This window comes from Microvirga roseola (assembly GCF_020866965.1).
GTDB lineage: Bacteria > Pseudomonadota > Alphaproteobacteria > Rhizobiales > Beijerinckiaceae > Microvirga > Microvirga roseola.
In genome coordinates this window covers 1-48,022 of sequence record NZ_JAJATX010000029.1, presented here as the reverse complement: position 1 = coordinate 48,022, position 48,022 = coordinate 1, and the positions used below count along the sequence as shown (strand labels likewise).

At 60.5% G+C, this 48,022-nt stretch carries 38 protein-coding genes and 4 pseudogenes; 11 read left to right on the top strand and 31 right to left on the bottom strand.

What is annotated here, in order from left to right; genetic code table 11:
* From LG661_RS15960 to LG661_RS15950, 4 genes and pseudogenes are all read left to right on the top strand, one after another.
* Nucleotides 1-216: pseudogene (locus LG661_RS15960) on the top strand (hypothetical protein); the annotation flags it as partial.
* Nucleotides 176-454 carry an SDR family oxidoreductase gene (locus LG661_RS15955; RefSeq protein ID WP_230532880.1) on the top strand — a complete coding sequence of 93 codons (279 nt, stop codon included), beginning with the start codon at nt 176-178 and terminating at the stop codon, nt 452-454. The pseudogene LG661_RS15960 and the gene LG661_RS15955, both read left to right, overlap by 41 nt.
* Nucleotides 455-511: 57 nt before the next feature.
* Nucleotides 512-679 (top strand): hypothetical protein, encoded by a 168-nt coding sequence (locus tag LG661_RS25250; RefSeq protein ID WP_322098879.1) that lies wholly within the window; start codon nt 512-514, stop codon nt 677-679.
* A 24-nt stretch (nt 680-703) separates the two neighbouring features.
* Entirely contained in the window at nt 704-1,063 is a 360-nt protein-coding gene (locus tag LG661_RS15950) for a flavin reductase family protein (protein WP_322098880.1), read from the top strand.
* Here LG661_RS15950 and LG661_RS15945 read toward each other — a convergent pair.
* From LG661_RS15945 to LG661_RS15895, 11 genes and pseudogenes are all read right to left on the bottom strand, one after another.
* A complete protein-coding gene (locus tag LG661_RS15945; RefSeq protein ID WP_407666727.1) occupies nt 1,060-2,019 on the bottom strand; it encodes a helix-turn-helix domain-containing protein in 960 nt (319 codons plus the stop codon). The two genes, LG661_RS15950 and LG661_RS15945, sit on opposite strands and share 4 nt — an antisense overlap.
* Before the next feature lie 370 nt (nt 2,020-2,389).
* Nucleotides 2,390-2,986, bottom strand: a complete 597-nt coding sequence (locus tag LG661_RS15940) for an NADPH-dependent F420 reductase (RefSeq protein WP_230532879.1) — start codon at nt 2,984-2,986, stop codon at nt 2,390-2,392.
* Nucleotides 2,987-3,061: 75 nt separating this feature from the next.
* A pseudogene (locus LG661_RS15935) lies at nt 3,062-3,976 on the bottom strand (pirin family protein).
* A 281-nt stretch (nt 3,977-4,257) separates the two neighbouring features.
* Nucleotides 4,258-5,211 carry a quinone oxidoreductase family protein gene (locus LG661_RS15930; protein ID WP_230532878.1) on the bottom strand — a complete coding sequence of 318 codons (954 nt, stop codon included), beginning with the start codon at nt 5,209-5,211 and terminating at the stop codon, nt 4,258-4,260.
* Between the two features lie 75 nt (nt 5,212-5,286).
* Entirely contained in the window at nt 5,287-5,721 is a 435-nt protein-coding gene (locus LG661_RS15925; protein WP_230532883.1) for a DoxX family protein, read from the bottom strand.
* Between the two features lie 215 nt (nt 5,722-5,936).
* Nucleotides 5,937-6,707, bottom strand: a complete 771-nt coding sequence (locus tag LG661_RS15920) for an SDR family oxidoreductase (protein WP_230532877.1) — start codon at nt 6,705-6,707, stop codon at nt 5,937-5,939.
* Nucleotides 6,708-6,750: 43 nt separating this feature from the next.
* Entirely contained in the window at nt 6,751-7,185 is a 435-nt protein-coding gene (locus tag LG661_RS15915; protein WP_230532876.1) for an ester cyclase, read from the bottom strand.
* A gap of 20 nt (nt 7,186-7,205) precedes the next feature.
* Nucleotides 7,206-7,804: pseudogene (gene wrbA / locus LG661_RS15910) on the bottom strand (NAD(P)H:quinone oxidoreductase).
* 96 nt (nt 7,805-7,900) lie between these two features.
* Nucleotides 7,901-8,563, bottom strand: a complete 663-nt coding sequence (locus tag LG661_RS15905) for a hydrolase (protein ID WP_230532875.1) — start codon at nt 8,561-8,563, stop codon at nt 7,901-7,903.
* A gap of 221 nt (nt 8,564-8,784) precedes the next feature.
* Entirely contained in the window at nt 8,785-9,561 is a 777-nt protein-coding gene (locus LG661_RS15900; RefSeq protein WP_230532874.1) for an SDR family NAD(P)-dependent oxidoreductase, read from the bottom strand.
* A 377-nt stretch (nt 9,562-9,938) separates the two neighbouring features.
* Nucleotides 9,939-10,913, bottom strand: coding sequence for a LysR family transcriptional regulator (locus LG661_RS15895; RefSeq protein WP_268995474.1), 975 nt, complete (start codon nt 10,911-10,913; stop codon nt 9,939-9,941).
* Between the two features lie 790 nt (nt 10,914-11,703).
* On the opposite strand from LG661_RS15895, the gene LG661_RS15890 reads away from it, so the two are divergent.
* Entirely contained in the window at nt 11,704-13,437 is a 1,734-nt protein-coding gene (locus LG661_RS15890; protein ID WP_230532872.1) for a sigma-54-dependent Fis family transcriptional regulator, read from the top strand.
* A gap of 283 nt (nt 13,438-13,720) precedes the next feature.
* On the opposite strand, the gene LG661_RS15885 is transcribed toward LG661_RS15890, so the two are convergent.
* On the bottom strand, nt 13,721-14,341 hold the full coding sequence (locus LG661_RS15885) for an HNH endonuclease (protein ID WP_230532871.1): 621 nt from the start codon (nt 14,339-14,341) through the stop codon (nt 13,721-13,723).
* A 330-nt stretch (nt 14,342-14,671) separates the two neighbouring features.
* Between LG661_RS15885 and LG661_RS15880 the strand changes: the two genes are divergently transcribed.
* Together LG661_RS15880 and LG661_RS15875 are read left to right on the top strand one after the other, a co-directional pair.
* The gene (locus LG661_RS15880) at nt 14,672-19,624 is read left to right on the top strand and encodes an AAA domain-containing protein (protein ID WP_230532870.1); all 4,953 of its coding nucleotides are present in this window, start codon (nt 14,672-14,674) and stop codon (nt 19,622-19,624) included.
* Between the two features lie 146 nt (nt 19,625-19,770).
* Nucleotides 19,771-20,819: pseudogene (locus tag LG661_RS15875) on the top strand (IS630 family transposase).
* A 262-nt stretch (nt 20,820-21,081) separates the two neighbouring features.
* On the opposite strand, the gene LG661_RS15870 reads toward LG661_RS15875, so the two are convergent.
* Together LG661_RS15870 and LG661_RS15865 are read right to left on the bottom strand one after the other, a co-directional pair.
* A complete protein-coding gene (locus LG661_RS15870) occupies nt 21,082-21,669 on the bottom strand; it encodes an RES family NAD+ phosphorylase (RefSeq protein WP_230532869.1) in 588 nt (195 codons plus the stop codon).
* A complete protein-coding gene (locus LG661_RS15865; RefSeq protein WP_230532868.1) occupies nt 21,666-22,400 on the bottom strand; it encodes a hypothetical protein in 735 nt (244 codons plus the stop codon). The genes LG661_RS15870 and LG661_RS15865 overlap by 4 nt, the downstream gene beginning before the upstream one ends.
* A 459-nt stretch (nt 22,401-22,859) precedes the next feature.
* Here LG661_RS15865 and LG661_RS15860 point away from each other — a divergent pair, with 459 nt between their 5' ends.
* On the top strand, nt 22,860-23,150 hold the full coding sequence (locus LG661_RS15860; RefSeq protein ID WP_230532867.1) for a hypothetical protein: 291 nt from the start codon (nt 22,860-22,862) through the stop codon (nt 23,148-23,150).
* A gap of 57 nt (nt 23,151-23,207) precedes the next feature.
* On the opposite strand, the gene ilvA is transcribed toward LG661_RS15860, so the two are convergent.
* From ilvA to LG661_RS15845, 3 genes are all read right to left on the bottom strand, one after another.
* Nucleotides 23,208-24,740, bottom strand: a complete 1,533-nt coding sequence (ilvA, locus tag LG661_RS15855) for a threonine ammonia-lyase, biosynthetic (protein WP_230532866.1) — start codon at nt 24,738-24,740, stop codon at nt 23,208-23,210.
* 130 nt (nt 24,741-24,870) lie between these two features.
* Complete coding sequence (locus tag LG661_RS15850) at nt 24,871-26,079, bottom strand: trans-sulfuration enzyme family protein (protein ID WP_230532865.1); 1,209 nt, start codon at nt 26,077-26,079, stop codon at nt 24,871-24,873.
* A 90-nt stretch (nt 26,080-26,169) separates the two neighbouring features.
* Nucleotides 26,170-26,481, bottom strand: a complete 312-nt coding sequence (locus tag LG661_RS15845) for an integration host factor subunit alpha (RefSeq protein WP_230532864.1) — start codon at nt 26,479-26,481, stop codon at nt 26,170-26,172.
* A 362-nt stretch (nt 26,482-26,843) separates the two neighbouring features.
* Here LG661_RS15845 and LG661_RS15840 point away from each other — a divergent pair, with 362 nt between their 5' ends.
* On the top strand, nt 26,844-27,056 hold the full coding sequence (locus LG661_RS15840; RefSeq protein WP_230532863.1) for a hypothetical protein: 213 nt from the start codon (nt 26,844-26,846) through the stop codon (nt 27,054-27,056).
* 383 nt (nt 27,057-27,439) lie between these two features.
* On the opposite strand, the gene LG661_RS15835 is transcribed toward LG661_RS15840, so the two are convergent.
* From LG661_RS15835 to LG661_RS15790, 10 genes are all read right to left on the bottom strand, one after another.
* Nucleotides 27,440-28,537 (bottom strand): isocitrate/isopropylmalate dehydrogenase family protein, encoded by a 1,098-nt coding sequence (locus tag LG661_RS15835; protein ID WP_230532862.1) that lies wholly within the window; start codon nt 28,535-28,537, stop codon nt 27,440-27,442.
* A 10-nt stretch (nt 28,538-28,547) separates the two neighbouring features.
* Nucleotides 28,548-29,909 carry an MmgE/PrpD family protein gene (locus LG661_RS15830; protein ID WP_230532861.1) on the bottom strand — a complete coding sequence of 454 codons (1,362 nt, stop codon included), beginning with the start codon at nt 29,907-29,909 and terminating at the stop codon, nt 28,548-28,550.
* Nucleotides 29,910-30,292: 383 nt separating this feature from the next.
* The gene (locus LG661_RS15825) at nt 30,293-30,988 is read right to left on the bottom strand and encodes an FCD domain-containing protein (protein ID WP_230532860.1); all 696 of its coding nucleotides are present in this window, start codon (nt 30,986-30,988) and stop codon (nt 30,293-30,295) included.
* A 207-nt stretch (nt 30,989-31,195) separates the two neighbouring features.
* A complete protein-coding gene (locus LG661_RS15820) occupies nt 31,196-32,587 on the bottom strand; it encodes an MmgE/PrpD family protein (protein WP_230532859.1) in 1,392 nt (463 codons plus the stop codon).
* A gap of 58 nt (nt 32,588-32,645) precedes the next feature.
* The gene (locus LG661_RS15815) at nt 32,646-34,160 is read right to left on the bottom strand and encodes a tripartite tricarboxylate transporter permease (RefSeq protein WP_230532858.1); all 1,515 of its coding nucleotides are present in this window, start codon (nt 34,158-34,160) and stop codon (nt 32,646-32,648) included.
* Nucleotides 34,161-34,211: 51 nt separating this feature from the next.
* Complete coding sequence (locus LG661_RS15810; RefSeq protein ID WP_230532857.1) at nt 34,212-34,697, bottom strand: tripartite tricarboxylate transporter TctB family protein; 486 nt, start codon at nt 34,695-34,697, stop codon at nt 34,212-34,214.
* 26 nt (nt 34,698-34,723) lie between these two features.
* Entirely contained in the window at nt 34,724-35,677 is a 954-nt protein-coding gene (locus LG661_RS15805) for a Bug family tripartite tricarboxylate transporter substrate binding protein (RefSeq protein WP_230532856.1), read from the bottom strand.
* A gap of 169 nt (nt 35,678-35,846) precedes the next feature.
* The gene (locus LG661_RS15800; protein ID WP_230532855.1) at nt 35,847-36,605 is read right to left on the bottom strand and encodes an SDR family oxidoreductase; all 759 of its coding nucleotides are present in this window, start codon (nt 36,603-36,605) and stop codon (nt 35,847-35,849) included.
* Nucleotides 36,606-36,874: 269 nt separating this feature from the next.
* Nucleotides 36,875-37,969, bottom strand: a complete 1,095-nt coding sequence (locus tag LG661_RS15795; RefSeq protein WP_230532854.1) for an AbrB family transcriptional regulator — start codon at nt 37,967-37,969, stop codon at nt 36,875-36,877.
* Entirely contained in the window at nt 37,960-39,339 is a 1,380-nt protein-coding gene (locus LG661_RS15790; protein WP_230532853.1) for an MmgE/PrpD family protein, read from the bottom strand. Before LG661_RS15790 ends, LG661_RS15795 begins: the two co-directional genes overlap by 10 nt.
* 176 nt (nt 39,340-39,515) lie before the next feature.
* On the opposite strand from LG661_RS15790, the gene LG661_RS15785 reads away from it, so the two are divergent.
* On the top strand, nt 39,516-40,892 hold the full coding sequence (locus tag LG661_RS15785) for an MmgE/PrpD family protein (RefSeq protein ID WP_230532852.1): 1,377 nt from the start codon (nt 39,516-39,518) through the stop codon (nt 40,890-40,892).
* Nucleotides 40,893-41,028: 136 nt separating this feature from the next.
* On the opposite strand, the gene LG661_RS15780 is transcribed toward LG661_RS15785, so the two are convergent.
* The 3 genes from LG661_RS15780 to tcuA form a co-directional block, all read right to left on the bottom strand.
* Nucleotides 41,029-41,997, bottom strand: a complete 969-nt coding sequence (locus LG661_RS15780; RefSeq protein ID WP_230532851.1) for a Bug family tripartite tricarboxylate transporter substrate binding protein — start codon at nt 41,995-41,997, stop codon at nt 41,029-41,031.
* Nucleotides 41,998-42,076: 79 nt separating this feature from the next.
* On the bottom strand, nt 42,077-43,234 hold the full coding sequence (gene tcuB, locus LG661_RS15775) for a tricarballylate utilization 4Fe-4S protein TcuB (protein ID WP_230532850.1): 1,158 nt from the start codon (nt 43,232-43,234) through the stop codon (nt 42,077-42,079).
* On the bottom strand, nt 43,221-44,609 hold the full coding sequence (gene tcuA / locus LG661_RS15770; RefSeq protein WP_230532882.1) for an FAD-dependent tricarballylate dehydrogenase TcuA: 1,389 nt from the start codon (nt 44,607-44,609) through the stop codon (nt 43,221-43,223). Before tcuA ends, tcuB begins: the two co-directional genes overlap by 14 nt.
* A gap of 425 nt (nt 44,610-45,034) precedes the next feature.
* Here tcuA and LG661_RS15765 point away from each other — a divergent pair, with 425 nt between their 5' ends.
* A complete protein-coding gene (locus tag LG661_RS15765; RefSeq protein WP_230532849.1) occupies nt 45,035-45,715 on the top strand; it encodes a GntR family transcriptional regulator in 681 nt (226 codons plus the stop codon).
* A 557-nt stretch (nt 45,716-46,272) separates the two neighbouring features.
* Here LG661_RS15765 and LG661_RS15760 read toward each other — a convergent pair.
* Complete coding sequence (locus LG661_RS15760; protein ID WP_230532881.1) at nt 46,273-47,217, bottom strand: DMT family transporter; 945 nt, start codon at nt 47,215-47,217, stop codon at nt 46,273-46,275.
* Nucleotides 47,218-48,022 lie beyond the last annotated feature (805 nt).

Here is a 48,022-nt window from a genome sequence, read left to right as displayed (position 1 = left end):
CAACCGCCAAGGTGGGGAAAGATGCTTTGCGCCAAGGTGAACAATTACCGTGAGCGGGAGAGACCTAATGCCACGGTGATGATGAAGAAAAAGACCGGAGCGATCGTCAACATTGCTTCATACGCTTCCTACTTTGCCTTCAGCTATTGCAGCATACACCGCCTCAAAAGGAGCCTTGGCTCAGCTCACCCGTACCCAAGCGCTGGAGGCGATTGAGCATGGCATCCGCGTCAATGCGATCGGTGTCGGTGACGTCGTGACCAATTTTCTCAATCACTTCATGGACGATGGTCGCGGGTTTCTGGCCGAGCATGGCACCAAAGCGCCGATCGGCCGTGCGGCCGATCCAGTCGAAACTGCCGAAATTGTCGCCTTTCTCGCCTCGGACCGCGCAAGCTTTATTGTCGGTTCGGTTGTGATGGCCGATGGCGGCATGAGCGTCGCGATCAGCTAACCTTGGTGGGCGGCCCTGATCTTTTTGGGGCCGCCCCTTTATTGAGGAGCAAATCTGATGCGCTTCAACAAAACCGATTTCCCCCTCGTCAGGGTGCGCGAGCACCTTGAGACAGGACCGATCGTTCTCGTGACCTCGCACTATCGCCAGCGGTCAAACATCATGACGATGGGATGGCACACAATGATGCAGTTCTCGCCCGCTCTGGTCGGCTGCTACATTTGAGAAGGCAACCACGGCTTTTCCGCCATCCGTGACAGCAAGGAGTGCGTGATCAATATCCCAACTGCCGATTTGATCGATCAGGTGATCGCGGTTGGCAACAGCCATGCCGATCAAGGCGACAAGTTCGCGTCCACTGGCCTTACCGCTGTTAAAGCACGACGGGTAAAAGCGCCGCTGATTGACGAGTGCTACGCCAGCTTCGAATGCCGTCTATTTGATAACCGAATGATTGATGACTATAGCTTATTCATCTGGGAGGTTGTACAGGCACATGTCGCGCCGGTCGAAGCACCTCGTACTCTTCATTATCGTGGCCAAGGGTCGTTTATGATCGCGGGTGCAGAAATCCAACATCGGGAGCGGTTCAAGCCGGAGAACCTCTAGAACGAACCGGACCGGCGGTATTCCCTGGGCGTCATGCCGGTTCCACGCCGAAAGATCTGAGCAAAATGGCTGGGGCTCGAGTAGCCAACAGCCATGCCAATCTCGATGATGCTCATATCTGACTCGAGGAGAAGCTGCTGCGCTCTTGCGACCCGTTGTTTGATGAAGTGCTGGGATGGTGACAGACCCGTTGCTTTCTTGAAGAGACGGCTGAAGTGAAACTCGCTCATGCCAACCTCCTGTGCTAAGCGGCACAGGTCGAACTCCTCATGCAACCTCTCACTCATGAACTGCAGCGCTCGTCGGAGTTTAAAACCAGGCAGGGCACTGCCAGCTGCGCGGTCGAGCGAGGTATCGGCGTACGCTCGTACAAGATGAACCGCGAGGCTCTGGGCTAAGCCCTGAATAAACAGAGGGCTTTGTTCTTTATCCCGCACCAACTCAAGGTGCACTAGACCGAGGAGGTGGGAAAGAACTTCATCTCGGCCGCCGGATACATCTCGCAGCTTCGGAGAACCAGCCGCCGTCCCTAGCATGTCGGCAGCTACCTGCGCAAAGAGTGGTAATGCCAGATAGAGGTGCATGACCTGGAACGGGTCCTCACCATAGGCCTCCCACTTCATCTCATAAGGGCTGGGAGTGCGTGTGAGGAAGAAATCGCCGGCGGTAACTTGGGTCGAAAGCCATTCACCCCCAATGTCTCGCTCGTCAACCTTAGCGCTGCCAGATAACACCCACACAACCAAGGGTTCCGCAACCGCGGGAACAAGGAAAGGCCGTTCTATTCGATTGTGCGAGAATATCTCCACAAACAGGTCACGCCAAGCAGGCCCGTCCCCACTGACGAGAACCCTTCCGCCAATATACTGCCGATGAGCTTCGGGTGAAGTCCGTTCTGGGGTTGAACGATTGCCGTGCGAAATAGGCACCAACGCATCCTCGTTACTAGACAATATCCCGTGGGGAACACTACCCAGTTTGCTGCTCTGCTCGTTTTGGCAGGACTGCTCAAATAGAAAGACACTTCTGACAAACCAGAATTAGTCAGTAAAGTGTAGCGACCGCGAGATGTACCTTTGGTAGCGCGTCAGTCATTGATCAGGCGGGAGCGCGTCGCTCGCTCGGCTTATCGGACCCGCTCAAAGTTACTGAGTTTCGCAGTCATCCCATCCCGGAACGGGCATCTCGTGCTTGATGCGCACGAAAGATGCCCATTTGGGCGATCCTGTGCCCGCCGGACGAGCAGTCCCGTAGAGTTGCGACTTTTGAGCAAGATACTGAGCAGACTCGGCTTCAACAGCAAAGGCCAACACGTTCGGGAATATGTTACCTGTGCTTTACCAAGTTCTGGGCGACAAGCGGGGTGCCGAACTGCTGGAGCAGCCCGCCTTCGGCCAAGGGGCCCAACGTGATCGGCGCAAAGCCGAGGCGTTCGATCAGGCCGACTATTTTAGCATTGGCGCTGGTATCGTCCCCTGAGATAAACAGAACTCTGCGACCGCCGGCCTGTGCGGAATCGCTGGCCAGCACAGCGGCCGGCAGGGTATTGAAGGCTTTGACCACCCGTGCTCCGGAGACCATCTCGGCCACGAGTTCCGTCGAGGGGCGGCCACCAAGGTCCGTTGGGGTGAAGGCCGGGAAATCAATGGCGTTCGTCGCGTCGACAACGATGCGCCCGTTCCACGCCGCAGCGCCCCGGACGGCTTCCCCAATGGCCGTAAAGGGGATGGCCAGGATTACCACACTCGCTTTCAAAGCGTCAGGCACAGTGGTCGGCGTCACATGAGATCCGAGTTCAGCCACCAAGCCTTGGAGGGACTCCGGTCCCCGGCTGTTGGCGACTGAAACATCGATATTGCTGCGGGCGAACTGGCGGGCGAGCGCGGTGCCGATCGCGCCCGAGCCGATGATGGCATAGGTCATGGCACAAAGATCCTTCTTCTGCAGGGTTGGGAAGAGAATGCTGGTTCTGCCGGTCCGAGTGCGGCATCGCTGGTGTCACTTCAACCGGAAGGGTGGGGTGTCAGGCAGGGGGATGAACTCGGTTTCGCCAGGAACGCCGGGAAACTGGCGGTTGCGCCAGTCTTCGGCAGCCTGTTCGATGCATTCCCGCCGGCTCGATACGAAGTTCCAGTAGATGTACCGCTTCTCGGGGAGCGGCTCACCGCCAAGCAGCATCAGGCGGGTCGCCCCCACTGCACGCAGCACGATCTCCGCACCAGGCTTGAACACGACAAGGCGGTCCCGGCCGAAGCTGCCGGTCTGACCGGCAGTCTCAATCTCGCCGCTCACCACCTAGACCGCACGTTCCACATGCTCCGCGTCGATGCGAAGGCGCGCTCCATCGATCAGCGATACATCGGCATTGAACAGGTCGGAGTAGGTGCGCGTCGGAGCGGTACGCCCGTGCAAGGACCCAGCGATCAGTCTTAGGTCGATGCCTTCTCCCTCCAGGCGAGGGAGTTCACCTGTGTTCGCGTGCTGGAAACCGGGGGCTGTCTCTTCCTGATCTGCGGGCAATGCCACCCAGCTTTGGAAGCCGAACACCGTGCCTCCGGTCGCGCGGGTGGTGTCGCTGCTCCGCTCCGAGTGCACGATGCCGCGTCCAGCCGTCATAACGTTGACCTCCCCGGGACGAATCGGCTGCACGTAGCCTTCGCTATCGCGATGCAAAATCTCGCCGTCGATGAGATAGGTCACGGTCGCGAGGCCGATATGCGGGTGGGGACGGGTGTCGAGTCCTTCTCCCGCTTGGAAAGCGACCGGGCCGAAGCTGTCAAGAAAGATGGATGGTCCGACCATGCGGCGATGCCTGGAGGGCAGGGCGCGCCGCACCTGGAAGCTATCGCCGAGATCCCGGACCGCCGGCAGGATGATCTGGTCGATTCCGGCAGCAGAGGACTGAACTGTCATTGAGAGGTCCTTTCCATGGTGGATGTCCTGCGGCAACCTTATCTAAAACCGCATTTGGCTGCTGGCAGGCATTGATCTTTGGGAGATGGTTGAACCTATCGGCTAGCCAAAGGTCGCTGCGGGTTGCTCTCAGTATCACTACCATTGCGGGCTCGGGGGGCGAACTGAGGAGGCGCTTTGCGTTCTGCCGTCTCCGAGGTGGTCGTCAGAACAGCAATTCATGGTTTGAAGGGGTGCCGCCGCGTGTACTGGAGTGTAATGCGTCTTCGGTGCTCGCTGGATTACAGGATAAGCACTTGCTTGGCTGATGCGTCGCCTGTGGCAACAGCAGTATAAGCCTCGCGAGCCTGATCCAGCGTCCATGGTTTGACCGCTGGCGCCTGAAGATGACCTGTCTCGAAGCCGTCCCGCAGTTGATCCAGGATCGCTGCGATGTCGACGCCGCTCATCTTCGCGGTATCGACTCCGATCAAACGCTGCCGATTATGGTAAAAGTCAGCTAGGTCGAACTCAACTCGTGTGGTGCCGACACTTGTAATCGCGACCTGGCGCCCGCCGGACTTTAACGACCTGAGGGTAGGCTCAAACATTGGCCCACCCACGGCATCCAAAGCAAGGTCGACACCCTGGCCCTGAGTCCACGATCGGACCTCCGCGACCAAGTCCTGGGCTTTTGTGTTGATGAAGTAGTCCGTCAGGCCCTGCCGTGTGACAACGTCGGCTCCAATCACCCTAGCACCCTTCCAGTGTGCAATCTGCGTAGCCGCCTGTCCAACGGCTCCGGAGGCGCCCGTGATCAGGATGGTCTCGTCGCGTTGGAGGCCGCCTGCAGAAATAAGGGCTGACCATGCAGCAACAAACGAGGCGCCAATTGAAGCTGCCTGCTCCATCGAGAGCGTGCTCGGTTTGGCGGAAAGCCAGCCAACAGGGACGCTAACAAAGTCCGCATGAGCGCCGTCCCGACGGAACCCGAACCCGGCTCCGCTGCCCCACACCTCTTTGCCGACCCAAGTGTCTCCAGCAATGACGGTGCCGGCAAAATCCCGGCCTGGGGTACGGGGCAGAGGGGCGCTGAACAGGCCAGACACGATCTTCACGTCGCTGGGATTAACAGCGCTGGCGTGTACCTTCACCAGCACCTCGCCCGGGTTGAGGTTTGGGATCGGCGTCTCCTGAAGCAACAAGGCAGACGGGGGGCCGTAGGATTCGAAGCGCAAGGCTCGCATAGAGCGCATAGAGAGGATCCTTCTAGGCTCGGGCAAAGAGCATCTAAGGTTGGCGCAGAGGCACGATCTTGACGGTCGGCTGAATCAGCGACGCTGGCCGTCAATGCTGAAGGGTCCGGCACCGAAAGCGAGGACCTGCAGAAGGCCACCAGCCATGGCGATGTTCTTGAAGAAATGGAAAAACTGGTTCTGATCACCCAAGTTGGCATGGAAGGCTACGGCCGTGATCAGCGTGAAACCTGCCAAGGTCAAGGCAACGAGGCGAGTCTGGAAGCCCACGATGAGCGCGACGCCGCCAACAATCTCGACGAAAACAGCAGCCCCGTAGGCGATAACCGGCAACGGCAGGCCAACGGCCTGAATATAGCCAATTGTCATGTCCGGAGCCGTAAGCTTGCTGATGCCAGATAACAAGAAGATCGCTGCGATGAGGACACGACCGAACGCTGGCGCCACTGCGCTAAGCATCTTGTTAGAGGGCAGGTTGGTGATCTTGGGCGAGAGTATAGCGGACGACATATGACGCTCCTTTGCTATGAACAGCGCATCCATGGGATATGCTGCTGGTGAGAAAAACCTGCCATGCGGCAGGTGTGCGAACCAGCCGAATAAAGTTGAACGATGTATTCGACAGACTCGAACGAAGTGGCCTGGTGGAGAGGGATGGTATGTTGATGCCACGCTGTTGGGATTGGTCGCCGCGCTAATGGATACCCTCCGCGCCCGGCGTCCGATTAGATGACAGCAAGAAGCCCGCCATCCACAACCAGGACATGGCCTGAGACGTAACTGGACAAATCTGAGCCGAGATAGGCAACAGCATCGCCAATCTCGGAGGGTGTACCGAGGCGCCGCAACGGGGTCCGTTGGCGGAATCCTTCCGAGGCTTCGGCAATGCCGGGCGACGTACGAAGCAAAACGGTATCAATGGTTCCTGGCGCAATCGCGTTGACTCGGATCCCATCCGGCCCCAAGGCGTCGGCGAGTGACTTGGCCATGAGGACCACGCCTCCCTTGCTGGTTGAATAGGCCAGGGTGATTCCAGCACCTGCAATGCCGCCCATGCTGGCCATCAGTATGATGCTCCCGGCCTTTCCTCGAGACTTCATTTGCCGTGCGGCGGATTGGGCTCCGAAGAGCACACCATCCAGGTTGACGGACATAAGGCGGCGATAATCCTCCTCTGGCACGTCCGCACCGTCTGTACGGACGGTGATACCAGCGTTGGCGACGAAGACGTCAGCCCCGCCAAACTCGTCAGCCGCGGTCAGCAAAGTGTCATTGTCGGCACGCTTGCTGACATCAGTTCGCACGAACCGGGCGGTTACCCCCAAATCTTTGATGACGTTTGCGGTTGGTTCACCGCCTTCTCTCGGGATCTCGGTAACATCTGAGATGATCACGACTTTGGCGCCATGTTCAGCTGCTCGGATGGCGATAGCCCGCCCGATGCCGCTGGATGCACCAGTGACGACGATCACCTTACCGTCTAAGATATTGCTCATTGTAGTTCCAATCAGCTTTCGAGACAGTGACATCGCGCAAGTTTCAGGCCTTAGCTGCTGGCAAGGCACCAAGCTGTTCCATCAGCTTATAGAGGTTTGCGACACCCCAATGCTCCACGATTTGACCGTTGCGCACACGCATGGCGTCGACCGTTTCAAATGAGATTTTCCTGCCAGTGGGGGCAACGCCCAAAAAGGCGCCCTCATGTGTTCCATGATAGGTCTTGTAAGTGGTCACGAGATCACCGTCGGCTACTTGCCAGTGAATGACGGCGTGGAAGTCCGGAAACGCATTCCGTAAAGTCTTGTAAAGGCGCAGAGCCCCTTGTCGGTCCGGCGTGCCACCAGGCTGAGGCGTATGGTCAACAAAATCTTGAGCAAACAGTTGCTCAAATAGATTATAGTCACCCTTTCCTTGCACTTCTTCGGTGTTGCGGCGTACGACAGCAATAGCGGCTTGACTGATATCTGTAGTCATTGCTCACACTCCATGATTGTTTAGGAAATCAGTTTGGCGGCTGTTTTCGCGACGAGCTCACCTTGATGACGGGCCCCTGCTAGCTCAATCTCTGAAGGCTGGCGGGAGCCATCACCGCCGGCAATGGTGGTTGATCCGTAAGGGGCGCCGCCTACGATTGCCTCGATCGTCATCTGACCCGCATGACTGTAAGGCAAGCCGACGATGGTCATGCCGAAGTGCAAGAGATTTGTGATAATCGAGAACAATGTGGTCTCGTTGCCGCCGTGCTGCGTGGCTGACGACGTGAAAGCGGCCCCAACCTTGCCATTGAGTGCGCCACGGGCCCAGAGACCGCCTGCTTGGCCAAGGAAGGTCGCCATTTGGGACGACATGCGTCCAAAGCGCGTGCCTGTGCCAGCGATGTAGCATCGTAATTTTCTAAATCGGCTACAGCTGCGACAGGAGCGCGTTGATCCAGCTTGAAGTGCGCTTTCCGGGCGATCTCGTCGGGAACTGTCTCAGGGACGCGCTTTAGGTCAACGATAGCACCTGCACCGCGCGCGCCATCAGCGATAGCGTTCGCCATGGCTTCGATATGACCGTAAGATGAGTAGTAAAGGACCAGAACTCTCGCCATAGCGCTTTCCTGTAGGTCGAAGATTGTTGGGCGGAGACGGCGCTTGTTGTCCAGCCAATGAAGTCGCAGCCAGACAAGCGCCGTCAGTGTGAAGTTTTAAGCAGCCTTGGCGTGGGCTCCTGCCATCAGCTGTAATTCCCAGGCAAGCGCCGTCGCGCTGGCCCCACCATGCTCCAGGATGATCTCAGCGGTTTTTGCCGCATCGTCGGCACGTGCCCAATCGCGCTGCAACTCGGACATGAAAACGATTGTGGTTAGTGGAACGGCGCCAGCCTGGATCATTCGCTGGATCCCCATCTCGTGGGACTCCTGAGTCGTCCCACCCGATGCGTCCGTGACAAAGTAGACCTCGTAGCCGTCGGCCAGCGAGTGAATCACCGGGAAGGCGAGGCAGACCTCGGTCCAGAGCGCCGCAAATACGAGCTTCTTCTTGCCGGTCTTACGAGCCCACTCAACGCAAGCTGCATCCTCCCAGGTGTTGATGGCAGTCCGATCAATTGGTACCTGATCCGGAAACACATCCTGAAGCGGCTTGAATATGTCGCCCCCGCGGTCTTTGATAACCGTGGTCAGCAGGGTAGGAACACCGAAAGCCTTGGCGGTTTTGGCAAGGGCAACGACGTTGTTGATCATAAGTCCAACATCGATATTCTTGACGCCGTTCGCCTGAAACGGCTGATGATCGATTAGGATCAGGGCACAGTTGTCGGACGTCAGCATGGCCTCAAGGCCGGCTTTGGGGAATGGAGCGATGGTCATGTTAGTTCTCCGTTCTGCAGGGATCGATTTCGTCAGGACGCTAACGATGGGCAGCTGATCGATCGATGAGAAAGGATTAATGTGCCCTCGATGCAGGTGCGAGCGCGCTTTGATCATCGTAGTGTTGACCTCGGCTCAAGCTCGGAGGCATCGCCGAGAAACAAAAGCGGAGCAGCGCCGCGCAGCTGCTCCGTTCAGGTAATGGGATTCGATGCGGCGGATCAAATAACTGAGAGCAGCCCGCCATCCACACACAACGTAATTCCACTAATGTAGCTCGACAGATCTGAACCGAGAAACGCCACGGCATCCCCAACCTCTGCGGGCAGTCCCAGGCGCCGTAGCGGCGTTCTGTGGCGAAAGCCCTCGGCAACAGCGGCCACTGCCGGGGTCGCGCAAAGTATTCCTGTGTCGATTACTCCTGGCGCGACGGAGTTGACGCGAATGCTATCCGGCCCGAGTGCGCCAGCGAGCGCTTTCGCCAGCAGGATAACGCCACCCTTGCTGGTGGAATACGCAACGGTTTTGCCGCCGCTCGCAATTCCTGCCATACTTGACATCAGAACGATACTGCCCGCTTTCCGAAGTCGGCGCATCTGGCATGCTGCGGCTTGGGCTCCCAATAGCATTCCATCCAAATTGACGGACATTAGCCGGCGATAATCTCCCTCGCTTACATCTGGTCCGTCCGCATGTAGCGAGATGCCCGCATTGAGAACCATGACATCGACGCCATCGAACTCGCACGCCGCTTCAACGAGGACATCATTGTCGCGGCGCTTGGCAACATTGGCGTATCGGAAGCGAGCAGGGACACCCAGTTCTTCGATCCGCACAGCAATCGGATCGCCTCCGTCGCGTGGGCTGTCTGTTGTGTCCGACACAATCACCGCCTTGGCGCCATGTCGGGCTGCAGCCACGGCAATGGCTTGGCCAATCCCACTACATCCTCCGGTAACGAGAACTGTCTTTCCTGCAAGAATGTTGCTCGTCTGCATCGCTCGAAAGCTCTCCCTGAACCTGCAGAGATAGACACGTGTCGCGTGCAGCGGCGAATGCGGACTGGTCAATAGCGGATTGACGTATTAGCAACCTGAGGAGGTTCACGGCGATAGGCGCGTACAATATGGCAGAATTAATCCTCGGAAGTTCTTCTCGATGCTTGGAGCTTTCACAGGATAGGCTAATGAGCCTCCCCTCAGGGTTGTCTCGCTGACCTTATGGCTGATGCGACGCCACCTAACTCTATTGCATTGTGGCGTCGCCGCTCTTGCGCCGGCCAAGGGGTGCCTTCGTTCTGTCGCAACATGGCGGGTGATGAGAGTTCAAGTCGAGCGTGGTCCCGCAGGGGAAGTGATGAGGTGTGCCATTATCCTCACGCGGCAACAGGATCAGCTATGACGGCTGGAGTTATGGCGCGAGTGCGGTGATTGGAGTGCCCCATTTCACGCACCCGCATGCGGAGAAAGTCGGCAAAGGCCCGGGTTCTTGGCGTTAGTGCGGCACCCATCGGTCGGTAAATGGACGCCGAGGTGAGACCGGCGTGCCAACCATCAAGGAAGCGTACAAGGCGACCTGTTGCGAGACTTTCTTCAACCAGGAATTTCGGCAGCCGAGCGATACCCATTCCGCCTAGGGCAGCCGCGAACGCCGTCATAGGCGTGCTGCAGGTTAGTCGCCGCTCCCCTTCCACCACAACTTTTTCGTAGTCAAGACGGAACACCCAATGCGGATTGCGTCTGCCAACGCCTTTTAAATCAACTAAGCACATGTGCGGCGGCGCACTCAACTCCTGTGGAGTAGTTGGTGTGCCCCGGTCATCTGCGTAGCTTGGCGATGCGCAAACAATCATTGGGCTGTCGAATAGATGCTCACCGACCAAGCCGGCCCACTCTGCGTCACCTAAATGAACCGCCAGGTCACACGGATCAGATGTCAAATCGGAAGGTCGCTCGCGCACCTCCAATTGCACATCCACGCGCGGGTAAGCCTCCATGAAGTCGCGCAATGCAGGGATCAGGAAGTGACTGCTCGAGGCAGAATCTGCATGAACGCGCAGTGTGCCCACAGCATCCTGGCCGCAGGCCCGCATCTCGTCAGCCGACTGAGCGAGGCGCTCGATTAGGGGAAGTGCTTGATCATAGAATCTTCGACCATCCTCGGTCACTGTGATCCCTCGCGGGGAGCGATGGAAGAGGCGCACGCCCAGCCGCTCTTCCAACCGTCCGATTGCACGGCTGACCCCAGATGTTGTGAGGCCAACAACCTCGGACGTGCGGACGAAGCTTCCTGTTTCAACGACAGAGGCGAAAATGCCAACACCGCTGATGAGCCGACCATCGAACCTCATCACAGGTGCCTACCGCTGAAGTCGGTCGGACCAAGGAACGTACTAGGAGCTATTGAGTATCTGCTGAACATCTCACACCTCGTTTCTCACCGTTCTCATCAAGGTGCGGCAAAGTGAGAGGGTACTTCAAGCAAGGTTTGCTCGAATGTTCGACAAAATGCAGAGTCTAAATCAAATCAAGCACTTGGATGAAAATACTCTGGGGAAACCTATCCTCAGCCTGCGCGAACAGGCGTACGAAACTTACCATTTTAGAATATCGTGGGATGACAAGTTCACCAAATGATCATCACCGTCGCCGGCCTGCGAACGTGCGTCACGAGAGTATCGCGGTCACAGGAGATCACACATGCGATCTCAATCCGGCCAGGGGGAAAGTGTGAGGACATTAAGAGCAGCCCTCGACACGCCTGGCGGACAGCACACGCTGAACTCACCCTTGCCTCGGGCTGCCGGTCTGCAGATTTTACTTGCGAGAGTGATAGCTTCGAATATAACGTGTCACTTACTGGTATGTTGAACCGTTAGGGGCGCTATTTGTCGTACCCGAGTTCTCCCGTTTTCCGCCCTGGTTCTAGGGTAGTGGACAATCGATCCTGGCTCTTCGGCTCGCCTCCTCCAGGGCATATTTCGGGTGCCCACTTGGAGATCATCTTGCAAACCACCATCACTGAGGTCGCGCAGTGCGCTTTAGTTGTCGCTTGAAGCGAAATGTTTGCATTTCCTACTAGTCGATCCACGTCGATGAGCGCCATTAGAAGCAGACCGTGCCACAACCGAGGGGCGTTATATGAGCGGTGAACCCGAACTCGGCGTCGATATTGGGGCGCTTTCCGCCCGATTGCGCTTCACTCCTGAAGATGGCTGCATCTGGCTTGAAGGCGAGCGGATGACGTTGATACACCTGTCGGCCTTTGCGAGCTTCCGCAAAGAACTGGTGGACACAGTGGGTCTAGAGGCCGCCCGGGGGATGTTGACACGACTGGGTTACGCTTCAGGCGCTATTGACGGTGCTCTCGCGAGGCGCGCACGCCCTCAAGAAGATTTGTTGACGAACTTCCTCGCAGGACCAAGGCTGCATGCGATTGAAGGTATGGTCGTTGTTGAACCAATTGCACATAACTTTGACCCATCAACCAACTATCATGCGGGTGAATGGATTTGGCGAAATTCGGCTGAGGTCGAAGCTCATCTACTTGAAAATGGCCTAAGCTCTGAGCCGGTCTGCTGGAGCGCCGTCGGCTATGCCTCCGGTTACAGCAGCGTCTTCATGGGGCGACCGATCCTCTACAAAGAAGTTGAATGCCGTGCCAAGGGCGACCCACAGTGCCGAATCGTCGGCAAACCAGTGGAGGAGTGGGATGATACGTCCGCCGATGACCTTCACCATGTCTTGTCACTTTCCGAGTCTCGGGACGGCGACGCGGATCATTGGGGCCAGATTGTCGGCACGCCAGTTCCATCATCTCATCAGCCGGACGGATGTATGGTAGGCGCATCGCCGAGTTTTGTCTCGATGATGCAACTGATCGATAAAGTTGCTCCTACTGAGGCGCCGGTACTGCTTGTTGGAGAAGTCGGTGTCGGTAAGAAGGTCGCAGCACGGGCTATTCACCGGCTTAGCACCCGATCCCGTCAACCATTTGTTGCGTTCAACTGCTCATCATGCAGTGGCGACGCCCTCGACGCAGAATTGTTCGGACTTGAGAAAGGGGCACCTGGCGGAGCCGCGATTTCCCGTGGGGGGCGGGTAGAGCGAGCTAATCGGGGGACCTTGTTCTTAGAGGACGTCCACTGTCTGGATGCGCGCGCGCAGGCGAAGCTGCTTCGGGTGCTGCAAACAGGCGAAGTCGATCGTGCTGGAGGAACAAACTCTCGTCCAGTCAAAGTTAGAGTAGTTGCTTCTGCTACACCCCGCATCTCGGCGGCAGTCCGGGATGGAAGTTTCCGAGAAGATTTGTACTACAAGCTGAATACTTTTCCGATCTTGCTAGCGCCGCTCCGCGAGCATCGATCGGACATTCCGCTTCTTGCGAAGCATTTCGTCTCGGTATTTGCAGGCCGGCACGGAAAGGAGATACGCGGGGTCTCCCGGAGTGCGGTAAGCTTTCTACTCACCTATGACTTCCCTGGCAATGTAGCCGAACTCGAAAGTATGATTGAGCGAGCGGTAATCCTTGTACCACCTAGTGGTCTTCTCGACGTTTCGCATCTTTCATCGGCGCTCGACCAGCGAAGCCCTCGATTCTTTAGGGTCTCCCGGAACGGCTCGCTTGCCCTTGCAGGTGTGGAAGCGGGTGGCGCCGACTCTGACCAAGGTACGGCGACCTTAGATCGACTTCTGGAAGGGCAGTTCCACCTAGAAGCGTTCGAGAACAACATCATTGTCCGTGCGGTTGAGCGTGCCTCAGGAAATTTGAGCAAGGCGGCTCGGGAGCTCGGGATGACGCGGCCCCAACTCGCTTACCGCGTCAGGAAGATCCGGGAACTGGGAGATGGTTTCCAAGAGACAGATATCGCTTAGCGGGACTGCGAGAGGTCTCGTGCTTGTCCGAGAGGATCATCTGCAAGCTCGCCGGGGCTCAATTCAGCCCATGCATCCGGCCAGCTCTGGAGGTGCACGATGTTCAAAGGCCGTCACTTCAATCGCGCGGTGATCCTGCTGTGTCCGGTGAAATCTTGCCCATAGCCTGAGTCTGCGCCATCTGTAGTCCAGAGATCAGGCTCCTTTGGAGTGGGCCCATCGACAAGCAAGATGAAAGGGGCATTCACTAGTGGTTTAAGGCCTATTCTATCCTCAATCGCACTTAGTTCCGTCCAATCACCGGGCCGTCGTAGCGTAGGCCAAATAAGCGCGACAGCCGGCGGGTGGCCCGGTGGGTGGCAAGCCAAGTCCTTCGGCGTGACCAAGCGAGCAAGAGCGGCAGAGAGGCGCCCGCCGGCGGGGCCTTGATCAACCGCTTGAATTCAACCTCACTCATGGTGCCCTTGAGGCCATTGCAGTCTGCGCACGCGGCAGCCAGATTGTCTCGGCTGTGCTTCCCGCCCCTCGCTTGCGCGATCCGGTGATCGGCTGTCGCCACGCGTACTGTCAGCGGGCAATAGCAGTAGAAGCAGGTGTGCTTTTGAGCCCTCAAGGCGTCGCCACGATGCATGACGTAGAACGCACGGTTGACTCCAGTTGGCTTCTTCGGCGGAGACGGAGTATATCCTGATATTGCGTTGGACTGCGTCGGTGCCACAGGCAGGGCGGGTGTCTTTGCCTCTTTTGGTCGCTTGGGTACTCGCTTGACGATGAAACGATCCCCGGCCTCGGCCATCACGAGATCAAACTCGTACGAAAGCTTGTGCCGCTTGACGATATGGGCCCAGAGAGAGCGGAAGCCGCCGGCGTCGACAGTGCAATACGGGCAGCGGTAGATTGTCATGTTGCCGTGCTTCTGGGGTTACCCGGGCGCCTAGAGGAGTCCTATCTCTACGGTCCCTTCCGGGGCCTGATCGTATCCGCAGGGCCTCCTTTGGCAAAGGTATTCTCTTGTTCGAGGCCACCCTGCCAGCGTTTGTTGCTGTAGCCGGAGGAGTGAGGAAGCCGATTCCGCCAGTGCAACGTGTGACTCTGCGGCCTCGCTCGTCCCGCCACGATCATTGTGACGCTAACGGACTAGCAATTCTGGCTTGACCAAACGTGGAGGCTCAGATGAATCTCTGCAACAAAGCTTCGTTCGAGGGGCTAGGAACGAAGCAAACCAAAGAACATGATGTCTGCACCTGATACCGTTGCACCTGCCGCCGAGCGCCTTCACAATCTTCTGGGATACGTCGAGCAAGTGGTCCGGCTGGATGAGCGGCCGGCCCTGCGGCTGTCCGAGCATCGGCTTCCGACCGGACAGATCTTCGTGCTGCACCAGCACGAATTGCATGCCATGCCTGGGGTTCGTCACGATCTGGTAGACGAGGACGGCCCGGTGTGGCTCGCCGTGGAGCGGCTCCGGCGCAGCGATCCTCCCGCACCGCCAGAACAAGCCGCAGACTGGCTGGAGATCTCCCCCGATCCAGAGCGGGAGCCGAAACTCCGGGACTACCTGCTTCGTACGGTAACAGAGACCGAACGGGATGAACTTCTGGCCTCGGGAGCCGTGCGACCGGAGGATGTGACGGAAGCCATCAAGAAGGACGAGACCATCCCCCGCTGGGACGTGCGCCGGCGCCTGGAGGATCGCCCTGACGTTAGGACCGCCGCCGAGACGTGGATCACCGAACAGTGGTTGCCCTGGTCGATGGCGGAACGTCCGGTTCGCCGATCGCTGGCGCTTTATCAAAAGCTCTTCGAAGTCACTCAGCTCGCTGAACTCGGAGGCGGGGACAAATCCTTCGAACTTGTTTGGGGAATGGGGCTCTCCCGCTGGCTCAGGGATGGCAATGAGGTCGACCTGCCTCTGGTTGAGCGTCTCGCGGAAATCGAGATCGACGACCTTGCCGGCGGTGAGATCAAGGTTCGCCCCCGGGCCGCCACAGCCAGCGTCAACATGCGGCCGTTCGAAGAACTCGGTGTCGAAGGGGCTTCCCTGGCATTGGACGCGTCTCGTCGGGTGATCGCGGCCGTCGAGGCGGATGAGGGTGTCTCACCTTATCGGCGCGAGGGGTTCGAGCCCATCCTTCGTGCCTGTCAGGCCCGTCTGGATGCCGAAGGCGTATATTTGCCGGATCGCCAAGCATTGGCACCCGACCAGCCGGTGCCCTCGGCCGGCGAGCACCTGACCGTCTCAGATCGTTGGGTTCTGTTTGCCCGGAGACGGTCCGACAGCTTCATCCTGGCGGATCTTGAGAACCTGAAGAAGTCGGTCGAGAAGGCAGTCGAGGAGGGCTCGTTGCCGGGCCCTGCCCAGACCCTCGTGATGGGGCCCTCCACGGCACAGCCGAACGATATCTGGGCTCCGCTGGGCAATCGCGTCGGCGAGACCACCGGCGGGACAGCGGAAGCGGCATCTCAACCTGAGGCTATGGACCTCTTCTTCCCCAAGCCCTTCAACGATGACCAGATCGAGATCGTTCGCCGTCTAGAAGGCACTGACGGCATCGTCGTCCAGGGTCCGCCCGGCACAGGCAAGACGCATACGATCTCCAACATCATCTGCCACTACATGGCCACCGGCCGGCGGGTCCTGGTTGTGTCGCATGGCGAGCCCGCCCTTGCGGTCCTGCGAAACCAGCTGCCCGAAGGGGTCCGGGATCTTGCAATCAGCATCACGGCCACAGAACGTGAAGGATTCAAGCAACTCGAGACGGCCGTGCGCCTCCTGCAGTCCGTGGTCGAGAGCATCAAGCCCAGCGAGCAATCGCGTCTGATCCGTGACGTGGAAGCCTCCGTGGTCGGGCTCCGGACCCGACTTGAGGAGGTTGACAAGGAGATCGAGCGGTTTGCCCTGTTGCAGCTCGCCCCGACAGCGGCTGGTGAGCGGCCCGCGGAGCTTGCAAGCCGGATTGTCTCTTCAGCAGAGCAATACAGATGGTTCGAGGATCGCCCGGAGCAGTCCTCCCAGGATGCTGGTCTGTCAGACGATGAGATCTCCGCCCTCCGAGCGGCCCGTGTGACCCTCGGTTCCCGGCTCGAGCACCTGGATGCGGTGCTCCCGTCGGTGGAGGATCTGCCCGACAGGGAGGTCATAGCCCGGCTGCATGAGGACCTCGTCCGGTCCGAGCGCTTCGCGGAGGCGGCCGCACGGGATAGCTCGCTGACGATCCGCATCGGTTCGGCTGGTGCCATCGAGCAGGCAATGCGAGGAGTCGATGCCGTTGAGACCCTCCAGCGTGTTCAGACGCTCACCAAAGCCAACCTATGGCTTGAGCCGGTGGCCCAGCATGCGATTGCTGGCGAGCGAGGAGCCGGTGCGCTCGATCTGCTCCTGCGGTTCGTCGAAGACGCAAAGCCGATTGTCGAGGAGCGGAAGCGCTACTTGGCCCAGCCGGTGGAACTGCCCGATACCTTCGAGCCCGCGGCCGCTGAGGCGACCACGTTGATCGGTCGCCTCGCCAACGGCGAGGAGGTCTTTGGCTTCTTTGCCTTCCGCGAGAAGGCACTCCGGCCGGTCCTGCAGGCTATCAAGGTGCAAGGGCGCGTGCCCGCTGCTCGGGAGGACTGGGATCACATTCGCCAATACCTCATCTGGCGGGAGCAAGTCACTTCACTGAGCGTCCGGTGGCGGGCGCTGGCCGAGGAGATTGGCGCTCCGTCTGCAGGGTCGGCGCGGGAGATCGAGCAACTCGTCGGCCTCCTTGATGCCGTCCTCGTGGAGGGGGCTGGCGCCATGCGCACGCTCGAGGAGGTCTTCGGCCAAGTCGTACCTGGGGCGAGCTCGCCTCGGGATCTCTGGCGCGATCCTGCTCGGATGGAACATGCCGAGGAGGCGCTTCGGAATGCGGCCGCCTCCGCACAGCTCGCCGCTGCGCGCGTTGAAGTGTCCCGTCTTGAGGGGCTCTTCTCGGACGCATCAGGCAAAATCGGGAAACTGGCTCGTGACCTGCTGGGCGAGGCGATTGGCCGATCCGATATCGAGACGGAGAACGTCGCCCGCCTTTGGGGTGTTTTGAGGCGCCAGATCGATGACCTTAATCAGCACAAGAACCATCTGGCGCTTGTCCGTACCGTCACAGGCCGGATCCGCGAAGCAGGGGCTCCTCTCTGGAGCCGGCGTCTGGCCACAGAACCAGTCGAAGGCGAAACGGATACCTTGATCCCCGTCGACTGGCGTGAGGCATGGGATTGGGCCGCAGCCTCGGCTTATCTGGCGCGGATCGATGACCGGAACCGGCTGCGTAGCCTGGCCGAGGAACGGGTCCGCCTTGATGCTGAAATCAGAAAGACCTTCGAGCGAGTGGTGCGTGAGCGGACCTTCTATGAGCTCGGTCGGTCCATGTCTGGGCCGGTGCGCTCTGCGCTGATGATGTTCGCTACAGCCCTGCGCAAGACCGGCAAGGGCACCGGCAAAGGGGCTGTCCGGCACCGCCGCGACGCCCGGAGCGCGATGGCCCAGTGCTATGACGCCATTCCATGCTGGATCATGCCCACATGGCGCGTTGCGGAGCAGCTGCCCGGCGAAGTCGGCTCGTTCGACCTCGTCATCATGGACGAGGCCTCCCAGTCCGACATTCGTGAAGTTCCGGCGCTTCTTCGTGGCAAGAAGATTCTCGTTGTTGGTGACGACAAGCAGGTGAGCCCAACAGCCGCCTTCATTGAGAACGCGAAGATCGACCGGCTTGAGCACGGTTTCCTCAAAGGGCAGCCTTTCAAAACGCTCCTGCTTCCGGGATCATCACTCTATGACCTCGCCAAGGTCATGTTCCCGGACAAGCTGGTCATGCTCAAGGAGCACTTCCGCTGCGTCGAGCCGATCATCCGGTTCTCGATGCAGTTCTACCCTGAACCTCTGGTGCCGCTGCGCGTGCCAACGGCGCATGAGCGGCTCGATCCCCCGCTCGTCGACATCTATGTGCCGGACGGACGCCGCCAGGGGGATAAGCAGAACCCGCGCGAGGCGGAGGTCATCGTCGGTGAGATCCGCAAGATTGTTGAAGATCCCGGCCTTGCCCGTATTGAGGCCCAGGATCGCTGGCGCACGATTGGCGTGGTGTCGCTGATTGGCGCAAAGCAGGCCGCCCTCATCAACCGCATGCTTCTCGACGAGCTAGGGGAAGACATCATGATGCGCCATCGCATCGCTTGCGGTGACAGTGCCACCTTCCAGGGCAACGAGCGCGACATTGTCTTCCTGTCCATGATTGCTGATTCCAACAGCAAGCAGGCGCAGACGGCAGCTCAGTTTGAGCAGCGCTTCAACGTCGCGCTCTCACGCGCCCGCGACCGTCTCGTGCTCGTCCGCTCGGTTCGCGAAGAAGAGCTTAAGCCCGATGACTTGAAGGCGCGGGTGATCCGCCATTTCCGTGACCCGATGGCTGGTGCAGCCACGCCGACGGGCGACCTTGAGGCCATATGTGAGTCGGACTTCGAGCGGGAGGTGCTGCGGCGTCTTCTGGAGCGCGGCTATCGGGTCAGTCCGCAGGTCGGTGCCATGGGGTACCGCATCGACATTGTTGTCGAGGGAGCAAATGGACGGCGCCTAGCCGTCGAGTGCGACGGTGACCAGTACCATGGCCCGGAGCGCTGGGCGGACGATATGCGCCGTCAGCGTATCCTGGAACGGGTCGGCTGGCGCTTCTGGCGCTGCTGGGCGTCGAGTTTCACGCTCGATCCGGACGGCTGCATGGACGATCTGTTCGCGACCTTAGAGCGCTATGGAATTGAACCGTCCGAGGGTACCACTGCTGGTGGGGTTTTCACGACTCACATCACGGCACCATCAGCACAGGCTATCGTTGAGTCGCTTGGCTCAGACGGGATCGACCAGCAACCCCAAGTCCAGGTTCAGGAACCCAACGGGACGACGCTCAAAGAGGTAGAAAAGCTTGCGACCTCCTCGAACGGAATCCGTGTTGGTGACCGAGTCGTCATCAGATACCTTGATGATAACAAGATGGCGACACTCACCTTGAGCTCAACCCGTGACGATCCCACAAACGGCTTCCTTGCGTTGCACTCTCCGCTCGGCAAGGAGTTGATCGGTTTGTCTGAGGAAGATGAGGCTGAGTTCGAGGTGAATGGTCATACGAGGCGCGTCCTCATTGTGCGCACCGAGAGATCAGTCGCATCTCACTGAATTGCTCGACCAGCTATTATTGTGAGTTCGTGCGGGATCGTACGCTTGTCGGGCCTCTAATACCAAGTCTCCGAAGGGCTGACTCGTTCGTGATTTCCCGGACTGGAGTGGGTGTGATTCCGTTTGGCGAACTAGGGAGGTTCGCCATGCCCATCCCACTCCGCTCTGACTTCGCTGCGTCCCAGCTTCGTGTGCTCGCCCGCAAGACAAAGAACGCTTCCCAGGCGCGGCGGCTTCTGGCACTCGCGGCCATCTATGAGGGCGCCTCCCGCACCGAGGCGGCGCGGATTGGCGGCGTGACCCTGCAGATCGTGCGGGATTGGGTGGTCAAGTTCAACGCTCAGGGACCTGCTGACGGGCTGATCGACCGCAAGTCGCCGGGCCAGCCCTCCCGGCTCACGCAGGAGCACCGGGCTGCGCTCGCGGCCATCATTGAGAGCGGTCCCATTCCGGCCGTGCATGGGGTGGTGCGTTGGCGGCTCGTTGATCTGATCCAATGGCTCTGGGACGAGCACCGGGTTCCCATCTCGAAGCAGACCTTGAGCCGCGAGGTGCGCGCTCTGAGCTACCGCAAGCTCTCGGCGCGGCCACAGCATCATGCCAAGAACGAACAAGCGGTGTCTGTTTTTTAAAAAGATTTCCCCGCGCGCCTGGAGACGATCGCGACCAATGAGGCCAGCGGCCAGCCGCTAGAGATCTGGTTTGCCGATGAAGCGCGCATCGGCCAGAAGAACAAGATCACCCGCCGCTGGGCCAAGCGCGGCACGCGGCCCCGCGGGATCCGAGAACGGCCTCCACGTACATCTTCGGCGCCATCTGTCCGGCTGAAGGCAAAGCAGCCGGCCTGGTGCTGCCGCGCTGCACCACCCAAGCCATGAACGAACACCTGGAGATCTCGCAGGCCGTGGCGCCTGGAACTCATGCGGTGCTGCTGCTCGACCAGGCGGGCTGGCACGTCTCCCGCAAACTGCAGGTCCCAGCCAACATCACGCTTCTGCCGCTGCCGGCCAAAGCGCCCGAACTGAACCCGGTCGAGAACATCTGGCAGTATATGAGGGAGAACTGGCTCTCCAACCGGATCTTCACGTCGTACAGCGACATTCTCGATCACTGCTGCGAGGCCTGGAACAAGCTTGCTGATCAGCCCTGGACCATCATGTCCATTGGCCTGCGTGACTGGGCGCATCAGTTCTGATCACTGGGACTTGGTATAATTGCTTTCAATCCGCGGATAATCGCTTTTATCCAGAACAAACAAACCATCTTTCTCCATGTTGAGGTGCGAGTGCATTCTGCTGGATGAACTCCCGGCGGGGTTCCACCACGCCGCCCATGAAGAGCCGGAATGGCGGTTCACCTACCGAATGTTCAATCGCACAGTGAGGGAAGCCGGTTCGACTTTACTTTTCAGGTGACCGCAGAAACGGGGAGGGGGGATTCACTGGAGCAGTAGCGGATCAGGGCGCCAAGCCAACACCATAAGGCTCGGCTAGGTCCCAGAACCAACTACGATCAAGCTGAGGCTCGCGGTACTCTTCCACGATAGCCGCGGCTGCATGGTCATAGATCGCATAGCAAAGGGCCTCGTCGTCATGACGGGCGTAATAGGCAATTCCGGCCGCTTGGATAGGGTGGTTGCGAAGAGCCGCCGACCAGGCTTGCGGGACGTAATACGGAAGACCGCCATGCACGACCTCCGCTGTGGCTCCCAAACGGGCCAGACCGGTTCCTCCAAGCTTGATCAGGACGAGCTGTTGCGTCACACGCAATCGCACATAGGCCTTCCTCGCCAGCAGATCTAACGGAATGAGAGTGCGTCCTGGTTCTCGGAGAAAGGTCTCAGCAAAAGCGCCGCGTGCGTCCTCGGCCGTGTAGAGGACGCCATACGATGCATCAGGCGCATTGAGGCGACCACCGCGGCTGCGATCGAAGTGGATTGGATCGTATGCTGCCGTGAAGAACCTGTGGAGGATCTCGCCGGCCTTAAGAGTAATGAGGGCCGGGTCTCGCGAGGTGAGATCCGGTGGCGGCAATGGGGCAGTCACGATCCTTGCTGACCCATGCGCCGGGCAGCATCAACAACCAAGTCGATCTCGCCAGCCTTGAGGAGATCAATCGGCTTGCGTCCGTTCAGATGCGAAACGGGACGAACAAGAAAGTTCAGCACAGCCCAGGGGTTGTCTGTCGGCAGAGCCTCCTGCACGGCCTTCAGACCGGGGACGACAGTGCCATCAGACGTGAACTGCACCGTTGGGTATGCACGCCGGTTGCTCGGACCCGGTACGGCCAGCAAGCTGCCCTCGCGCACTTTTCGATCCACCATCTGCCGTGAGATGCCGTTCATCAGGATCCGGACTTGATCCAGGTCGTAGGCTCCCCCGGATTCTTTCAGATCGCTCTGCGCAATCTGCACACCTCTCAGGAGGGCTTTGGCGCGCGAGCTAGGCTCAAAGGCCGACGCATCAACGGCGCTCGTCCGGTCAGTTGGACCGGGCTTTACCCGCCTCCAGACATTACCACGGCCTTTAGCTTTGATTACCAGCCCTGGAAGGCGCTGGATCCTTTCGGATCCAAGCCGCCGCAGCTCCTGTTCTACGACAGCGTTGGAGGGAATGAGGGCGACCGAGACACCGTCCGGCAGGTTCTTCATCTCAGTAATAGCCCGCGCCGGATCGCCCACAACTTTGTAGGGGTGGACGGCAAACTGGGGCGCAGACTTCGAGTAGCGCCGGACCTGTGGCCGGCCTTTCCTCTGAGAATTGCGGATTTGGGCCATAGGCTCCTCCTGCCCATAAGGTGACCACTCTGACCAGCCATGTCAATTTGGTAAACTCTGGAAACTATGGAAAGGACCGATAGCAGCTCGAGTTTTGTCTCACGAAATCGGGGAGAGGGGCTTAGCTGACAGTTTGCAAACCCTAACAATCTAGCTGTTATTATACAAGATAACATTTCGCATAAGGAAGGTTTTGACAAGAAGTCTGTAACTACTTCCGTTCCTGAAGGAACTGCTCGGACATGCCGGCATCGAGACCACCCACATCTACACCCAACTCGACATCTCCCGCTCCACGCCATGGTCCGCGACCTCCATCCGCTCAATGAAAACCAAGAGATCCAATGAGCAGCTACCGGCAGCCACTCTCATCTGCATGACGTGCAGGCCTGCCTTTGAGGTTCCGCGCTAGCCGGCCATATGGCATATGCGCTACACGGCGCATTCAGGAGAAAGCGCGTGAGTGAAAAGCCGAACAATCTTCCCCGGCGCGGTCACCGAACCCGGTTTGATACACCGACCCTGGAGGAGGCGATTCTTGCCGCTCAGGGGCTGACCGACGACATTGACAGTCAGGAGCAGATCGCCGCGATGCTGATGCGATTGCCGGAGGCCGAGGTCAGGGCGGCCATTCTGAAATCCACGGCAACGGCCCGTTCTTCGGCTCGGCAACCAATCGCCTCCCGGACAGCGGCGGGGCGCCGGACCGTGGTCGTTGAGCGCAGGGCTGCCCGCATTCTGAACCAGTGAATGGCGGTGCCACAGATTTCGCCAGGGGGAGGGACAGTTCCAATGACCTCTGGTCTGTCATTCGAGGGAGGCCGTGCCGTTGCCCAGAAAACCTCGATAGGCTGGATTGTCAGTCTCATCCCAGTACGGGTATCCCAGATCATCCAGACTGCGCTTGAGCTGCGGCCGCTCTGGAACGGGTACCTGGATGCCGGCCAGCACCCGCCCGTAATCCGCCCCATGGTTGCGGTAGTGGAACAGCGAGATGTTCCAGTTGCCGGATAGCCCATTGAGAAACTTCAGGAGGGCTCCCGGCCGCTCGGGAAACTGAAACCGGAACACTAGTTCATCCTCAAGCCCGGGGGTGCGCCCGCCCACCATGTAGCGCACGTGCAGCTTGGCCATCTCGTTGTCGCTCATGTCGAGCACCGGGTAGCCCTGCTCCCGCAGCATTGCGATGATCCAATGCTTCTCCTCATCGCCCCGGGAGAGCTGCACGCCCACGAAGATCCGGGCCTCCTGAGGATCGGCATAGCGGTAGTTGAACTCCGTGATCGAGCGCTTGCCCAGAAGCTGGATGAACCGGCGGTAGCTGCCCGGCTGTTCGGGGATGGTCACCGCCAGCAGAGCCTCCCGGTGCTCGCCGATCTCGGCCCGCTCCGCAATATGGCGGAGCCGGTCGAAGTTCATGTTGGCGCCGCTGTTGATCGCAACCAGGCTCCGGTCCAGGACCGCGCCGCGCTCGGCGTACTTCTTCAGCCCGGCTAGGCTGACCGCCCCGGAGGGCTCGGCAACGGCCCGGGTGTCCTCGAAGATGTCCTTCACGGCCGCGCAGATCTCATCCGTGCTGACCGTGATCACCTCATCGAGGTGGTCGCGACAGAGGCGGAAGGTCTCCTCACCGGCCTGGCGGACCGCCACCCCATCGGCAAACAAGCCGACCTGGTTCAGGACCACCCGCTCGCCGGAGGCAAGCGCGGCCGCCATGCTGGCCGCATCCTCCGGCTCGACCCCGATCACCCTCACATCCGGCCGCAGGAACTTGACATACACCGCCACCCCGGCGGCCAGCCCTCCGCCTCCGACCGGCACGAAGATTGCTTCCAGGGGGTCGGGATGCTGCCGCAGGATCTCCATGCCAACTGTGCCCTGTCCGGCGATCACGTCAGGATCGTCGTAGGGGTGGATGAAAGTGAGCCCTTTCTCGCTCTCGAGCTGGCGGGCATGGGCATAAGCCTCATCGAAGCTTTCACCATGCAGGACAACCTGCCCATCGCGACCTTTGACCGCCTGAACCTTGATCTCCGGGGTGGTGCGCGGCATCACGATGGTGGCCTTGGCCCCAAGCGCCTGAGCGGCCAGAGCAACGCCTTGAGCGTGGTTGCCGGCCGAGGCGCAGATGATGCCTTTGGCGAGCATCTCCCGCGCCAAGCCGGCCATCTTGTTGTAGGCCCCGCGCAGCTTGAACGAGAAAACCGGTTGCAGATCCTCGCGCTTCAGGAGCGCTGACTGCCCGAGCCGCTGCGACAGGCGCGGCATGGGATCGAGCGGGCTCTCGATCGCAACGTCATAGACCCGGGCCGCGAGGATCTTGCGGATGTAGTCGTGCATGTCGGATCCGCCTTCTGAACTTCCCTGTGACCTCACCCGCAGCGTCCCTGAAGGATTGCAGCGATCTCGTCAATCAGGCCTCCTCCGAGCTGCACCATCGACAATGCGGCGCAGACGTGCGCAGCATCATCTATCCAAGCGCCTGATCCAGGTCGGCAATAATGTCATCCTGATCCTCCAGGCCGACCGAGAAGCGAAACACGCCATCCCCGGCCCAGTCCCGGTAGGAGCAGGCCTCCTCCCCCTCCAGGTGAAAAGAGGATCGTAGGATGTCATCGGTCGGGATGTAGAACAGCAGGCTCTTGGTCTTGCCCAGGGACACGGCATAGGACACGACCTGCAGCCGCTCGGCCAGCCGGCGCGCCAGTGCCCCGCCATCCGCCTTGGCCGAGAAGGCCAGCAGTCCGGAGAAGTTGCGCATCTGGCGCGCCGCCAGATTGTGCTGCGGATGGCGCGAGGAGCCGGGCCAGAACACCGACCGCACCTTCGGGTGATCGGCCAGGAAGGCCTCGACCCGGCGGGCATTGGCCTCGTGCATGACCATGCGAGGCGCCAGCGTTTCCATGCCGCGCAGGATCAGCCAAGCGGCAAAGGGCGAGAGCGATCCGCCAAGATGAATAAGGCTGCCCTTGCGCAGGGCGGCAATCCGGTCCTGGCGGCCGATCACGGCCCCACCAAGGGCATCGCCGTGCCCGCAGATGTACTTTGTGAGCGAGTGCACGACGTAGTCGGCCCCGAGCGCCAGCGGCTTCATTCCGAGCGGGGTGGCGATGGTCGCATCAACGGAGAGCTCGGCCCCGCCTGAACGGGCAATCTCCGCGACTGCCGCAACATCGGACAGCCGAAGAATGGGGTTGGCCGGAGTTTCGATGTGCACGAGCTTGGTATTGGGCCGCATGGCAGCCGCGACAGCCTCTGGATTCGAGGTGTCGACGGGCGTGGCGGCGATGCCGTGTTTGGGCAGGATGTCGTGGGCGAGTTCCGCGACACCGGCATAGCAGACATTGGACAGGACCAGGTGATCGCCGCTTCCGAGACGGTTGAGAATCAGAGCGCAGATCGCCGCCATGCCGCTCGCGAAGCTGAGGGCCGCTTCACCACCCTCAAGAGCCGCCAGCCGGGTTTCCAGCAGTTCCAGGGTCGGGTTGCTCCAGCGGGTGTAGAAATGGGGCACCGCCTCGTTGAGGTCGTTGGCCGAGAAGCCGACCGCATCCGGGTGAGTGAAGAAGCTCGTCGCCATCATGGGAGGCGCGGATGCGGGCTCCCCAATGTGACGCTGTCCTGCCCCCGCGTGAAGCGCGAGCGTTGCTTCATGGGAGACAGGCTTCTGATCGGACATGCGGCTGCTCCTCATTAGTATTGAGCCCAGGCTATTGGAAACTAAGGCCGGACGCATCATCGTAGCAGGGCTAAAACAGGCATGGCACCGTCAGCCCTCGATTTCGGCGGGTGCTCCGTTGATGTGAGCCTTGAGTACATGGGAGGGTCTGAACGTCACGACCCGGCGCGGTTCGATGGGCACCTCCACGCCGGTTCTGGGATTGCGGCCCACCCGCTGCGTCTTGTCTCTGACGGCAAACAGGCCGAAGCCTGAGAGCTTTACGTCCTCACCGGCGGCGAGACAGTCGCAGATCTTGGCCAGAACCTGGCTGACCAGTTCAGCTGATTCCATCCGGGAGAAGCCACCCTTCTGGTACACGGCCTCGGTCAGATCCACGCGCGTTAGATTCCTGCCAGCCATCAATGCGCTCCCAATAAAGAGAAGCGCCCCAGTGATGAACTGGGGCGCTTCCCCGAGGACCAAGGAGGAGTGCCCCGCAGCCTTCCACTTTGGACCAGACCACAGTGCCGGAATCTAGCCGCTGTGGCTGTACCAGGAAGGACACAGCAAGCCCGGATGCACCCCTGGCATTGCGTGCATGGCCCCACTGACGACATGGAATTTCAATATCGGGCGCTCATCTGCTAACGAGATTGCGTATTGACGCCGTTCATACCCCGTGGCGCGGCAATTCCCTGGAAAGGGGGATGTCCCCCTCACCTGAGGGCCGCTGGAAACAGGGGCCCTTTCCTTTGCCGGTCAGCACGTCAGGGGCGAGTTCGATGGTGGGCATCGCGGCCGAACAGATCGAAGCGGAAGCCCGGAGGCTGCTTCGCGAGACAATCGAGCGATGCGGGTGGTACCCTGCCCTGCCCCCGGAGCAGCGGCGTAGGTCCATCGAGCGGGATGTCGAACAGCACTGGCATGTCATGAGCTCGGAGGCGGCAAAGCGGCTAGTGGCGCGTCTGGGCGAGTCGCCCTCCCCCTGCGACTGATTGATTGCGTCGTCGTGCGTTTCCAGCCTGATCCAGCATGGCGATGAGGTGCGGAGAGACAGATCTCGTTAGCATGGCATCCATTGGACAGGTCCGGAAATCCGCCAGAGGTCAGCCGCACTGCGGCCGTAGCGATCGCGCCAGTTCCCGTATGACCTCATCCTAGATCCCGAGATCATTAGCCTCCTGCTCGTCATCGGCCGCCTCGGCGGAACCGGACGCGGCAGGCTGACCGGCACCCCTCCTGTCCGGAACGGCGGTTTCGTCTGGCATTGAACCGGATGTGAGCCTGTTCTCCAGAAGGTCGAGCAGGCTGTTGAGGGCCCTGTCAACACTCGCAGACCTTCGCTGTCGTCTCTAACACCTGTTCGCCGAAGACCTGTCTATGCGGCGGGGCGGGATGCCTCCGCCGCCATGGCCCTCAGGATGCCCTGAGTCATCTCGCTCGTGCTTGCCGTGCCGCGGATATCCGGCGTCCGCGTCGAGGGCTCACTCAGAGCTCTCACGATCCCGTGCTCCATGAGAGCGGCTGCCTCGACCGCTTCTGGAACTCCGCGCTGGCGACCAAGCCAGTCGAGCATCATGCGGGTCGATTCGATCATGGCGTAGGGATTGGCGATGTTCTTGCCAGCAATATCGGGGGCCGAACCGTGAGTCGCCTGGGCCATGGCGATGTTGCCGTCGCCGATGGAGAGGCCCGGAGCCATGCCGAGACCGCCGACGAGGCCGGCGGCTTCGTCGGTAAGGATGTCACCGAACATGTTCGTGGTAACCACGGTATCGAACGTTTGCGGGTCGCGGACGAGGCGCATGGCGAACGTATCGACGATCACCTCATCCACAGTTACATCCGGATATTCCTGAGCGGCGTGGTAGCATTCCTCCACGAACATTCCGCAACCGAGCTTGAACACCGTGTTCTTGTGCACGAGCGTCAATCGCTTGCGGCGGGATCGGGCGATTTCGAGTGCCGCCTTGGCGACGCGGTAGCTGCCCGCCCGTGTGATGACACGGACTGAGATCGTAACATCCTCGGTCGGACGGAACTCGCCGGAGCCGGCGACCACGTTGCGGTCCGGCTGGAATCCTTCATTGTTCTCCCGCACAATGACGAGATCGACACCATCGAACAGGCTGCCGAGATCCGGATAGGATCGCGTCGGGCGCACATTGGCGAACAGGTTGAAGTGCTTGCGCAGGATCGGGTGTGGATTGATCGCACCCGGAACCTTGGGATAGTCGCGATGACCGATGGGTCCAAGAATCCATCCGTCGAAGGTGGCGAGCGTCTCAAGGGTGCCCTCGGGTAGGGTCGAGCCGTGCGTATCGAGGGCGGTTCGCCCGATGGGCATCGGCCGCCAGTCGATCCGCAATCCCGTGAGCTCCGCCGCGGTTTTCACCACGTCGACGGAGGCTGGGACGATCTCGTGGCCGATATCGTCGCCCTTGAGAATGCCGAGGGTCAGGTGGGCCGATGCCATCGTGTGCTCCTTATGCGTTTGTCGTGCCGTTCGGGACGGTGAGCCGGGCGATCTCCGCGGCGTTCGACCGATCCGCGAACTTCCATGCCGCCTCGAGGAGACGAGCCGTTTGCGCTTGGCCGAGAACAGGTTCCGTCTGCTTGATGAACTTGCGGTCCAATTCTTCGTTGGTCAGTGGGCGGTCAAGGCTTCCGATCGCATGCTCGATGCGCCGTGTAACCTTGCGGCCATCCCTAAACATCACTGTCATCTCGACCTGGTCCTCATGGATCGACTGATCCGTCTCGGCCGTCACACGGCCGCGCATCTGGACGATGGCCGGATCATTGACGGCCTCGTCGGTGAAAGCCGTGGGAGTGCCGTCGCCGCGCAGCAGGGCCGTGGCGGCCGCATGGAACACGCTGAACTTGCCCTCGAGCCCGGTGCGTGGCGCCGTTTTGCCGGTCAGCTCCAGAACCAGGGGATGGGTTCTGAGGGACACGCTCTCGATGTTGTTGACCTCGTCTCCGACCTCATCGCGCAGCTGGATGCAGGCGTCGATAGTGGGATGAATGACGATGCCGCAGGCGAAGGGCTTGTAGCTGTTGAGTCCAGCTTCCCAAAACTGGCCGAGGCCCTCCGTGATTTCGCTGTAGTCCTGCTTGGTCGAGGTCACGTTCGCCCAGCCGCGCGGAGCTTCGATGCCGCGCTCGGAGCTGTCGAAGCCCGCCTGCGCGAGGAACGCCGCCATGGCGCCGTTCTGGGCGGCACGTCCGGGATGGAAGCTTTTGCACATCGTGCCGAACATCTCGCGCAGTCCCGAGGATTGGGTGGCTGCGATGCCGAATGCCCACGTCATGTGCTGCTCATTGAGGCCCAGCAGCCGTCCGACAGCAGCGGCAGCACCGAACACACCTGCGGTTCCGGTGATATGCCAACCACGATCGTAGTGATCGGGATAGACGCTGTTGCCGATCCGGCACTCCACCTCGACGCCGACGATCATCGCCGCCAGCAGATCTGCGCCGGAGACCGGCTTCATCTCTGCGATGGAAAGCGCTGCCGACGCGACCGGGCCTGCCGGATGGATGATGGTCTTGAGGTGCGTGTCGTCATAGTCGAGCACATGCGAGCTGATGCCGTTCATGAGCGCGGCATGCAGCGCATCAAGCCTGTCGGCGCGGCCGATCACGGTCGCCTGCGCCGGCCCTGAGAAGAGCCGGACCGCCTCGAGCGCACGGTCCACCGTCTCATGCGTTACGCCGCCGACGGCGCATCCAAGCCAGTTGACGAATGTGCGAACGCCCTGTTCACGTACCTCCTGAGGAATGTCATCGAGCCGGCATCCCACTGCCCAGCGCGCGAGCGTCCGTGTAACACCTTGGTCAGCCATGATATCTTACCTCTTGATGCGACGGGTTGCGCCGTCATTGATAGTGGTGGTCAGGCTCACGGCGCACGGACACGCCGCACCATCCCGACCGTTTGATTTCTCTGCTCGATTCAGGTCCGAACGACTAGGTCTGAAAGTTCTTGTTCAAGTCCTGGGCTGGAGCGTGTTCGGATTTAAGTGTCGTCTGCGTGGGCAGTCTGCTGCCTCTTCGCGGACTTGCGCCCCCTGCCTGAAGATGCCCCTGCCACGCTGATAACCCGGTTTGATTTGCCCTTCTCTGGATGGGCTCTGCATCATTCCTGTCTAGTCCGCAGCAGTCAACAGAAAACTGTCGACAATCCTGGGAAAGCTAGCTAAACCGGAACCGGCTCGTCGGTACGACATCACGTCAGCTCATCGGCTTCTGACTTCATGAGTACGAGCAATCGATCCTTAGCCTGAATCACGTGGGACCTGTGGGCCCGATATGCGCGTTCGGGATCCCGTGCTGCGATGGCGGAAAGCATTTCCCGGTGCTCGAGGTTGGAGACCGCGAGGCCACCTCCCTGAACCAGACTGCGAGCGCGGAACAGGTGCAGCTTCTTCACGAGGCTGCGATAGTGCTGCGCAAGAGTGGCGTTTCCGGCCGAATCGATGATGTATTCGTGGAAGGCGAGGTTGAGCGGGTAATAGCCGTCGAAGTCCTGGCGAAGCGAGGCCTCCTCCATATCTTTGACAAGCCCGTTCATGTGCCTGATCTGCTTTTCCGTCACCCGCTCGGCCAAGAGTTGCCCTGCGAGACCAAAGAGAGCTGCGCGAACTTCATAGATTTCCAGTGCTTCCTCGATGGACAACTGGCGGATGAACGAGCCGCGATTGGGGATCGAGACCACGAGACCCGACCCTTCCAAGGCCCGCACGGCCTCGCGGATCGGGCCGCGGCTTGTGCCTAGCCTCAGGGCCAGCTTGTTCTCGTTGATCCGCTCGCCCGGAGCGAAGCTGCCGTTAAGAATAAGGCGCTCTACTTCGCGCTCGACCGCTGTCGTAAGCGACGAGGTCCGCAAGACGGCTAATTCCTGAGTAGGCGTGTTTTGAGTCATGATATCACCTACAACTGCTCCCGGCGCTGTTGTCAACTGTCGACCAGCGGCTACGGCCCCCTGCTGTCGCAGGTCTCCCGGCAGAGTATTCAACATCCCGCTCCGGATGCGCCACAGAGGAAGGCAATTGCGCAGCAGCACAAGTCGCCTCTCACCCACTACTGTAAGCATCATGGCGCCGCCCGACTGGGCGGCACCACCATTCGCCTAACCTCTGAACTTCTCGATCCCTTGAAGATCCGGTGCGTCGAATAGGCGCTCGCACCACTGGGCCAACGCCTCAGATTGCGGCTCCGTCCACCCACCGTACTGCGTATTGGCTCGGAATTTGGTGAGCAGTTCATCCCGTGTCAGGGGCTCACGCGCCCCGCCCCGCATATGCGGTTGGCGTGCCTCGCGAATGCTGCCGTCCTTGAGGGTCACGATCACGGTCCCGGTGTAGTTCCGAGGATATTCGTCCTCCGGGTCAATTTCGTAGTTCACCTTTTCGGCGAGATCGAGCACCTGCGGATCAGCGATCCGCTCATCAGTGAACTGCCCCAGACCGGCGGCGCAGTCGACAAATCCTACGGCGACTCCGAATGGTACGCTGAACTTCGCGGAATAGGGAGTTGAGGGCCGCCGCTTCTCTGCAAGTGGCTCCCACAAACGATGCACCGTTCCCTCCCCGACTTTGCACAGGACCCTTTCGATATGCTCAGGCTCCACGCCTTCGCGGGCGAGGCGGATGGCGCAGTCAATGAAGGGCTGCACCATCGTCCCGCAGGCGTAAGGCTTGAAGGCGATCCGCGCGGCCTTCCATTCCTCTCCAAGACCTGAGGTGATCTTCGAGTAGTCCGGCGGGATTTCCGAAACGCCGAAGGCGTAGAAGAAGCCGTGCTCGCCCTCGAAGACGGTGCGCGGTCCCTTAAAGCCGGCGCGGCCGAAGAGGGCGGCCCGAAGGCCCGCCTGCGCCGCCCATCCGGGGTGTATGCGCTTCGTCCATGTGCCTTCCGCGAGATATTCGATGATGCCCGATGCGAAGCTTGCCGCGACGCCGAGACCGTCGACCATCTGCGCCGGGCTGAGCCGCAGCGCCGCGCCGACACCGGCGGCAGCGCCCATGGATCCGATGATGGCCGTAGGGTGGAAGCCAGCGCGGTGCTGCGCCGTCGGTGCAACGACCGCCATGCGGCACATGAGTTCCGCGCCGACGGCGATACCGCGCAGCGCATCCTCTCCGCTTCGGCCATACCGCTCGCAGGCTGCAAGAACCGCCGGCACGATGGCGGCGCTGGTGTGGACCGGCGTTCCCTCGAAGGTATCGTCGTAGTCCTCACCATGGGAGGCGGTGCCGTTGACGAGCGCTGCGCCTGCGGCATCGAAGCCCCGTGCATGGCCAAACGCGGTGCAAGCCCCCTCTCCTTCCCATGAAGAAACGATGGCCTGCACATAATCCTCGTGGCGCGCGGAGACGCTCAGCCCCACATGGTCTATAAGGGCAGAGGTTGCCGTCTCCTGCAACTCCTTCGGCATCGCGGCATTGTCCAGCCCACAGGCCCAGGCGGCAAACTGCTCCGCAATCGCCTGACCCGCGGGAGGCGTGTTCTCTTTAGCCATATCATTCTCCCTATAGTCCCAAAGGAGCGCCGAACTAGCGCCTCTTCGAATGATGCGCTCAATGAGCCTGCGAAGCCGGTATGACGAGCGGCTTTCTCCAGCGCCGAATCTCGCGCACGGCGGCAACGCCGATAATGAGAGCAGCACAGGTGAGCAGAGTCAGGCTGACGCCGTCCTGCAGGAAGACGATGTGGTCGCCGTTGGTCATCAGCAGAGCACGCCGGTAGTTGGACTCGATCATGTAGCCCAGCACGAGACCAAGGATCAGCGGTAGATGCGGGAAGCCGAGCACGCGCATGATGTAGCCCACCACGCCTGCAGCCAGCACCACCCACAGGTCGAAGAGGCTGTGATCGATTGAGTATACGCCGGAGACAACAAGGCCGAAGATGGCGGCCATGAGATACGGCTTCGGTCGCTTCACTAGCCAGATGCACGGCCCCAGGATGACGATGCCGAGGAGGAGCATCATCAGGTTGGCCGTGAACAACCCACCGAAAAGGCCATAGACAATTTCCGGGTTAGAAGTGAACAGCAGCGGCCCGGGTTGCAGACCGTGAATCAGGAAGCCGCCGAGAAGGATTGCCGTCGAGTTCGAGCCGGGAATACCGAAGCTGAGTGTCGGAACAAGCGCGGTCGCTGACACGACATTGTTGGCCGTTTCAGGAGCAATGACGCCCTCTTCCGAGCCATGGCCGAACTTCTCCGGCTCCTTCGACCAGCGGCGCGCCTCGTTATACGATAGGAACGCCGCGACCGAGCCGCCGGCACCGGGGATGGCACCTTCGACGGCTCCCAGCACGCAGCCAATGCCCTGAGCACGACGCAACCGCCACAATGTTGGCAGGGTCGGAAGCTTGAGCTTTGCACGGCCCGTGTCCGGCTTGGCTCCCTCGCGCCACCTGTTCTCGCCAGCCTGAACCATGAGCTCGGAGACGGCAAAGATGCCCAGCATGATGAGAATGAAGTGAATGCCTTCGAGCAGGTTCGGATTGCCGAACGTGAAACGGCTGACGCCGGAGATCGGATCGGTTCCGACCGTTGCGATCATCATGCCGAGAACGCCAGCGATCAGCCCCTTCAACAGCGCTCCCTCGGAGAGCGAGGCGATGACGCTGATGCCGAGAATGCCCATGGCAAAATAGGCTGGCGGTGTGAACAGCAGCGCGAGGCTGGACAGCGGCTCAGTTAGCGTTGCAAGAAGAATGAGACCGAACAAACCGCCGATCGTCCCGCCCACGAGCGAGAGGCCGAGAGCCTCGCCCCCGCGGCCCTTCATGTGCATGGCATAGCCATCGATGGTCGTTGCCGCGGCGGCGTTCGTGCCCGGCGTCCGGATGAGGATCGCCGGAATGGATCCTCCATACTCAGCGCCGACATAGACCGATGCTAGAAGTACGACAGCTACCAGCGGCGGCAGGTTGTAGGTGAACGGAAGCAGCAGGGCCATTGCGATCGACGGCGAGATGCCCGGAAGCGCTCCACCGAGAATGCCCCACAGGACGCCTCCGAAAGCCGCCGCCACAACAGGCATCGTTGTCACGGCTTGCAAAGCGTAGGAAAGGCCTTCCATCAGAAACGCTCCGATAAAGAATTGAGAGATTTGCGCCTAACGAGATGGCGATCAGCCGATGAGTTGGGGCCAGAAGCCGGCCGGCAGCGGCACATCCAAAAGGCGTACGAACAGCAGGTAGAAGAAGCCGGCACCCAATATGCCGAACACGATCAGGCTGAGAGAGGGACGCTTGCCATTGTAGACAGCCACAGCGAGGAGCAGCAGTCCGACTGACAGCATATAGCCGAGATATGGCATGATCAGAAGGTAAGCCGCTCCAAGAGCGAGCATCCCAGCTGCCCGGAGATGGATGAACTGGTCAGCCGCTCGCGGTTTGGGTTCGGCGGCTACGACGGGTCCGGTCGCCCGCATCGCAAGTAGCGACTGAGCGATTAGACCCGCCGACAGCATGCCGAGTATCACGGCGAGAAGTTTCGGCAGACCGTCTGCCCCGACGGTTCCGCCAAGTCGGCTCTTTGGGATCGCATCCGCGGCGAACCAGAAGACCACGGCGAAGATGAACAGCAGGATTGCCGTGACGAGAGTGCCGCGCATGATTGTACTCCCAAGAGGTTCGACAGTTAGTCCGTGGTAATGCCGTACTTCTGGAAGAAGTCCTTCTGGCCCTCGGCGAACTCCGCCGTGAACTTCTTGTACTCCTCCTGGTTCATGTAATCTGGCACGAGGGCGTCCTTCTCGTACCAAGCCTTGAAGTCAGGCGACTCGAGCACCTTCTGGATCGAGTTCTCCCATGCGGAGACGACATCCCTGGGCAGCCCCTTCGGCCCTGCGATTCCGCGGAATTTGCGTACGACGAGGTTGATGCCCTGCTCCTTCGCGGTCGGAACATCAGGGAACTGCTTGAGGCGCTGGTTGGTATAGGTGGTGATCAGCCTGATCTTGCCCGCGTCGATCTGGCCGCGAAGTTCGGCAACTTCGCCGATGCCGACATTGGCGGTACCGTTCAGAACGCTCAGCATCACGTCGCCGCCGCCATCATGGGTAATGATGGTCATTTCCGTGCCGGTCTCGGCCTTCAACTGCTCCATGACCTGACGGTCGAGGGAGCCGGGCGTGCTCACGGCGACACGAACCTGGTTCGGACGCTTCTTTGCGTCTTCAACCACTTCCTTGAGATTCTTGTAGGGGCTGTCCGCACGAACGAAGACGATCTGCGGATCCTGGAAGAGGTTCACGACCGGGTCGAGATCTTGGTAGGTCTTCTCTGGCTTGCTGAGCAGAGACGTGTTGATGTAGCTCGGCGTTGTTCCATAGAAGACGCTGCCGTCGGCCGGCGAATTTGCGAGGTAAGCGACTGCCTTTGCGCCAGCACCGCCGCGCACGTTCTCCACCGCGAAGTTCACGCCCATGATCGGCGAGAGGTGCTTAACCAGTTCGCGCAGGAACACATCCGTTCCGCCGCCAGGGCTGGAATGGGTGACGAGCTTGACTGTCTTGTGCGGATATTCTGCGGCGAGCGCAGACTGCGCCAGCAGGCCGACCGCCGTCAGGCCGACGCAGAGTACCGTTTTCATTCGAGAGAATCTCATACTTTCCTCCTAGCTTCGGGTGCAGCTGCCTTGGCCGGCAATCTTGGTCGACCTGTAATCTGCTGACTGTCGACAATTCATATTCGCACTGATTTTTCCCTCAGTGCAAGCTCCTTATTGCTCCTTCGAGCAATTCAGCGATGCCCCTACAGGCTTAAGGCATAAATAGTCCGCCGCTCACATGAACGGACTGGCCGGTCATGAACCCACCTGTCGGCAGGCAAAGTGTGCGGACCACTTCAGCAACGTCCTGCGGCGTGCCCTCACGCCCGACGAGCGGCTGCCCGCCACCGGGCAGTGACGCGCTGTGGCCCGACGTTGCAGAGCGCTTGCCGCCGATCTTCCCGGGCACGACGCAGTTCACGGTGATCCCATGCTCGGCGAACTCGACCGCGAGGGCCCGGGTCAGACCCGTGAGGCCTGCCTTGGCGGCAGCGACATGGGCGCGATTGAAAGCTCCCGTATGCGCACTCACGCCACCGATGTTGATGATGCGGCCGTGCCTCGCTTGAACCATGTGCGGGAGAACCGCGCGTGAGGCGAGGAATGCCCCTTCTAGGATCACGCTTGAAATTTCACGCCAATCGGCAAGGGTCATCTCCGTAAATGGGACCTCGCGCCTGATGGCGGCATTGTTGACGAGCATGTCGATACGGCCGAACGTTCCGGCGACCTTCTCGACCATGGCAGCAATATCCTGCTCGTTAGTCACATCGGCAAGATGGACAAGCGCACTTCCACCTGCTGCTTCGATTTCGGCTGCTGTGGCCTCAGCCTCGTCGCGGGACGATCTCGCATTGATCACGACTGCGGCACCCTCGCGGGCAAGGGTCAGGGCAATGGCTTTGCCGATGCGGCGAACGCCGCCTGTTACGATAGCAACCTGTCCTTCGAGCGGTTTCTGATCGGTCATTCTCTCCTCCCGACTGACGTGTCAGTTCACATGACCTGCCGTTCGCCTTTTGGGGTGCAAGCCTGACTGATCGACAGACAGTGACAGCTTAGAAACTTTCTACCGGGGATCTGTGGCCCTGCAGAGCAGGAGCCCTCTAGTTCCTCGGGCACATTCTTTCGCGTGCGTTTGCATACAACCGTATTCATTTCTGCTCGTCAAGTGCGCCGGCGGCATTTGTGCGATGTAGTGTGGCTTCTGGCCTGCACACTCCTGCAGGAAGAGTTCCCTCAGCTCGACTTCGTGCGCCCGAAGATCGCCTCAAGCATGGCAAAAAGGCCGATCCGCTTGAACAGGCCATAGAAATGAAGCGTGAATGCATTCACCAGGAAGGCACGTATGACGTGGAAGGCGGTCACAAGGGCAACATTGAGATGCAGAACCTGGGCGGTGAGCGCCATCTCCGCCATTCCACCGGGGGACGATGCAAGGGCAGCGCTGGCGATGTCGATGTCCGTGAAGACTGACAGAAGACCAGCATAACCGAAGAGCAGCGCGGCGAGCAGGATCGTGAAGATGCTGCTGATAAGGGCGAGGCGCGGCAGGCGGACAATGTTCTCGCGACGGAAGCGCGACCCGATCGAAATGCCGATGAAGAACTGGCCTAGAGAGAACAGCACGCCGGGCATCCGCCCTATGAGAATATCGCTCGCCGCGAGACACGCCGCGCCGACGATTGCGCCGACGGTCCAGGGATTGTTGAACCGCAGCATCCGCGTGACGGCGACGCCGGCAATTCCCGCCATCAGGGCGATACCGGCCTGAGGCCATGAGAGGCGAACCTGCGACGCCTCGTTGATCAGGCCTCCGTCGATTCCCAGCCCTATGATGACGGGCGGCATCAGACATACGAGCAGCGCTACCCGCAGCGCCTGTGACAGCGCAATGAGTTCAGGCTGTGCGCCGACACTCACGCCGACATTCGCCATTTCGGAAAGACCGCCCGGCGTCAGTGAGAAGAATGCGGTCTTGTGGTCGATCCGGCCGACACGCGCGAGCGGAACGGACAGGACGGCCGAGAGAAAGATCGCCAGAAGCGCCGTCAGAACCATCAAGGGCGCCCAAAGGGTGATCGTCTGAAGCGCCGCAGCAGTCACGTTCAGGCCGACGCTCGTTCCGGCCACAGCCTGGCCCAGACGGCGTCCGAGCGCCGGCGCGAAAACCGGAAAGCCTGCGATGGAGACAAGTGCGGTAGCGATCAGCGGACCGAGAACCCAGGCCAGAGGCACGTGAGCCCAGGATGCCAGCAGGCCAAGTCCGACAGACGCACCAAGGCCGATCAGCGACTGCCAGGGCGGGAGACGCCTGGGAATGTTCAAGCGCATTGGGCGAGCAGGTCGCGTACGTCGTCGATCCGGTCGAGGCGCCAGACCGCTTCGCACAATGCCCTGGCCCGCGCCTCACCGATCACGGGCACGGCATTGGCCAGGAACTTCCTTTCGATGGCATCGTCGGACATGGGGTTATCAACCGTTCCGCTGGCATGCTCCACCAGGTGCTCGTAACGCTCGCCCGAGCGCGTCACGACAGCCGCCCAGGCCTGATCCCGGCGCAGGCTCTCGTCCATGTGGGCGCTGACCTTGTCACGAAGGGCCGCAACCTCCGGATCGAGCGCTCGCTTGTCCGTGTACTGAGCGATCCCTGCCGTGCCGTCCAGGAACGAGACCGCAGCGGTGTGCGACAGGCTGAACTTCGATTTCAGCCCGGTCTTCGGATCGGAAACCCCGGTGATCGTGACCGCGAGCGGATTGACCCGCAACTCGATCGACACGACCTCCTCCGACTTCGGCACTTTTCCCGCCAACGCGATCATGGCGTCGATGGTCGGGTGCAGAACGACCCCGCAGGCATAGGGCTTGTGTCCGTTGCGCGTGATCTCCCAGCGTTCGCCCAGCCCGTCGAGAATTTGCTCCGGCGCGGCCTCGCTGCTGTAGATCCGGCAGAAGCCGCGCTTTCCTTCCAGAATCTCACTGGAGCTGTCGAACCCGTTCTGCGCCAGCAGCGCCGCCAGCACTCCGTTGGAGGCAGCCTTGCCCGCGTGGAACGACTTGCACATTGTTCCACGGTTCTGCTGCATCCCGGCGGCCTGCGTCGCCGCGATCCCGAGCGCATGGGTGAGCTGCTGGGCATTCAGCTCAAGCAGCCGGCCCGCTGCCGCTCCCGCTGCGATGGAGCCAAGCGTTCCGGTGAGATGCCATCCGCCCGGATGGTGCTTGGGAGCCCCCTGCCCCGTCCGGACCCCGGCCTCGAAGCCGGCGCAATAGGCGGCGATCAGATCACGGCCTGCAATCGGTCTCTTCTCCGCAAGGGCAAAAAGTGCAGACAGGACGGGAGAGCTCGCATGGAGCACCACGCCGCCCATATGCGTATCGTCGAAATCGAGGACGTGACCCATCTGCCCGTTTGCGATGGGTGCCTCGAGCAAACCAAGTTTCATTCCCCGCCCGAGCACGGTCGCCTGCGGAGCACTTCCGACCGCGCCAAGGACGGTGAGCAGTTTGCTGATGGTGGGATGCTGGCTTCCTGCCAGCGCGCATCCGATCCAGTCCAGAACACCCCGCCGACCCTCATGCACAGCATTCTCGGGGAGGCTCTCGGCGGTGAACGAGGCCAAGAACTTACAGAGGTCACTGGTGACGTTCAGATTGAGGTCTGCCGCCCCGTAATCCATGCGGGTTGCGGACTGGCTGCTCATGTGACCTCCCTCGTCGCTACAATTTTCAGGTAATTTCCCTAGCGCTTTGTCCTCATTTGTATACGTTAGCATCCGACATTGGCAAGAACAGCGCTCCCGAAAAGGGAAACAAGGGCAGGCCACTCGGGTCCATTTTGCTGGGGAGCGGGTGAAGGGAAGAAACGAGGGACATTTCGATGAATGCACATTCCAGCAGTGACATCTCGCAGGAAGCCTCCGTCCTATCGGAGTATATTTCCGCTACGCTCGACCGCGAGTTGCCATCGGATGTCGTGGTGAAAACGAAGCATCACATCCTGGATACGCTCGCCGCCATCCTGTCGGGGTCCCGCCTGCGCGCGGGACGGCTCGCCGCCTCTTATGTCGAGCCGATCGGCGGCGCTTCCGAGGCCCTTGTCATCGGAACCCGGCTTATCGTTCCCGTCGTGAATGCAGCCTTGGCCAATGGCATGGCGGGTCATGCCGATGAAACGGACGATTCGCATCTTGCCGGTCGCTTTCATCCGGGTTGCGGTATCGTTCCGGCGGCCCTCGCCATGGCCGAGAAGCAGGATCGCAGCGGGCGGGATTTTCTTCGCGCCGTCGCTCTAGGGTATGACGTTGGGGCCCGCACGACCATTGCCCTAGGGCTGCATCGGCCGGATACATCGCGGCACAGCACCCATAGCCTCGGGCCAGCCTTCGGAGGAGCCGCCGCGGCAGCTGCGATCCTACGTCTCGATTCGACACAGGTACGTCATGTTCTATCCTACTCCGCCCAGCAGGCATCCGGCATCCCGTTCTGGCAGCGGGACCGCGAGCATGTGGAAAAAGCGTTCGACTTCGGAGGTATGGGAGCCCGCAATGGGGTGGCCGCCGCGACTATGGTCGCAGCCGGGTTTTCCGCCGTGGACGACCCCTTCTCCGGAAAGCACAATCTCTTCACGGCCCTTGGAGAGAACCCCGATCCCTCTCTCATGACTGCCGAACTTGGCTCACGCTACGAGATCATGCGGGCCTCGATCAAGAAATGGTGCGTTGGCTCGCCGATCCAGGCGGTGCTGGACGCTGCAAGCTTCTTGGTCAGCACCCACAGCCTGCGCGCCGACGACGTGAAACGAATCGTCATTACCATGCCCGACGACCGCATTCATATCGTCGATAACCGGACGATGCCCGATGTGTGCGTGCAGCATCTCGCAGCATTGGCCATTCTGGATGGCACCATCACATTCGAAAGCAGCCATGATCACGACCGGATGAATGATCCGGCAATCCGGGCCTTGCGCGGGCTCATCGAACTCGTTCCGAGCGCGGAGCTGACCGCAGCTGTTCCAGCAAGGCAGGCGATCATGGAGATCGAGACCACAGACGGTCGCCACCTGAGGCATCACGCCCAGGCTGTTCGCGGCACCCCCGAGAATCCGATGGACACTGAGGAGATCGAAGCTAAGGCGCGCGATCTCGTCACGCCCATCATCGGGGCGGACAGAGCCAAGATGTTGATCGAGACCGTAAACCGCCTGGAAGAGGTGCGGAGCATTCGACACCTGCGGGAGCTACTGACAGCGTGATGACGGGCTATGGCCCTGTACTATTCACCTTCATCGACAGGGAGAAGTGATGCGCAGGAAGCGCGTCACTTCTCTTTAGGGAGACGGAGGACTGGAGGAATTGGTGCCGGTCAGCCGTCAAGCACCACATCTCTTATCACTTCGTCAATCCGACGTCCTTGAGCACCGCTGCGGTCCGGGCCTGTTCATTCTTGACGAACTCGTCGAGGGCAGGACCGGCCAGAAAGATATTTTCCCAGCCACGGGTTTCGAGCACCTTCTTCCAGGCATTGGATTCCACAAGATTCTTGAACATCTTCGTCAGGCTCGCCCTCTCCTCGGCTGAGATGCCGGGCGGGGCGACAATCATCCGCCAGTTGGACAGCTCAAGGTCAATGCCGTTTTCCTTCAGCGTCGGCGCTTCGACACCCGGCAGACGCTCCGGCGAGGAAACCGCCAGCAGGCGCAGCTTGCCAGCCTTGATCTGGCTCATGAACTCACCGAGCGAATTGATGCCCGCCGTCACCTTCCCGCCAAGAAGCGCACCAAGTGATTCACCGCCGCCCGAGAAGGCAATGTAGTTGGTCTTCGTCGGGTCCGCACCGACATTCTTCGTGATCAGAGCCGCCAGAATGTGATCCGGCCCACCGGCCGATCCACCCGCCCAAGTCACCTTGGACGGATCGGCTTTGATCATCTCGGCGAGCTCCTTCATTGATTTGACGGGCGAGTTCGTCGGAACGGCGATCGCCTGCCACTCGCCGGTGAGACGGGCGATTGGCGTAACCCGGTCCAGGGTGACTGGTGCCTTGTTGGTGATGATGGCGCCCACCATCACATACCCGCTCGCCATGAGTTGCGTCGGATCGCCCTTTGCACCATTGACGAACTGGGCAATGCCGATTGTCCCGCCGGCGCCGGGAACGTTGGTAACCTGTGCCGAGCTGGCGAGACCGGCATCCGTCAGGGCCTGTCCGACGGAGCGCGCCGTCTGATCCCAGCCGCCGCCGGGGGCAGCGGGCGCCATGATCTTGAGGCTGGGTGCCTGTTGCGCGAAAGCGGCTGATGAGAGTGCCGCGCTGGCGGCCAGCACCAGGCCGGCAAGTGTTCTTCGGGTAAGCGTCATTGTCGTTTCCTCCTTTACCGAGGCCTCTTCGACCTGGGCATCCTTATTGAGCCGGCATCCGGCCCGAATTCTTTTGCGTTCAGGTTCCCGGCTTCGGATCGGGGATGGCCAGGGCTCGAGCCTTTGATGGCGTTGGCTCGTGGAGCGCTCGGCGCTCCTTGGCGTAGCGAACCAGCGCACCGAAGCGATAGATGCCGTGGACGAACTTGCCGTATGGCAAGGTCACGAAGAAGCCGAACACGAAGCCCAGATGAAGGGCGAGCATCGTGCCCATGGCCGGCGTCGCGCGCAGTACCAGCAGCAGCAGACCCGTCAGGCTCACCAGGAACAGCATGGCCGTAAATGCAATCTCCATGCCCCAGCGGCTCTCGTCCTTGAGCGCCTTGTCACGTTGGACCTTTGCCCAGATCAGGCCTGCCGGACCAATCAGCAGCCCGATGCCCCCCAGCGTGCCGAGTACCACAGGCAGGTCATACCAGGCATAGGGAGCGGGATGGCCGACAATGTAGTGGTAGAAGGTCGCCGTGCTCGTCGAGGCGAAGCACAGGAGAAACCCATAGAAGGTCAGGTGGTGGTACATCCGGCGCCGGTCGGTCGGACGCTCATCTTCATTGAAGCAGCCTGCGCCGCCGCCATCGAGATAGCGCAGCTGCATCGTATCCTTGATGGCCTGCCACACTGTGACCTTATTGGTCAGGGTCGCCGAGGTCTCGCCGATATCGCGCCAGAACATGCGGAAGCCCATGATGAGCGCCACAATCGCGTAGAGGAACGCAGCTCCGAAGATCGCAACCATCGTGTTGTGGGGCATGAGCCGGTAAAAGGAGCCCGGACCGACATGCGTTCCGAACATCACTGCCGGATCGGTGAAGGCCATCATGCCGAAGAGAAAGGCTCCCACGCTCAGGGCGGTGATGAGGCTGACGGCCATTCCATTGCGCTCGAAGAGTGGAGCCAGAGCTTTCGGCCAGACATAGAACTTATAGGAGTCATTGCGGACTCTCGCCAGCGTCTGAGGCACGTTGACATTGAACTCGTGCGGTGGCGAGAACTGGCAGTCGACATAGCAGGCGCCGCAGCTATGGCAGAGATTGGCCAAGTAGTTGAGGTCGCCATCCGAGAAGGCCCTCCGCATCTCCATCGCCGGGAAAACGGCGCACAGCCCCTCGCAGTAGCGGCAGGAGTTGCAGACCGTCATCAGACGATCAGCTTCGTGAAGAGCGTCAGTTGCGTGCATTTCTGGCAGCCTCCCGTCCGGCAACCCGCCCAAAGACGCTGCCGATGGTCATTCCGATGCCGGCGGCATAGCCTTTGCCGAGCACATTGCCGGCCATGATCTCGCCGGCGGCGAACATGTTGGCAGATGGGGTGCCGTCGGCCATGATCATCCGTGCCTCCTTGTTCACGCGCGTGCCGAGGTAGGTGAAGGTGATCCCCGGACGGACGGGGTATGCGTAGAATGGAGCGGTGCGGATGGGGCGTGCCCAGTGGCTCTTGGGAGGGATTAGCCCTTCCGTCCGGCAGTCATCCAGGATCGTGTGGTCGAAGATTCCAGGCCGGACCGCCTGATTGAAGCCTTCAACTGTTCGCTCCAGAGCCTCCGGATCGAGCCCCAGTTTGCCGGCGAGCTCTCGGACTGTGTCCGCCTTCACGGGCGGGTAGAGAGAAGGCATGAAGAGTTCGAGCGAGGGCTCATCGAAAATGATGTAGGCGATCTGATCGGGTTGGGCGGCCACCAGACGGCCCCAGATTGCATAGCGCTTGGGCCAGACATCCTCGCCCTCGTCGTAGAAACGCTCGGCATGCTTGTTCACCACGATGCCGAACACAACGCAGTCGAGGCGGGTGATAATGCCGCCATCAAACTTTGGGGCTCGCGCGTCGATGGCGACCGCATGGCACTGAGTGGGATCGCCAATCTCCTGCACGCCCTTATTGAGAAGCATCTTGAGCATGGAACCGCGGTTGTAGGGCGTACCGCGGATGAGAAAATTATCTGCGACGTCGCCCCAGTACTGCTTTAGCCACTCGATGTTCGCCTCGAAGCCTCCGGCAGCCGCCACGAGCGTGCTCGCGCGTACATCTACCTCGCGACCGGCATAGGAGACCGTGGCGGACAGGAACATGCCGTCCTGAATGTCGAGTTCAGTCACCTCCGCATCATAGAGGATTTCGATGCCGAGGCGCTCGGCCGTGAGGTAGAGGGCATTCAGCATCGACCGCCCTCCCCCCAGAAAGAAGGAGTTGGTACGTCCGAGGCTCAGGGTTCCGCCGAGAGAGGGTTGCCAGCGGACCCCCTGTTCAACGATCCAATGCAGGATTTCCTTGGACTCGCGAATCATGAAGCGGGCGAGTTCCTCGTCCGTCTGGCCGCCCGTGACGCGCAGGAGGTCCTCCCAGAACTCCTCTTCGGTATAGGGACCCGTCAGGATCTCGGTGGCCGTGTCGTGGGCGCAGCGCATGTTGCGCGTGTGGCGGGTATTGCCCCCGCGGTAGAACTTTGGCGCGGCTTCGAGAATCAGTACGGATGCACCGCTCCGGCGCGCGCTGATCGCGGCACAAAGCGCCGCATTGCCGCCACCAACGACCAGAACGTCGTATCGTCGGCTCAGCACCTCACGCAGGGCATCCGTGCGGCCAGTGCCATCGGGAGACAGATTTGCACTTTTGGGCAGCGCTGAGTCGCGGGGCAGGATCACTGCATCCTTCATCGGCTTAGATCTCGATCATCGTGTTCTGGGACGCGCCACCGGCAGAAAGACTTTGCTCGACTGTTAGCCCCTTCCGGGCAAGGCCGCCGCCGCGGCGGCTCGGGCACGTGTTAGTCGCCTGCGGGCGCATATCTGGTACTCGAAGGCATTCCGTTTCCCATCTGACTCATGCTCGAATCACAAATCTGACCGCCCTCCACGCAAGCGCCGCATTCATGTAACTCTATATCGCGTACATTTGCATACAAAAATATTCAAATCGTTGGTTTGGTCAAGGCAAGTTTGAGGGTATTAAATGTTCGGAGGAACCACCCTCCGGAGCGCGAATGTCGGATCAAGCATCGAGCGGTTTGCAACTCGTCGCCCGAGACACGGGTCTCCCCCTTAGCGAGGCCGTGTTCCGCTCTCTTCGCCAAGCTTTGCGGGCTGGCCTCTATCGGCCCGGCGACAGGCTTCGGGAGGAAGAAGTCGCACAGCAGCTGAAGGTTAGCCGGACTCCGGTACGGGAGGCTCTCGGGCGCCTCATGGCCAAGGGATTTGTCACACCCGCCAGCGGCCGGGGCCTCATCGTCCGGAGTCTCGATACCGCTGAGGTGCTTGAGCTTTACGCAATGCGTGAGATCCTGGAGGGCGCAGCCGCACGGCTTGCCGCCCAGCACGCTTCCCAGCCCGAAATCGATGCGCTCGTCGACCTTGAGGAGGCCTTCGAGGCGCACAGCGACGACGCTGCCGAAATGGCTAGGCTTAACTGCGTGTTCCACGAGGCGATTTTCCGTGCCGCCCGCAACCGCTATCTCGACAGCGCCCTGCAGGAACTGCAGGACGGGATCGCCCTCCTTGGAAACACCACGTTCAGCATCACGGGTCGGCCGTTCACGGCCGCCGAAGAGCACCGCGCCCTCATCCAGGCCATTGCCGCGCGTGAACCGGACACGGCAGAAAAGCTCGCCCGAACCCACATCCAGGAAGCCCTCCGCTCACGCTTGAAGCTGCTGCAGGACCGGTAAATGGCGAGGAGCAAGTTGTGTGGTAGCATGTCTGGTCGGACAGGCGGCTGCCGGAAGGTCATTGAGCTGACGCAGGAGTTTGGCCGAGACACCGGATAGACCCACACCGGTCCTCAGACACCCCACCNACAGGCGGCTGCCGGAAGGTCATTGAGCTGACGCAGGAGTTTGGCCGAGACACCGGATAGACCCACACCGGTCCTCAGACACCCCACCACGAGATCAGGCAAGAGGCTTTCACACGGACATATGTTTCAAAGTTGCAGATGTGTGGGACGAACTCTGCCAATCACCCATCTGCTCAGACTGCTGGATGCCTGCTGTTTCTGAATGTCCCATGCAGTCTGTGGCGCTCCCAAACTCTTAGCGCAGGGTTCCGGGAAGATTCTGCGATGACCCCATCTGCTGGTGTTCAGGTGCACGGGATTGAGGATACCCTCAGGAAGGCCCAGCGCGCCGCTAGCTGCACTTCCGGCAATGGCTCAGACGGGCTGGGCTCAAGGAGGCTCCTCCTCCGAAAGCCAAGACGCAACCCGCCCTCCCCTTGCGCCTGAGCCCTAGGCCTGATCAACGCGGGCGGCTTTCGAGCGCCGCTCGCGGTGAAGAATAAACAGCCCACTGGCCACGATGATCGCTGCTCCAGCCCAGGTCCAAGCGTCGGGCAGTTGCCCAAAGACGAGGTAGCTGATCAGTGTAGCACCAAGAATCTGCCCATAGGTGAACGGCGAGACGAATGCCGCCGGTGCCAATTCGAAGGCGCGGACCAGGAGGTAATGGCCAACGCCACCTGAGACGCCAATCCCGATGAACACCAGCAGGTCCACGGGCTCTGTAGGCGTTCGCCAAATGAAAGGCAGGGGTATACTCATCAGCACGAAGCCAACGAGGACCATATAGGTGTTTGATACGGCAGCTCCATCATGCTGCGCCAGCTTGCGGGACATCAGCTGAATCACGGCAGAGACAGCTGCATTGACGAGCAGCAACGTGATCGCCCAATCCTGGCCACCCACTCCGGGACGCACCACCACAAGGGCTCCGATGAACCCGGCACCGACTGCAAGCCAGCGGACGAGGCGGACCTTTTCCTCCAGCACCAGCGGAGCCAGCGCTGTGACCATGAGCGGTGCCGAGAAGCTGATTGCCGTCGCGGTTGGCAATGCGACAAATCCAAGGGCGTAAAAGGTCAGGATGGCCGATGCGCAATGCAGGCTGGACCTGATGAGCTGCATCGACAGCCGCGTTGACCGGAGCAGATCGAGGCCATGGTGAGGGGCAAAGACCAGCAGCATGAACAGGAAGTGCCCGGCATATCTGGCCCAGGTAATCTGAACGACGGAGTAGCTGCTGAGGAACTTGGCACAGGCATTGATGATCGGCAAAACCATCACCGCCAGCACCACAAACAGAACCGCTCGCTCCAGATTGTCAGAAGGGTTTGCAGTCCGTGCCGGAACACTCGTCTTGAGGCTGCTGAGCGAAGTTGACTCCTGATGGCACATCACAGGGTGGCTCGACCACGGAAGTCCGCCGGACACTCGCACCACAAGACCTGTGTCCAAATCATCTCTTTGCTCCTGCAGATTCCGTCGGAGTGGTGGAAGCTGCCGATATCTGGCGAAGCGCAGATGGCTGGCGCGCCAGAAGCAGAGCAGCGTACTCCGTCAGGAAACAGGCTGGACGGGGAAGAAATCAGCCGAGCAACAAAGCTAATCCACTCAGGGGCAGACGTATCATTCTCTTTCGCCATGACCCCATGCACGTGACGCACAGTAAATCGTCCGGAGTGCCGATCGGAGCTTTTTCCGCCGTGGCCCGAAATCTTCGTCCACCCCGCCGACAAAGAGAAGCGCCCTGCCGGAGCAAAGGCGCTTGAGGTTCAAGGGAGGACCATCCTCAGCCCTTCAGCTGGGAACATCAGAGATGCCTGATTTGCGAGGAGCTGGCTGTGCCCGCAGGGCCACAGGGAGCCCTGATGTGCACCTTGTATTGCGTGCAATAGCCCGTTTACGACATGGAATTTCAGCATCGGGCTCGTATTTGCTAACGAGATTGCGCATTGGCGCGGTCACACCCGTGATGCGGCGATTCCCTGAACAGGGGGATGTCCCCCTCACCTGAGCGCCACTGGAAACAGAGGCTCTTTCCTTTGCCGGTCAGCACGTCAGGGCCGAGTTCGATGGGGAGCAGCGCGGCCGAACAGATCGAAGCCGAGGCCCGGGCGCTGCTTCGCGAGACGATCGAGCGCTGCGGGTGGTACCCTGCCGTCTGCTGACTTCTCCGCCCCGATCACGGGTCTTGCGACCC

What these genes read in the sequence shown, in the direction of transcription:
- LG661_RS15915 (WP_230532876.1), bottom strand. Translation starts at nt 7,185, where the DNA reads ATGACTACAGATATCAGTCAAGCCGCTATTGCTGTCGTACGCCGCAAC.
- LG661_RS15840 (WP_230532863.1), top strand. Translation starts at nt 26,844, where the DNA reads ATGGTGGGCATCGCGGCCGAACAGATCGAAGCGGAAGCCCGGAGGCTG.
- LG661_RS15930 (WP_230532878.1), bottom strand. Translation starts at nt 5,211, where the DNA reads ATGCGCTCTATGCGAGCCTTGCGCTTCGAATCCTACGGCCCCCCGTCT.
- LG661_RS15920 (WP_230532877.1), bottom strand. Translation starts at nt 6,707, where the DNA reads ATGAGCAATATCTTAGACGGTAAGGTGATCGTCGTCACTGGTGCATCC.
- LG661_RS15805 (WP_230532856.1), bottom strand. Translation starts at nt 35,677, where the DNA reads ATGAAAACGGTACTCTGCGTCGGCCTGACGGCGGTCGGCCTGCTGGCG.
- LG661_RS15865 (WP_230532868.1), bottom strand. Translation starts at nt 22,400, where the DNA reads ATGGCCCAAATCCGCAATTCTCAGAGGAAAGGCCGGCCACAGGTCCGG.
- LG661_RS15810 (WP_230532857.1), bottom strand. Translation starts at nt 34,697, where the DNA reads ATGCGCGGCACTCTCGTCACGGCAATCCTGCTGTTCATCTTCGCCGTG.
- LG661_RS15790 (WP_230532853.1), bottom strand. Translation starts at nt 39,339, where the DNA reads ATGAGCAGCCAGTCCGCAACCCGCATGGATTACGGGGCGGCAGACCTC.
- ilvA (WP_230532866.1), bottom strand. Translation starts at nt 24,740, where the DNA reads ATGCACGACTACATCCGCAAGATCCTCGCGGCCCGGGTCTATGACGTT.
- LG661_RS15850 (WP_230532865.1), bottom strand. Translation starts at nt 26,079, where the DNA reads ATGTCCGATCAGAAGCCTGTCTCCCATGAAGCAACGCTCGCGCTTCAC.
- LG661_RS15785 (WP_230532852.1), top strand. Translation starts at nt 39,516, where the DNA reads ATGAATGCACATTCCAGCAGTGACATCTCGCAGGAAGCCTCCGTCCTA.
- LG661_RS15765 (WP_230532849.1), top strand. Translation starts at nt 45,035, where the DNA reads ATGTCGGATCAAGCATCGAGCGGTTTGCAACTCGTCGCCCGAGACACG.
- LG661_RS15830 (WP_230532861.1), bottom strand. Translation starts at nt 29,909, where the DNA reads ATGGCTGACCAAGGTGTTACACGGACGCTCGCGCGCTGGGCAGTGGGA.
- LG661_RS15825 (WP_230532860.1), bottom strand. Translation starts at nt 30,988, where the DNA reads ATGACTCAAAACACGCCTACTCAGGAATTAGCCGTCTTGCGGACCTCG.
- LG661_RS15905 (WP_230532875.1), bottom strand. Translation starts at nt 8,563, where the DNA reads ATGACCATCGCTCCATTCCCCAAAGCCGGCCTTGAGGCCATGCTGACG.
- LG661_RS15800 (WP_230532855.1), bottom strand. Translation starts at nt 36,605, where the DNA reads ATGACCGATCAGAAACCGCTCGAAGGACAGGTTGCTATCGTAACAGGC.
- LG661_RS15880 (WP_230532870.1), top strand. Translation starts at nt 14,672, where the DNA reads ATGTCTGCACCTGATACCGTTGCACCTGCCGCCGAGCGCCTTCACAAT.
- LG661_RS15815 (WP_230532858.1), bottom strand. Translation starts at nt 34,160, where the DNA reads ATGGAAGGCCTTTCCTACGCTTTGCAAGCCGTGACAACGATGCCTGTT.
- LG661_RS15780 (WP_230532851.1), bottom strand. Translation starts at nt 41,997, where the DNA reads ATGACGCTTACCCGAAGAACACTTGCCGGCCTGGTGCTGGCCGCCAGC.
- LG661_RS15760 (WP_230532881.1), bottom strand. Translation starts at nt 47,217, where the DNA reads ATGTGCCATCAGGAGTCAACTTCGCTCAGCAGCCTCAAGACGAGTGTT.
- LG661_RS15895 (WP_268995474.1), bottom strand. Translation starts at nt 10,913, where the DNA reads ATGAGGTTCGATGGTCGGCTCATCAGCGGTGTTGGCATTTTCGCCTCT.
- LG661_RS25250 (WP_322098879.1), top strand. Translation starts at nt 512, where the DNA reads ATGCGCTTCAACAAAACCGATTTCCCCCTCGTCAGGGTGCGCGAGCAC.
- LG661_RS15890 (WP_230532872.1), top strand. Translation starts at nt 11,704, where the DNA reads ATGAGCGGTGAACCCGAACTCGGCGTCGATATTGGGGCGCTTTCCGCC.
- tcuB (WP_230532850.1), bottom strand. Translation starts at nt 43,234, where the DNA reads ATGCACGCAACTGACGCTCTTCACGAAGCTGATCGTCTGATGACGGTC.
- LG661_RS15845 (WP_230532864.1), bottom strand. Translation starts at nt 26,481, where the DNA reads ATGGCTGGCAGGAATCTAACGCGCGTGGATCTGACCGAGGCCGTGTAC.
- LG661_RS15900 (WP_230532874.1), bottom strand. Translation starts at nt 9,561, where the DNA reads ATGCAGACGAGCAACATTCTTGCAGGAAAGACAGTTCTCGTTACCGGA.
- LG661_RS15820 (WP_230532859.1), bottom strand. Translation starts at nt 32,587, where the DNA reads ATGGCTAAAGAGAACACGCCTCCCGCGGGTCAGGCGATTGCGGAGCAG.
- LG661_RS15925 (WP_230532883.1), bottom strand. Translation starts at nt 5,721, where the DNA reads ATGTCGTCCGCTATACTCTCGCCCAAGATCACCAACCTGCCCTCTAAC.
- LG661_RS15835 (WP_230532862.1), bottom strand. Translation starts at nt 28,537, where the DNA reads ATGGCATCGGCCCACCTGACCCTCGGCATTCTCAAGGGCGACGATATC.
- LG661_RS15795 (WP_230532854.1), bottom strand. Translation starts at nt 37,969, where the DNA reads ATGCGCTTGAACATTCCCAGGCGTCTCCCGCCCTGGCAGTCGCTGATC.
- LG661_RS15885 (WP_230532871.1), bottom strand. Translation starts at nt 14,341, where the DNA reads ATGACAATCTACCGCTGCCCGTATTGCACTGTCGACGCCGGCGGCTTC.
- LG661_RS15940 (WP_230532879.1), bottom strand. Translation starts at nt 2,986, where the DNA reads ATGACCTATGCCATCATCGGCTCGGGCGCGATCGGCACCGCGCTCGCC.